The organism is Streptomyces sp. NPDC002851 (genome assembly GCF_053591935.1).
Window position 1 is genome coordinate 1 of sequence record NZ_JBSFUT010000043.1, and the last position, 57,671, is coordinate 57,671.

44 protein-coding genes are annotated in these 57,671 nt (G+C 70.8%); 15 read left to right on the forward strand and 29 right to left on the reverse strand.

Annotated features, from left to right (window positions below; all coding sequences use genetic code 11):
• The 6 genes from ACWD10_RS32650 to glyA all read right to left on the reverse strand — a co-directional run.
• Positions 1 to 297: ACT domain-containing protein (locus tag ACWD10_RS32650; RefSeq protein WP_451097283.1), on the reverse strand; the 297-nt coding region annotated here is incomplete at its 3' end.
• On the reverse strand, positions 297 to 926 hold the full coding sequence (locus ACWD10_RS32655) for a sarcosine oxidase subunit gamma (protein WP_451097284.1): 630 nt from the start codon (positions 924 to 926) through the stop codon (positions 297 to 299). The genes ACWD10_RS32655 and ACWD10_RS32650, both read right to left, overlap by 1 nt.
• Positions 919 to 3,819, reverse strand: a complete 2,901-nt coding sequence (locus tag ACWD10_RS32660) for a sarcosine oxidase subunit alpha family protein (protein WP_451097285.1) — start codon at positions 3,817 to 3,819, stop codon at positions 919 to 921. Before ACWD10_RS32660 ends, ACWD10_RS32655 begins: the two co-directional genes overlap by 8 nt.
• Positions 3,816 to 4,115 carry a sarcosine oxidase subunit delta gene (locus ACWD10_RS32665; RefSeq protein WP_451097286.1) on the reverse strand — a complete coding sequence of 100 codons (300 nt, stop codon included), beginning with the start codon at positions 4,113 to 4,115 and terminating at the stop codon, positions 3,816 to 3,818. The genes ACWD10_RS32660 and ACWD10_RS32665 overlap by 4 nt, the downstream gene beginning before the upstream one ends.
• 194 nt (positions 4,116 to 4,309) lie before the next feature.
• Complete coding sequence (locus tag ACWD10_RS32670) at positions 4,310 to 5,530, reverse strand: sarcosine oxidase subunit beta family protein (RefSeq protein ID WP_451097287.1); 1,221 nt, start codon at positions 5,528 to 5,530, stop codon at positions 4,310 to 4,312.
• Positions 5,527 to 6,840, reverse strand: a complete 1,314-nt coding sequence (glyA, locus tag ACWD10_RS32675; protein WP_451097335.1) for a serine hydroxymethyltransferase — start codon at positions 6,838 to 6,840, stop codon at positions 5,527 to 5,529. Before glyA ends, ACWD10_RS32670 begins: the two co-directional genes overlap by 4 nt.
• A gap of 142 nt (positions 6,841 to 6,982) precedes the next feature.
• Between glyA and ACWD10_RS32680 the strand changes: the two genes are divergently transcribed.
• On the forward strand, positions 6,983 to 7,648 hold the full coding sequence (locus tag ACWD10_RS32680; protein WP_451097288.1) for a GntR family transcriptional regulator: 666 nt from the start codon (positions 6,983 to 6,985) through the stop codon (positions 7,646 to 7,648).
• Positions 7,649 to 7,712: 64 nt separating this feature from the next.
• Here the strand turns inward: ACWD10_RS32680 and ACWD10_RS32685 are convergent, their stop codons facing one another.
• Both ACWD10_RS32685 and ACWD10_RS32690 read right to left on the reverse strand, forming a co-directional pair.
• The gene (locus tag ACWD10_RS32685) at positions 7,713 to 8,186 is read right to left on the reverse strand and encodes a GNAT family N-acetyltransferase (protein WP_451097289.1); all 474 of its coding nucleotides are present in this window, start codon (positions 8,184 to 8,186) and stop codon (positions 7,713 to 7,715) included.
• A 100-nt stretch (positions 8,187 to 8,286) separates the two neighbouring features.
• A complete protein-coding gene (locus tag ACWD10_RS32690) occupies positions 8,287 to 9,819 on the reverse strand; it encodes an alpha/beta fold hydrolase (protein ID WP_451097290.1) in 1,533 nt (510 codons plus the stop codon).
• 172 nt (positions 9,820 to 9,991) lie between these two features.
• Between ACWD10_RS32690 and ACWD10_RS32695 the strand changes: the two genes are divergently transcribed.
• From ACWD10_RS32695 to ACWD10_RS32740, 10 genes are read left to right on the forward strand one after another with little or no spacing between them, the layout of a single operon-like run.
• Complete coding sequence (locus tag ACWD10_RS32695; protein WP_451097291.1) at positions 9,992 to 11,251, forward strand: ATP-grasp domain-containing protein; 1,260 nt, start codon at positions 9,992 to 9,994, stop codon at positions 11,249 to 11,251.
• Positions 11,248 to 12,120, forward strand: a complete 873-nt coding sequence (locus tag ACWD10_RS32700; protein WP_451097292.1) for a Rossmann-like domain-containing protein — start codon at positions 11,248 to 11,250, stop codon at positions 12,118 to 12,120. Before ACWD10_RS32695 ends, ACWD10_RS32700 begins: the two co-directional genes overlap by 4 nt.
• Before the next feature lie 35 nt (positions 12,121 to 12,155).
• Entirely contained in the window at positions 12,156 to 13,244 is a 1,089-nt protein-coding gene (locus tag ACWD10_RS32705; protein ID WP_451097336.1) for a PLP-dependent cysteine synthase family protein, read from the forward strand.
• Positions 13,241 to 14,311 carry a mandelate racemase/muconate lactonizing enzyme family protein gene (locus ACWD10_RS32710; RefSeq protein WP_451097293.1) on the forward strand — a complete coding sequence of 357 codons (1,071 nt, stop codon included), beginning with the start codon at positions 13,241 to 13,243 and terminating at the stop codon, positions 14,309 to 14,311. Before ACWD10_RS32705 ends, ACWD10_RS32710 begins: the two co-directional genes overlap by 4 nt.
• Complete coding sequence (locus ACWD10_RS32715; protein WP_451097337.1) at positions 14,308 to 15,567, forward strand: MFS transporter; 1,260 nt, start codon at positions 14,308 to 14,310, stop codon at positions 15,565 to 15,567. Before ACWD10_RS32710 ends, ACWD10_RS32715 begins: the two co-directional genes overlap by 4 nt.
• On the forward strand, positions 15,564 to 16,394 hold the full coding sequence (locus tag ACWD10_RS32720; protein WP_451097294.1) for a class I SAM-dependent DNA methyltransferase: 831 nt from the start codon (positions 15,564 to 15,566) through the stop codon (positions 16,392 to 16,394). The genes ACWD10_RS32715 and ACWD10_RS32720 overlap by 4 nt, the downstream gene beginning before the upstream one ends.
• 48 nt (positions 16,395 to 16,442) lie before the next feature.
• Entirely contained in the window at positions 16,443 to 18,035 is a 1,593-nt protein-coding gene (locus ACWD10_RS32725) for an ABC transporter substrate-binding protein (protein WP_451097295.1), read from the forward strand.
• Positions 18,032 to 18,985, forward strand: a complete 954-nt coding sequence (locus ACWD10_RS32730; protein ID WP_451097296.1) for an ABC transporter permease — start codon at positions 18,032 to 18,034, stop codon at positions 18,983 to 18,985. The genes ACWD10_RS32725 and ACWD10_RS32730 overlap by 4 nt, the downstream gene beginning before the upstream one ends.
• A complete protein-coding gene (locus ACWD10_RS32735) occupies positions 18,982 to 19,815 on the forward strand; it encodes an ABC transporter permease (RefSeq protein ID WP_451097297.1) in 834 nt (277 codons plus the stop codon). Before ACWD10_RS32730 ends, ACWD10_RS32735 begins: the two co-directional genes overlap by 4 nt.
• Positions 19,812 to 21,350: an ABC transporter ATP-binding protein gene (locus tag ACWD10_RS32740; protein WP_451097298.1), complete on the forward strand. Its 1,539-nt coding sequence runs from the start codon at positions 19,812 to 19,814 to the stop codon at positions 21,348 to 21,350. The genes ACWD10_RS32735 and ACWD10_RS32740 overlap by 4 nt, the downstream gene beginning before the upstream one ends.
• On the opposite strand, the gene ACWD10_RS32745 is transcribed toward ACWD10_RS32740, so the two are convergent.
• From ACWD10_RS32745 to ACWD10_RS32800, 12 genes are all read right to left on the reverse strand, one after another.
• Complete coding sequence (locus tag ACWD10_RS32745; protein WP_451097299.1) at positions 21,343 to 23,322, reverse strand: hypothetical protein; 1,980 nt, start codon at positions 23,320 to 23,322, stop codon at positions 21,343 to 21,345. The two genes, ACWD10_RS32740 and ACWD10_RS32745, sit on opposite strands and share 8 nt — an antisense overlap.
• A 168-nt stretch (positions 23,323 to 23,490) precedes the next feature.
• Complete coding sequence (locus ACWD10_RS32750) at positions 23,491 to 24,870, reverse strand: glycoside hydrolase family 5 protein (protein ID WP_451097300.1); 1,380 nt, start codon at positions 24,868 to 24,870, stop codon at positions 23,491 to 23,493.
• Between the two features lie 2 nt (positions 24,871 to 24,872).
• The gene (locus tag ACWD10_RS32755; RefSeq protein ID WP_451097301.1) at positions 24,873 to 25,769 is read right to left on the reverse strand and encodes a carbohydrate ABC transporter permease; all 897 of its coding nucleotides are present in this window, start codon (positions 25,767 to 25,769) and stop codon (positions 24,873 to 24,875) included.
• Positions 25,759 to 26,742, reverse strand: coding sequence for a carbohydrate ABC transporter permease (locus tag ACWD10_RS32760; protein ID WP_451097302.1), 984 nt, complete (start codon positions 26,740 to 26,742; stop codon positions 25,759 to 25,761). Before ACWD10_RS32760 ends, ACWD10_RS32755 begins: the two co-directional genes overlap by 11 nt.
• Positions 26,739 to 28,037, reverse strand: coding sequence for an ABC transporter substrate-binding protein (locus tag ACWD10_RS32765; RefSeq protein WP_451097303.1), 1,299 nt, complete (start codon positions 28,035 to 28,037; stop codon positions 26,739 to 26,741). Before ACWD10_RS32765 ends, ACWD10_RS32760 begins: the two co-directional genes overlap by 4 nt.
• A 25-nt stretch (positions 28,038 to 28,062) precedes the next feature.
• Entirely contained in the window at positions 28,063 to 29,658 is a 1,596-nt protein-coding gene (locus tag ACWD10_RS32770; protein WP_451097304.1) for an FAD-dependent oxidoreductase, read from the reverse strand.
• A 133-nt stretch (positions 29,659 to 29,791) separates the two neighbouring features.
• Positions 29,792 to 30,865 (reverse strand): LacI family DNA-binding transcriptional regulator, encoded by a 1,074-nt coding sequence (locus ACWD10_RS32775; RefSeq protein WP_451097305.1) that lies wholly within the window; start codon positions 30,863 to 30,865, stop codon positions 29,792 to 29,794.
• Positions 30,866 to 31,000: 135 nt separating this feature from the next.
• A complete protein-coding gene (locus tag ACWD10_RS32780; RefSeq protein WP_451097306.1) occupies positions 31,001 to 32,041 on the reverse strand; it encodes an extracellular catalytic domain type 1 short-chain-length polyhydroxyalkanoate depolymerase in 1,041 nt (346 codons plus the stop codon).
• A gap of 161 nt (positions 32,042 to 32,202) precedes the next feature.
• On the reverse strand, positions 32,203 to 34,419 hold the full coding sequence (gene glgB / locus ACWD10_RS32785) for a 1,4-alpha-glucan branching enzyme (protein WP_451097307.1): 2,217 nt from the start codon (positions 34,417 to 34,419) through the stop codon (positions 32,203 to 32,205).
• The gene (locus tag ACWD10_RS32790; protein ID WP_451097308.1) at positions 34,416 to 35,786 is read right to left on the reverse strand and encodes a maltokinase N-terminal cap-like domain-containing protein; all 1,371 of its coding nucleotides are present in this window, start codon (positions 35,784 to 35,786) and stop codon (positions 34,416 to 34,418) included. The genes glgB and ACWD10_RS32790 overlap by 4 nt, the downstream gene beginning before the upstream one ends.
• A 16-nt stretch (positions 35,787 to 35,802) precedes the next feature.
• Entirely contained in the window at positions 35,803 to 37,536 is a 1,734-nt protein-coding gene (gene treS, locus ACWD10_RS32795) for a maltose alpha-D-glucosyltransferase (RefSeq protein ID WP_451097309.1), read from the reverse strand.
• Entirely contained in the window at positions 37,533 to 39,836 is a 2,304-nt protein-coding gene (locus ACWD10_RS32800; protein ID WP_451097310.1) for a maltotransferase domain-containing protein, read from the reverse strand. Before ACWD10_RS32800 ends, treS begins: the two co-directional genes overlap by 4 nt.
• 268 nt (positions 39,837 to 40,104) lie before the next feature.
• On the opposite strand from ACWD10_RS32800, the gene ACWD10_RS32805 reads away from it, so the two are divergent.
• Entirely contained in the window at positions 40,105 to 40,590 is a 486-nt protein-coding gene (locus ACWD10_RS32805; RefSeq protein ID WP_451097311.1) for a pep a2, read from the forward strand.
• A gap of 44 nt (positions 40,591 to 40,634) precedes the next feature.
• Positions 40,635 to 42,746: a glycogen debranching protein GlgX gene (glgX, locus tag ACWD10_RS32810; protein WP_451097312.1), complete on the forward strand. Its 2,112-nt coding sequence runs from the start codon at positions 40,635 to 40,637 to the stop codon at positions 42,744 to 42,746.
• 1 nt (position 42,747) lies between these two features.
• Here glgX and ACWD10_RS32815 read toward each other — a convergent pair whose 3' ends face one another.
• The 6 genes from ACWD10_RS32815 to ACWD10_RS32840 all read right to left on the reverse strand — a co-directional run bounded on the left by ACWD10_RS32815 (position 42,748) and on the right by ACWD10_RS32840 (position 51,713).
• Positions 42,748 to 44,697, reverse strand: coding sequence for a collagenase (locus ACWD10_RS32815; RefSeq protein ID WP_451097313.1), 1,950 nt, complete (start codon positions 44,695 to 44,697; stop codon positions 42,748 to 42,750).
• Positions 44,698 to 44,796: 99 nt separating this feature from the next.
• Positions 44,797 to 45,690, reverse strand: coding sequence for a LysR family transcriptional regulator (locus ACWD10_RS32820; RefSeq protein ID WP_451097314.1), 894 nt, complete (start codon positions 45,688 to 45,690; stop codon positions 44,797 to 44,799).
• A 42-nt stretch (positions 45,691 to 45,732) separates the two neighbouring features.
• Positions 45,733 to 46,536, reverse strand: a complete 804-nt coding sequence (locus tag ACWD10_RS32825; RefSeq protein ID WP_451097315.1) for a formylglycine-generating enzyme family protein — start codon at positions 46,534 to 46,536, stop codon at positions 45,733 to 45,735.
• Positions 46,537 to 46,637: 101 nt separating this feature from the next.
• The gene (locus tag ACWD10_RS32830) at positions 46,638 to 49,001 is read right to left on the reverse strand and encodes an arylsulfatase (RefSeq protein ID WP_451097316.1); all 2,364 of its coding nucleotides are present in this window, start codon (positions 48,999 to 49,001) and stop codon (positions 46,638 to 46,640) included.
• 244 nt (positions 49,002 to 49,245) lie between these two features.
• Positions 49,246 to 50,202 (reverse strand): alkaline phosphatase family protein, encoded by a 957-nt coding sequence (locus ACWD10_RS32835; RefSeq protein ID WP_451097317.1) that lies wholly within the window; start codon positions 50,200 to 50,202, stop codon positions 49,246 to 49,248.
• Positions 50,203 to 50,399: 197 nt separating this feature from the next.
• Complete coding sequence (locus tag ACWD10_RS32840; protein ID WP_451097318.1) at positions 50,400 to 51,713, reverse strand: MFS transporter; 1,314 nt, start codon at positions 51,711 to 51,713, stop codon at positions 50,400 to 50,402.
• A 236-nt stretch (positions 51,714 to 51,949) separates the two neighbouring features.
• Between ACWD10_RS32840 and ACWD10_RS32845 the strand changes: the two genes are divergently transcribed.
• Both ACWD10_RS32845 and ACWD10_RS32850 read left to right on the forward strand, forming a co-directional pair.
• Positions 51,950 to 52,270: a hypothetical protein gene (locus ACWD10_RS32845; protein ID WP_451097319.1), complete on the forward strand. Its 321-nt coding sequence runs from the start codon at positions 51,950 to 51,952 to the stop codon at positions 52,268 to 52,270.
• Positions 52,255 to 52,377, forward strand: a complete 123-nt coding sequence (locus ACWD10_RS32850; protein WP_451097320.1) for a hypothetical protein — start codon at positions 52,255 to 52,257, stop codon at positions 52,375 to 52,377. The genes ACWD10_RS32845 and ACWD10_RS32850 overlap by 16 nt, the downstream gene beginning before the upstream one ends.
• 40 nt (positions 52,378 to 52,417) lie before the next feature.
• Here the strand turns inward: ACWD10_RS32850 and ACWD10_RS32855 are convergent, their stop codons facing one another.
• The 3 genes from ACWD10_RS32855 to ACWD10_RS32865 all read right to left on the reverse strand — a co-directional run bounded on the left by ACWD10_RS32855 (position 52,418) and on the right by ACWD10_RS32865 (position 57,634).
• The gene (locus ACWD10_RS32855) at positions 52,418 to 53,869 is read right to left on the reverse strand and encodes a DUF2252 domain-containing protein (protein ID WP_451097321.1); all 1,452 of its coding nucleotides are present in this window, start codon (positions 53,867 to 53,869) and stop codon (positions 52,418 to 52,420) included.
• Between the two features lie 96 nt (positions 53,870 to 53,965).
• Positions 53,966 to 54,676, reverse strand: a complete 711-nt coding sequence (locus tag ACWD10_RS32860) for a GntR family transcriptional regulator (protein ID WP_451097322.1) — start codon at positions 54,674 to 54,676, stop codon at positions 53,966 to 53,968.
• Between the two features lie 24 nt (positions 54,677 to 54,700).
• Entirely contained in the window at positions 54,701 to 57,634 is a 2,934-nt protein-coding gene (locus tag ACWD10_RS32865; RefSeq protein WP_451097323.1) for an FAD-binding and (Fe-S)-binding domain-containing protein, read from the reverse strand.
• Positions 57,635 to 57,671 lie beyond the last annotated feature (37 nt).

Here is a 57,671-nt window from a genome sequence, read left to right on the forward strand (position 1 = left end):
GTGCGGTGTCGAGTGTGGTGAGGGCTTGGGTTTGGGTGAGTGCGCCGAAGCCTTGGCGGCGCATGCGGGTGAGGTCTGCTGGGGTGAGTTGGGCTCGAAGTCCCGGCGCAGCCGCTCCGTGGTCTCCTCGCCGTCGGGGGCGGCGAAGCGCACCCGCATGAAGAAGTGGCCGCTGCGCCGGTCGCCGAACTGCTGGTTGTCGACGATGTCGCTGCCGTGGTCGAGCAGGAACCGCGAGACGGCGTGGACGATGCCGGGCGCCTCGGGACAGTCGAGGGTGAGTACGTGCTCGGCCATCACGGCACCTCCGGCGCGCGGTACTCGCTCATCGCGTCGATGAGCCAGCGCGCCAGATAGTCCGCGAACGAGGACCGCGGGAACAGCCGGTACGTCGGCCCGTCATCGACCTGCCAGAGCACCACCGCAACCGGTCCCACCGTGGTCGACACCGCCCGCCCGGGACCGAACGCCCGCGGATGCAGGTCGAGCGGGCAGCCCTTCTCCAGGACCTCCCGGGCGGCCGGGCCGGTCAGCTCCAGGGTGGTGCGGTTCGCCGAGACGTCCACGACCGAGCCCGGGTCCCCGCCGAGCGCCGCCGTCAACTCGGCGGCCACGGCGGTCTCTTCAGCCGGGGACAGCACCAGCCATTCGTCGGGCCCGAGCCAGAGCACCGTATGAGCGCCGGATGTCGTGGTGTCGCCGCACTCCCGCGGAAGCGGGGCACCCAGGGTCTTCTCGATCCGGTCGGCCGCTTCGGAGGCTGGGTCGACCCGCACGTCGACCATGGTGACGAACGGCCACTCGGTCAGCGCGACGCCGCGGGCGCCGGTGACGGCGGCGGCACGCATCCGCTCCTCCAGATGGGCCAGGGGGCTTCGGCGCAGCGCCACCGGGCCCGCGCCTGTGTCGATCGTCGGCTCAGCCATCGCGCTTGGTCCCTTCGGGGTCGTAGAGGACGGGTTCGGTGACCCGGACGGGTACGAGGTCGTCGCCGACGGGGGCGAGGAGCGTGTCCCCGACCCGGTCCCGGCCCGCCGTCACCAGGGCGAGGGCGAACGGGCGGCCAAGGGCCGGGCTGTGGTAGCTGGAGGTGACATGGCCGAGCATCGGTACGGGACCGTCCTCGGGCGTGAGGGGCACGTCCGGCGCGACGAGTTGGGTGCCCTCGGGGAGCCGGGTCGTGCGATCGTCCGGCAGCAGGCCGACCAGGTGCTTGCGGTCGGCGCGGGTCGTGTCGGCACGGGCGTACGACCGCTTTCCGACGAAGTCCTTCTGCTTCGACACCACCCAGGACATGCCCGCGTCCTGCGGCGTGACGGTGCCGTCGGTGTCCTGGCCGACGATGATGAAGCCCTTCTCGGCCCGCAGCACGTGCATGGTCTCGGTGCCGTACGGCGTGATGTCGTACGGCCGCCCGATCGCGTCGACCTCTTCCCAGACCGAAAGGCCGTACCACGCGGAGACGTTGATCTCGAAGGCGAGTTCGCCGGAGAACGAGATCCGGCAGATACGGGCCGGAATACCGGAGGCCAGGGTGGTCTCGCGGAAGGCCATGAACGGGAAAGCCTCGTTCGACAGGTCGAGATCGGGCGCGAGTTGGGCGACGACCTCCCGGGAACGGGGGCCGACGACGGCGATCGTCGACCACTGCTCGGTCACCGAGGTGCAGTGGACGTCGAGCTCGGGCCACTCGGTCTGCAGCCACTCCTCCAGCCAGTCCAGGACCCCGGCGGCGCCGCCGGTCGTGGTGGTCATGAAGTAGCGGTCCTCGGCGAGGCGCAGCGTCACACCGTCGTCGAAGATCATGCCGTCCGGCTTGCACATGACGCCGTAGCGGGCCATGCCGGGCTTCAGCTTCTTGAACGCGTTGGTGTAGATGCGGTTGAGGAATTCGCCCGCGTCCGCGCCCCAGATCTCGATCTTGCCGAGGGTGGAGGCGTCCATGAACGCCACGCCCTCTCGGGCCGCGCGGCACTCGCGGGCCACGGCCGCGTCCATGTCCTCACCGGGCCGCGGGTAGTACCAGGGCCGCTTCCACTGCCCGACGTCCTCGAACTCCGCGCCCTGGGCGACATGCCAGCTGTGGATGGAGGTCGTACGCTCCGGATCGAACAGCTCGCCGCGCTCCCGCCCGGCCAGCGTGGCGAAGGCCACCGGCGTGTACGGCGCCCGGTAGGCGGTGGTGCCGATCTCTCCGGGGGACGCGTCCGAGCCGAGAGCCTCGGCGATGACCCCGATCGCGTTGACGCCGGACGTCTTGCCCTGGTCGTTGGCCGTGCCGAGCGAGGTGTAGCGCTTGACGTGCTCGACCCCGCGCATCCCGGCACCGGTGGACCGCCAGACATCGGCGACCGTGACATCCCGTTGCAGGTCCACGAAGTGCGAGTCCCAGCCGCCGGGTTCACCGTCGGTCGCGGGCACCAGCCACAGCGCGCGCACCGGACCCGAGCCACGGGCCTCGCCGGGTGCGGGCACCGGAACCAGGAACCCGGCCTCCGACGCGGCAAGCGCACCGGCCCGCGCCCCCTCGGCCAGACAGCCCTCCAGGTCGTACGTCCCACGGGCCGCACCCACGACCTGCTGGTCCCGCACGGCGCCCTCGGGCACGAAGGCGACCAGGTCCCCGTCCCAGCGCAGCTTCCCCTGCCGCTGGCTGTGCAGATGCACCACCGGGCTCCACCCGCCCGACACGGCGAGCAGATCGCAGTCGAACGACTGGGGCACACCGGTGAGGTGACCGCTCTCGTCGAGGCCCTGAACGGTGACGCCGGTGAGTCGGCCCTCGCCCGCGGTGTCGACCACCGCACTGCCCGTCAGAACCCGCACCCCGGTCGCCACGGCGACCTCGGCGGCCCGGTGGGACAGCTCGGCACGCGCGTCCACGACGGCGGCGATGTCGATCCCGGCGGCGTGCAGATCCGCGACCGTGTCGTACGCACTGTCGTTGGTCGTGCTCACCACGGCCCGCGAACCCGGCGCCACGGCATACCGGTTGAGGTACGAGCGCACCGCCGCGGCGAGCATCACCCCGGGCCGGTCGTTGCCCGCGAAGACAAGGGGACGCTCGTGCGCACCGGTCGCCAGCACCACCTGGCGGGCCCGGATGTGCCACAGCCGCTGGCGCGAGACGCCGCTCGACGCTTCCGGGGCTTCGGCCCCGAGGTGGTCGGTGCGCCGCTGGAGCGCGAGCACATAGTTGTCGTCGTACGAGCCGAAGGCGGTCGTGCGCTGCAGGACGGTGACCTCGGGGGAGGCGTCCAAAGCCGCCCGCACCTCGGCGACCCAGTCGAGGGCGGGCTGTGCGCCGACCGTCTCGGTGCGCCCGGAGAGCAGCGAACCGCCGGGCTCGGGCTTGTCGTCGAGGAGGAGCACGCGGGCGCCGGAGTCGGCGGCAGCGGCGGCGGCCGCGAGACCGGCCGGTCCGGCGCCGATGACCAGGACGTCCGTGTGGACGTACTTCTTGTCGTAGACGGCGGGGTCGGGGGTCGGGTCGAGGCGGCCCATCGAGGACAGCGTGATGGCGGACAGGCCGTCGTGCAGCTCGACCGTCGTGGCCGGGAGCATGCCCTCCGAGCAGGGGCCGTCGATCTGGAGCAGGGCGTTGGGCTCCTCGACGCCCGCGGCGACGATGCCGCGCGGGCGGCCGCGGTAGATCGAGGGGGCGGTCTCGGCGATCCCGTTGGCGAGGAGCGCCGAGGCGACGGTGTCTCCGGGGTGTCCGGTCAGCTCCCGGCCGTCGACGGTGAAGCGCAGGGTGGTGCTGCGGTCGACGCGGCTCGCGTGCGGTAGCCGGTGGGTCTGGTCGGGCTTGTCGGTCATCGGGTCTCTCCGGCCGGTTCGGTGGGTGCGGGGCGGGGCTCGTCGAGCCGGTAGACGGCGAGCACCTCGTAACTGGCGGTGTCGCGCAGGACGTTGAACCAGCGGCGGCAGCCGGTGGCGTGCATCCACCGCTCCGCGAAGGGGCCCTTGGGGTTGTCGCGGTAGAAGACGTACTCGGCCCACTGCCGGTCGTCGAGGTCCGCGGGGTTCTCGGGGTAGGGGACGTGGGCCTGTCCCCCGTAGTGGTACTCGGTCTCGTCACGCGGACCGCACCATGGGCAGGTGATCAGCAGCACGGTGTCCTTCTTTCAGCGGGGCCTGGGGGGCTAGCGGCGCCGGGGAAGTGCGGGTGTGTTCCCGCGTCGTTCGGTGCGTGCTCTCGGTGTGCCGGGTGAAGGTCCTCGTAGCGGAGCTACTAGGGCCTTCGGCCGGTGCGGCGAGAGTGCGTGCTGGGCGGCGTGGGGGCGTGCCTGCACTTCCTCGGGGTCGCTTAGTGGGCCACGGCCGCGGCGCCGTGTTCGTCGATCAGTGCGCCCGTCGTGAAGCGTTCGAGGGCGAAGGGGGCGTTCAGGGGGTGCGGCTCGCCGGTCGCGATGGTGTGCGCGAAGGTCAGTCCGGCGGCCGGGGTGGCCTTGAAACCGCCGGTGCCCCAGCCGCAGTTGACGTAGAGGTTCTCGACCGGCGTGGTGCTGATGATGGGCGAGGCGTCCGCGGTGGTGTCGACGATGCCGCCCCAGGTCCGCAGCACATGCGCGCGGGCGAAGATGGGGAACAGCTCGACGGCGGCGGCCATCTGATGCTCGATCACATGGAAGGAGCCGCGCTGCCCGTACCCGTTGTACGCGTCGACGCCCGCGCCCATCACCAGCTCGCCCTTGTGCGCCTGGGAGACGTAGACGTGCACGTGGTTCGACATCACCACGGTGGGGTGCACCGGCTCGTGCAGCTCGGAGACCAGGGCCTGGAGCGGATGCGACTGCACCGGCAGCCGTACGCCCGCCCGCTCGGCAAGCACGCTGCTGTGCCCGGCGGCCGCGAGACCGACCCGACCGGCGTGGATGCGGCCGCGGTTGGTCTCGACGCCCACGACCCGGTTGCCGTCCTTGAGGAAACCGGTGACCTCGCAGCCCTGGATCAGATCCACGCCCATCTCGTCGGCCCGGCGGGCGAGCGCCCAGGCGACATGGTCGTGCTTGGCGATACCGGCGCGCGGCTGGTACGTGGCGCCGAGGACCGGATACCGCGTGTTTGTCGAGACGTTGAGGATGGGGCAGACCTTGGCGACCTCGTCCGGCTCGAGCCATTCGGCGTCGACGCCGTTGAGGCGGTTGGCGTTGACCCGGCGGACGCTTTCGCGGACGTCCTGGAGGGTGTGTGCGAGGTTGAGGACGCCGCGCTGGCTGAACAGGAAGTCGTAGTCCAGCTCTTCCGGCAGCCGCTCCCACAGCTTGAGCGCCTGCTCGTACATCGCGGCGCTCTCGTCCCACAGGTAGTTGGAGCGGATGATCGTGGTGTTGCGCGCCATGTTGCCGCCGGCCAGCCAGCCCTTCTCCAGGACCGCGACATTTGTGATGCCGTGCTCCTTGGCGAGGTAGTAGGCGGTGGCCAGGCCGTGGCCGCCCGCGCCGACGATGATGACGTCGTACGAGGAGCGCGGCTCGGGATTGCGCCAGAGGAAGTCCGGATGCTCCGGCAGCGGCTTGGTGGTCATGCCGCGTCTCCGTTCAGGTGGGGCAGGTCGGTCAGATCGGACAGGTGGGGGTAGAGGGGGAAGGCGCCGGCGAGCTTCTCGACCCGGTCGCGCAGCAGGCCCGCGCTCACGTCGTCGAGCTGCTCGGCCTTCAGGGCCTGGGCGATGATGTCGGCGACCTCGCGGAACTCCGGGTCGCCGAAGCCCCGGGTGGCCAGGGCCGGGGTGCCGATCCGCAGGCCTGAGGAGACCATCGGCGGGCGCGGGTCGAACGGCACCGCGTTGCGGTTGACGGTGATGCCGATGCGGTGCAGGCGGTCCTCGGCCTGCTGCCCGTCGAGCGCGGAGTTCCGCAGGTCGACGAGGACCAGATGGACCTCGGTACCGCCGGTGAGCACCGTGATCCCGGCCTCCGCCACATCGTCGGCGAGCAGCCGCCCGGCGAGGATGCGGGCCCCGGCCAGGGTGCGCTGCTGCCGCTCCTGGAACTCCTCGCCCGCGGCCACCTTGAAGGCGACGGCCTTCGCGGCGATCACATGCTCCAGGGGGCCGCCCTGCTGGCCGGGGAAGACCGCGGAGTTGATCTTCTTGGCGAGCTCGGCGCGGCTGAGGATCACCCCGCCGCGCGGCCCGCCGAGGGTCTTGTGCGTCGTGGTGGTCACGACATCGGCGTACGGCACCGGGCTCGGGTGCAGGCCCGCGGCCACAAGCCCGGCGAAGTGGGCCATGTCCACCATCAGATACGCGCCCACCGCGTCGGCGATCCGCCGGAACGCGGCGAAGTCCAGGCGCTGCGGGTACGCCGACCAACCGGCGACGATCATCTTGGGCCGATGGGCGAGCGCGAGCTGCTCGACCTCGTCCATGTCGATGCGCATGTCCGACTCGCGCACGTGGTACGGCACGACGTTGTAGAGCTTGCCGGAGTAATTGATGCGCATGCCGTGGGTCAGGTGACCGCCGTGCGCCAGATCGAGCCCGAGGATCGTGTCACCGGGCTTGAGCAGCGCGAACATCGCGGCCGCGTTGGCCTGCGCGCCGGAGTGCGGCTGTACGTTCGCGGCCTCGGCGCCGAACAGTTCCTTGATCCGGTCGATGGCGAGCTGCTCGATGACATCGACGTGTTCACAGCCGCCGTAGTAGCGGCGGCCGGGGTAGCCCTCGGCGTACTTGTTGGTGAGGACCGACCCCTGGGCCTCCATGACCGCGGCCGGAGCGAAGTTCTCCGAGGCGATCATTTCGAGCGTGGACTGCTGGCGGTGCAGCTCGGCGTCAACAGCGGCGGCGACATCCGGGTCAAGCGTGCTGAGCGGGAGATTGAGGAGGGACAAGGGAGGGGTGACCGTGGTGATCGACGGGTCCGTTGCCATCTGCGCACCATCCTGAGAGCCAACTAATGACCAACTGATATATCAGCTGCTGCGCTAAAGTATGGGAGCTTCGCCGGACAGGTCAAGGGGTCAAGGGGACTTCATGCAGCACGTGGCGACCGAGCCCAAGGGCGAGGAGCTGTCACTCGCCGAGCGCGCCTATCGCGCGATCCGCGACCGGCTCGTCATGCTCGAAATCCGCCCGGGCGCACCCATCAACGAGGATCAGCTGGCCCAGTCGCTCGGCGTCGGCCGGACCCCCGTCCGGGAGGCCCTCAAGCGGCTCCAGTACGAGCGTCTGATCACGACCTACCCGCGGCGCGGCACCTTCGCCACCGAGGTCAACATCACGGACCTGGCCCATATCTCCGAGGTCCGCCAGGAGCTGGAACCGCTGGCCGCGGCCCAGGCCGCACGGCGCGCCACCGCCGCGGACCGCGCGGCCCTGACCGCCCTGCTACGGGAGCTGGAGCGTATGGACTCCGGTCAGCACGAGGCCGCCGAGCTGATGCGCCTGGACCTCGAGGTCCACCGCGCCATCTACGCCGCCACGCACAACCCGTACCTCGAGGACACCCTCGTGCGCCATGACAACCTGGCGACCCGCATCTGGTGCCTGTTCATCGACCGCCTCTCCGACATGGCCGGGCACGTCGTGGAGCACGGGCCGCTGCTCGAGGCGATCGTCGCCGGTGACGCGGACAAGGCGGCGCAGATGGCGCGGAGCCATGTCGAGGGTTTCGAGCGGGCCATTCGCGGGGCCATCTAGGCCACGTCAAAGGCCCTGTCTCGGGGGAGACAGGGCCTTGGTGCCGAAGGGTCCGACGTGTCGCCTACGGCATGGGGATCTCGAAGTGCACCGTGCCCACCCCGGGCCCGTGCTCTCCCGTGGTGCGGGCGTCGAAGACCTCCTTGGCCAGGCTGCGCCAGAAGCCTTCGGCACCCGGTGCGTTGACGTTGGTGTGCAGGTAGATGCTGTCGTAGCCGGGCGTCTCCGCGGCGAAGTCGCACGCCTGTCCCACCAGCGTCCGCGCGAGTCCGCCCCTCCGGTGCTCCGGTCGCACGTACACCCGGACGATCTGTGCGGTGCTGCCCGAGGGATAGCGCTCGGCGAGCCAACGGGGATGCGGGGGATGGGCGGGACCGGCCGACCGTACGCCCGTCGTGGCCACCACTTCGTCGTCGTGCAGGGCGACCAGGAGCAGGTGGCGGGGGTCGTGGAGGTAGGTGTCCTCGAGCGCGATGACGTCGTGGTGCCAGGCGGGCACGTAGCCGTATCCGAAGTCCTGGTAGAAGGTGTCGAGCATCAGTCGGCGCGCGCCCGGGAGGTCGGCCGGGGTGGCGGGGGGGGATCGTGTACGGGCGGTCCATCGGGTCTCCTGGTGGATGGCTAACTGGAGTGCGGCGTCAGGGAGTGGGCAGCCCCGGCCCGGCGCAGTGCACATCCGCCTCCGGCACCGTCCCGTCGATCAGGTACGCGGCCGTCGTCCGGTCCACGCATGCGTTGCCACGGCTGGCGAACACGCCGTGCGAGTAGTCGTCGTGCAGGGTGATCAGGCGGGAGCCCGGCAGCCGGTGCGCCAGGTGGCGCGCGCCCTCGATCGGCGTGACGGGGTCGTGTTCCGAGGCGACCAGGAGTACGGGCGGCGCCGCGGGGCTGCCGAGCCGGGTGCGCTGGTGCGGCCGGTGGTGCCAGTAGGCGCAGGCGGAGGCTTCCATGCCGGTCAGGACCGGCTGCGGGTCCTCACGGCGGATGCGCCGCAGGTCGGCAAGGACGCGGGACGGCGTGGGGCCGGGGCCGTCCGCGCACTTCACGGTGCGGTTGGCGGATTCGTAGGTACGTGAGTCGGGGTTGCCGAAGGGTTCCGCGGGGCGCAGCCCGGCGGCGTCGCCGTCCCGCAGGTACGCGCGGATGCCGTCCGCGAGCGGCGCCCAGCGCTCGGTGCGGCCGAGCGCCCGGTACACGGCGCGGTCGAACTCGGCGGCGCCGAAGCCGTCCTGGGGCCGGGCGGCGAGCCCGCGCCGGGTCCGCTCGTAGGCCGTCCGTACGGCGGCCGCGTCGCCCCCGAGCCCGAAGCGGCCCTCGTGCCGGGCGGCCCAGGCGAAGAACACCGCGCGCTGGCGCAGGAGTTCACGGCTCTGCCGTACGTCGAAGTCGTACCAGTCCCACGGGCCGACCACGCTGTCGAGCACCATACGGCCGACGCGGTGCGGGAATCGGGCGGCATACGCGGCGCCGAGGTAGCTGCCGTAGGAGACGCCGAGGAAGCCGGTGCGCGGCTCGCCGAGCGCTGCGCGGATGGCGTCCATGTCGCGGGCGGTCGCGGTGGTCGACAGGTGCGGCAGGGCGTCCCCGACGCCGGTGGCGCAGTCGTCCGCCAGCCGGTCGAGGGCGTCGAGATACGCCTGTTCCGCCGCCGCGCCGACCGGCACGGGGTCGGCGCCCGGGCTGTCGAAGAGCCCACCCATCGGGCCGCAGTCGGCGGGGGCGCTGTGCCCGGTGCCGCGCGGGTCGAAGCCGATGACGTCGTACGCGCGGCGCACGCTCTCGGGCAGCTTCGCCCGCTTGGTGACGGCGTACGGGAGCCCGGAGCCGCCAGGACCACCGGGGTTGACGAGCAGAATGCCGCGCCGCTCCTCGGGCGTGCCGGAGGCGGGTACCCGCGAGACCGCGATGCGGAGGTGTGTGCCGCCCGGCCGGTCCCAGTCGAGCGGCACCTCGAGCGTGCCGCATTCGACGCGGTCGGGTGCGGGCGGCGCGGGCACCGACTCCGGGCAGGCGCCGAAGCGGAGCGGGGCCGCGGCGTGCGAGTCGGCCTGCGCGGGAGCGGCCGCGGTCGGCGTGGCGAGGGCGGCGACTGTGGCGGTGAGCGCGCACAGCGCACGGCGGGAGCGGTACAGAGCAAGGCGGGAGCGGCTGGGGCGTATGGCAGGAGGCACGGGACTCGCGTTTCCAAGAGGTGGCGTTCTGGCGCGGCGGGCGCGCCGAGCCGCACCAGATGACAATGAAAACGATTATCGATAAGGTCCCTCTCGGTCAAGCCGACCGGTCTGCCACGAGCAGCCGTCGGCGGACCGGGACCGCTCAACCACGTTGTGAAAAGGGGACGTTGTGGCACATCTGCTGATGGTCGAGAGCTGGGTCGGATCGATGAGCAGGCTGCTGCCACGGGCCATCCGCGAGGCAGGTCACGCGTTCACGTTCCTCACGCGTGACCTGCACCACTACCTGCGCTCCGCTCCGGAGGGCGCCGCGCACCCGCTGCTCGGGGCCCGCCATGTGCTCACCACCGAGACCAACGACACCGAGGCGCTGCTGCCCTTCGTCGAGCGGGCCCACGAGGCGCTCCGCTTCGACGGCGTGATCACCTCCTGCGACTACTACCTGCCCACGGCCGCACGGATAGCCGACCGCCTCGGGCTGCCCGGACCCACGGCCGAAGCCGTCGAGACCGCCTGCCGCAAGGACGCGACGCGGCGCGTGCTCGCCGAGGCCGCGGTGCCCGGGCCGCGCTTCGCGGAGTGCACGAGCCTGGCCGAGGCCGCCGACGCGGCCCGCGCGATCGGCTATCCGCTGGTGCTCAAGCCCGTGGACCTGTGCGCCGGAATGTTCGTACGCCGCGTCGATGACGAGTCCGCGCTCGCCGCCGCCTACCGGGCGCTCGCCGACTTCCCGGTCAACGCCCGCGGACAGCGCCGCGACCCCGTCGTACTCCTCGAGGAACTTCTCGAAGGCCCGGAGGTCAGCGTCGAGACCGTGTCGTACGCCGGTGCCGCGCACGTGGTCGGCGTCACCGACAAGAGCGTGGGCGGGGCGCCCGCCTTCATCGAGACCGGCCACATGTTCCCCGCCGCGCTCCCGGCGGCGGACACCGAGGCCGCCGTGGACACCGCGGTGCAGGCCGTCAAGGCGCTTGGCCTCGACGAGGTCGTGACCCACACCGAGATCAAGCTGACCGCCGACGGGCCACGCGTCGTCGAGGTCAACCCCCGGCCCGCGGGCAACCGCATCACCGAGCTCGTCCGCCACGTCACCGGTATCGACCTCGCCGCCGCCGCGGTGGACGTGGCGCTGGGACAGGCACCCGATCTGAGCCGCAGGGCCACCGGCCTGAGCAGTGCCGCCATCGGTTTCCTCGTGCCGGACGGCGGCGGAACACTGACAGCGATCGACGGGGCCGAGCAAGTGCGAGCAGCGGAGGGCCTGTTGGAGCTTCAGCTCGCCGAGCCCGGCAAGACGGTCAAGGCCGCGGGCAGCAACAACGAGTACCTCGGCCATGTCATGGCCGGCGACGCGGACGGACCCGGCGCCCGCGCCCGCGTCGAGGCGCTGCTCGCCACGCTCCGTCCCCAGGTGGTGGCCTCCCGATGACCTCGCCCACGGACATACGGACCAGCGCCATACGGACCACCGCCGCGTCGTACGACGACCTCGTCCAGGGCGTCCTGCGCGGGGAGTTCGGGCCCGATCCGCGCGCCGAGCGGATCTCGGTGGCGTTCACCACGCGGCAGGCGGTACGGCACGAAGGGCGCAGCGGTGGGTACCGCAACGAAGTGCTCAGCCTGCGTCTTGGTGAGGCCGTGGGGTCCTGTGCGGTCGAGCCGGGGGAGCTGCCGGACGGGGCCGTCGAGGAGTGCGTCGGTGCGGACATCGCCCAACTCCTCGGCCACGAGCGGCTTTCGGTGCGGGTGGCGGCTCTCGACGCGTATCTGCTGCGGGTCCGGCCGCACCGACCCGAGAACGGCGCGCAGCCCGTCCCGCTGCCCGCCGGTTCGTCGCTGGAGAAGTCGCGGGCGCGGGCCCGGGCCGTCGTGGCACTGATCGACGCGGAGCCCGGGGCCACCGTCCTCGTCGTGGGCGTGGTCAACTCGCTGCTCGAGGCGCTGCGGGCGCGTGGCCTGCGCTACATCCCGTGCGACCTCAAGGGCGGCACGACGGAGTTCGGCGAGCCCGTACGCACGGACGCCCTGGCCGAGTCGGCGGGCTGTGACGCGGTGCTCGCGTCCGGGATGACCCTCGGCAACGGCAGTTTCGAGCCGCTGCGGGAGCACGCGCAGCGCCATGACAAGCAGCTCGTGATGTTCGCGCAGACCGGCAGTGCGGTGCTGCCCCCGCTCATCGGCGCCGGAGTGAGCGCGGTGTGCGCCGAGCCGTACCCCTTCTTCTGGCTGGACGGCGGCCCGGGGACCATTCACCACTACGGCCACCGCAACGCCCACCGCAACGGAGCCGCCCGGTGACCACGGCAACCACGGCCGCCGCGGCCACTGAGGCCCTGCTCCGCCCGCCCGGACAAGGCAACCGGGAGCTCCTTCGCCTGCTCGGCGGCACCCCGCTCGCCCATGTCACCGTCGATCTGCCCTGCCCGCAGCCCGGCTTCTGGGCGAAGCTCGAAGGGCTCGGCGCCGGTGGCATGAAGGCGCGGGCCGCCGTGTCCATGCTGCTCGGTGCCCGGGAGCGCGGCGAGCTGCGCCCCGGCGCCCCGGTGGTGGAATCGACCTCCGGGACGCTCGGCATCGGTCTGGCCTTCGCCGGCCAGGCCCTCGGCCACCCGATCGTGCTGGTCGGCGACACCGAACTCGAGCCCTCCATGCGGCAGTTGCTGCGCGCCCACGGCGCCCGCCTCGAACTCGTCGACCGCCCGGCCGCCGAGGGCGGCTGGCAGGCCGCGCGCCTGGCCCGGCTGCGCGCACTGCTAGCGGAACTCCCGGACGCGTACTGGCCCGACCAGTACAACAACCCCGACAACACCGCCGGATACGCCTCGCTCGCCGCCGAACTGGCCGTCCAGCTCGACCACTTGGACGTCCTCGTGTGCAGCGTCGGCACCGGCGGACACAGCGCGGGCATCATCGGGCCGCTGCGGCGGCACTGGCCGGGCCTGCGGCTCATCGGCGTGGACGCCACCGGTTCGACGATCTTCGGGCAGCCCGCGCGGCCCCGCCTGATGCGCGGCCTGGGCAGCAGCATCCATCCGCGCAACGTCGCCTACGACGCGTTCGACGAGGTCCACTGGGTGGGCCCCGCCGAGTCCGCCGACGCATGCCGTCGCCTCGCCGCCGGGGCCTTCGTCAGCGGCGGCTGGAGCACCGGGGCCGCCGCGCTCGTCGCCGCCTGGGCCGCCCGCGTGCACCCGGGAGCCGTGGTCGCCACGGTCTTCCCCGACGGGCCGCACCGCTACCTGAGCAGCGTGTACGACGACGACTTCGCCGCCGCCCACGGCATCGGCCACGCCACCGCCGCCGCCCGCCCCGTCGAGATCCCGCACCCCCGGGCCGTGGAGGCCACCGGATGGACCCGGTGCCGCACCGTCACCGACCCCCTCAGCACCCCAGTCAGCACCCCAGTGGAAGAGCACCCGTGAAGGCAAGGCTGCGCACCGTACATCTCCAACTCACCGAACCCCTGCGCATATCCCGCGCCACGATGGCCGCCCGCGACGCCGTATGGCTGACCGTCGAACACGACGGGCAGTCGGGTCATGGCGAGGCCGTCAGCAGCGTGTACTACGGCCTCGACGCCGCGGCCCTGGAGCGTCTCCTGCACGCCGAGTCGGCGTGGCTGAGCGACTTCCCCGACCCGGAGAGCGCTCTGGAGGCCCTGCGGGAAGCCGGGCGTCCGGGCGTTCCACCGAGCGTGACCGCGGCTGTGGAGTCGGCGTTGCTCGATCTGGCGGGCAAGCGCGCGGGGCTCCCCGTCCACCAACTCCTCGGCGCCACCTCGGCCAAGCCCGCCGCCGCGACCGCCCGCACCATCGGCATCACCCCACCCGAGCAGGCCGGAGCCCAGGCCGCCGAGCTGGCCCGGGGCGGATTCTCCGTGCTCAAGGTCAAGGCCGGTGCCCCGGACCCGGCCGACGACCTGACACGCGTACGGGCCGTACGCGCCGCCGCACCCCACGCCCGCCTGCTGCTCGACCCCAACGGGGCGTGGAGCTTCGACACGGCACTCCAACTCCTTCCGCAATACGCCGAGTTGGGCGTCGAGGCCGTGGAGCAGCCGCTGCCGCCAGGCACACCGGACGCCCTCGCGGAGCTCGCCGAGAAGTCGCCGCTCCCGATCATCGCGGACGAGGACGCCGTCGACTTCGAGGACGCCCGACGCCTCGCCGGACGCGTCCACGGCGTGAACGTCAAGCTCGCCAAGTGCGGGGGCGTCACCGCCGCCCTGCGGATCGCCGAACTGATCGCGGGCACGGACACGGAGCTGATGCTCGGCTGTCTCACCGCGAGCACCCTCGGCATCGCCCCCGCCGTGCACCTCGTCGACCGGGCGCGCTGGGTCGACCTCGACGGGCATCTGCTGCTCGCCGACGACCCGTGGACGGGCATCGGCGGCACCGACGGGACCGTAACGGCCGGTCCGGAACCCGGACTCGGGGTGCGCCCGCGCCGCCTGCGCGACAATCCGGAGGAGGCGGACGCGTGCTGAACACCTGGCGCGAGATGCGCGGCTTCCCGCTCGCCATCCGGCTCCTCCTGGTCAACCAGCTCGGCGTCAACACCGGCTTCTACCTCCTCGTCCCCTATCTCGCCCTGCACCTCAGCGACGATCTCGGGCTCTCGGCGGCGGTCGTCGGCATCGTGCTCGGCGTACGCAACCTCAGCCAGCAGGGTCTCTTCCTCATCGGCGGCTCGGCCTCGGACCGGCTCGGCGCGCGCCGCGTCATCATCGCCGGATGCGCCCTGCGCACCATCGGCTTCGGCGCGTTCGCGCTCGGCGACGGGCTGCCCGTGCTCCTGGCCGCGTCCGTGCTCAGCGGGCTCGCCGGGGCGCTGTTCAACCCGGCCGTACGCGCCTATCTCGCCCTGGAGGCGGGGGAGCGCAAGGCGGAGGCGTTCGCCCTGTTCAACGTCTTCGCCACCACCGGAGCCCTGGTCGGACCGCTGCTCGGCAGCGCCCTGCTCCTGGTCGACTTCCAGACCTCCGCACTCACCGCCGCCGGGATCTTCGCCGTCCTCACCCTTGCCCAGGCCGTCGTACTCCCGGCCCGCGAGGTCGAGCCCAGCGGCAACAGCGTCATCGCCGACTGGCGCGAAGTGGTGGCCAACCGGGGCTTTCTGGCCTTCGCGCTCGCCATGGTCGGCCTGTTCACCATGGAGAACCAGCTGTATCTGCTGCTCCCGGACGGCGCACGGCGCGCCACCGGCTGGGACGGCGCCGCCGGGATCGTCTTCCTCGTCGGCACCCTCACCAACCTCGGGCTTCAGCTACGCGTCACGCGTGCGCTGAAACGGCGCGGGAGCAGGGCGCGTTGGATCAGCGTCGGGCTCGCCCTGATGGGACTGTCCTTCGTACCGCCGATCATCGCGGCGGGGTACGAAACGGCACCGGACGGTTTCACCGACGCGGCCCTGCGTGCCGTGCCCGTCCTGATCGGGGCCCTGCTGCTGTACCTCGGCGTGATGATGGCCTCGCCGTTCGTGATGGAGCTGATCCCGGGCTTCGGGCGCTCCGAGCTCACCGGCACCTACTTCGGCCTGTTCTACGTGGTCTCGGGCATCGCCGCCGCCGTCGGCAACACGGTCGTCGGCTGGGCCATGGACGCGGGCGCGCACGCGGGCCTGCCCTGGCTGCCCTGGGTGTGCTGCCTGGCCTTCGGCCTCGCCTCGGCGGGCTCAGTGGCCTGGCTGCACCGGCGCCATGTCCTTCCCGCCCCGCCCGAACCCGTACCGGCGAACGCATGAGTGAGCGACGCATGACGATGACCTCCGAGACCTCCGAGACCACAGAGAACCTGCTCACCGACAATCCCGAGCTGTACGAGGCCCGCTTCCCCGACCCCGAACGGCTCGCCGGGCGCTGGGCCGAGGACTGCCTGCGGCGGTACGGGCCCGGGGTGCGGGTCCTAGACATCGGCTGCGGCACCGGCCGGGACGCCGCGCATCTGCACGCAGCGGGCCGCACCGTCACCGGCGCCGACCTCTCCGAGGCGATGCTGACGTACGCCCGTGTCCACCACCCGGGTCCCGACTACGTCCCCGCGGATCTCCGCGCATTCACACTGCCGGAGCGGGAGTTCGACGCCGTGGTGTGCCTGGACAGCGCGCTCCTCTACTGCCACACGAACGCCGAACTCGACGGATTCCTCTCCTCCGTCCGGCGTTGCCTCGCCCCCGGCGGGCTGCTCGTCGCGGAGATGCGTAACGGCGCCTTCTTCCTGGGCCGTACCGAACTCCTCGACGCCCCGCGCGTCAACGGATTCACCTGGCAGGGCACCGCCTACCGCTCCACCACCACCCTGTACGTCGACCGCACCGCGCAACTCCTGCGCCGTACGAGGGTGTGGACCGCCGACGACGGGTCCGCACCGGTCGAGCAGCGTTCCGCCTGGCGGCTGCTGTTCCCGCAGGAGCTGCGCCATGTGCTCGCCGCCCACGGTTTCGAGGTGCTCGCGCTGTACGACGGCCCGGGCCCGCGCACCGAACCGCCCTGGCGCGAGGGCGACGCACCGGGTGCGGCCACGGACGCCGACCGGCTGCACCTCGTCGCCCGCCGCACGCAGGCCAACTGAGCCCCGCCCCCCACGACTTCCACCGTTCGCACAGCAAAGGACACCGCCATGACCGACGTACCCAGTAACGACGCCCGCTTCCCCGGTCTGCGCCGCCGCGGCTTCCTGGCCGCTACCTCGGGCGCCGTCGGCCTCGGCGCGCTCGCCCTCGCCGGATGCGGCTCCTCCGGCTCCGCCGACACCTCCGCCAAGGGCGGCGGCAAGCCGCACAAGGGCGGTCGGCTGCGGGCCGCCTTCGCGGGCGGCGGGGCGAGCGAGACCCTCGACCCGCATCTGAGCAACCTCTTCGGGGACGTCGCCCGCGCCAAGGCCCTCTTCGACAAGCTCGCCGACTACGGCGCCGACCTGTCCGCCCAGCCGCGCCTCGCCTCCGGCTGGGAGCCGAACGCGGGCCTCGACCGCTGGAAGGTCTCCCTGCGCAAGGCCACCTTCCACGACGGCAGGCCCGTCACCGCCAAGGACGTGCTCTACAGCTACCGCCGCATCGCCGACCCGAAGAAGGCGTTCCGCGCCAAGGCGGACCTGGAGCCCATCGACCTCAAGGCGAGCCGCGCCCTGGACGAGCGGACCGTCGAGTTCGTCCTCAAGCGGCCCACCGCCGAATTCCCCAACGTGCTCGCCGCGTTCGGCGCGTACATCGTCCCCGAGGGCGAGCAGGACTTCGACAAGAAGCCGGTCGGCAGCGGCCCGTTCCGCTTCGTCTCCTTCGCGCCCGGCAAGTCCGCCGTCTTCAAGCGCAACGCGGACTACTGGGACGGCGCCCCGCACCTCGACGAGCTGGAGATCGTCGTCGCCAACGAGGAGTCCGCACGCGTCAACGCGCTCCTCGGCGGCCAGGTCGAGTACGCCCACGAGCTGAACCCCACCACCGGCCGCGCCCACGAGGGCAAAGGACAGATCGAGATCGTCCGCCTTCGCAACAGCGGCATGCAGGCGTTCGCCATGAAGACCGACCGCAAGCCCTTCGACGACAAGCGGGTCCGCGAGGCGTTCTTCCTCATCGCCGACCGCAAGGAGCTGGTGGAAGGCGCCCTGTCGGGGGCCGGTGAGATCGGCAACGACCTGTTCGGCAAGGGATACGAGTACTACGCCGACGGCCTCCCGCAGCGCGAACAGGACCTCGACCGCGCCAAGGCCCTGCTCAAGAAGGCCGGAGCCGAGGACCTCACGGTCACCCTCGACACCTCACCGGTCGCCGCCGGATTCACCGAGGCCGCCTCGATCTTCCGCGACCAGGCCGCCAAGGCGGGCGTCACCATCAAGGTCAAGACCGGCAGCAAGGACAGCTACTGGAACGACATCCTCGACCACGGCACCCTCTGCTCCTACCGCTCCGGCGCCATGCCCATCGCGACGCACATCTCCCAGCGGCTGCTCACCGACTCCACCACCAACGCCACCCACTGGCAGCACAAGGACTTCGACGCCCTCTACCAGCAGGCGCAGTCCACCAAGGACAAGAAGCAGCGCGCCGCCGTCTACCAGCGCATGCAGCGCCGCCTGTACGCCGAGGGCGGCTTCCTGGTCTGGGGCTTCGCCGACTGGATCATCGGCACCGCCCGTAACGTCCGCGGAGTGGAGACCGACGCACCCGCGAACTCCCTGGACTGGGCCCGCTTCGACAAGGTGTGGCTCGCGTGAGCGGACTCAAGTCCTGGATCGCCCGGCGGCTGCTGCTCGGTGCGGCACAGACGGCGGCCGTCGTGCTGCTCGTCTTCGCCCTCACCGAGGCGCTGCCGGGCGACGCCGCCGTCGCCCTCGCCGGTGACCAGCCCGACCCCGCACGGATCGCCGCCATCCGCGAGTCGATGCACCTCGACCGGCCCGCCGTGGAACGCCTGGTGGACTGGGCGGTGGGGCTGCTCCACGGCGACCTCGGCACCTCGCTGGCCTCCGGCCGCCCGGTCAGTACGTACATCGCCGACGGCTTTGGACCGACGCTGCTGCTCGCCACGCTCACCGTCCTGCTGCTCGTGCCCCTCAGCGTCGGCCTCGGCGTGCTCGCCGCCCGCCACGAGGGCAGGCTCGCGGACCGGCTCGTCAGCTCCGCGACCCTGGGGCTCTACGCCGTACCGGAGTTCGCCTGCGGAGTGCTCCTGATCACGGTGTTCGCGATCCGCCTGGAGTGGCTGCCGCCGACCGCCGTCGGCTACGGCACCGACCTGCTCGCCCACCCCGCCGCGCTCGTCCTGCCCGTCCTCGTCCTGCTCTCCCGCCCGGTGTGCACCCTCGCCCGCCTGGTGCGCGCCGGAATGATCGACGCCCTGGCCGCGCCGTACACCGCCCAGGCCCGCCGCTACGGCATCCCGGGCGCCCGTATCCGCTACGCCCACGCCCTGCCCAACGCCATCACCCCCGCCACCCAGCAACTGGCCCGCACCATCGACTGGTTGCTGAGCGGAGTCATCGTCGTGGAGGCGCTCTTCGTGATCCCCGGACTCGGCACCGTACTGATCAACGCCGTCGCCGAACGGGACATCCCGGTGGTGCAGGGCCTCGCCGTCGTCTTCGGTGTCCTCACGGTCGTCCTCAACACCGGGGCCGATCTGGTCGCCCGGCGGTTCGCACCGCGAGGGGAGGTCGCCGCATGAGGAGCACGCACGCACACGCGCGCTTCGCGCTCGGCGCCCTCATCATCGGCGTACCGCTCGTCCTCGCCCTGCTCGGACCGCTGCTCGCGGGCGAACCGGGGCCGCGGGCCGCCTCCTTCACGGCGGGCGGCGGGCACTGGCTCGGCACCGACTTCGTCGGCCGGGACGTGTGGCGGGAGGTGCTGCTCGGCGGCCGCTCGGTGGTCCTCGTCGCCCTCGCCGCGACGGCCCTCGCGTACCTGGTGGCGTTGCCGCTCGGCCTCATCAGCGCGCTCACCCACCGCACATGGCTGGAGGAGCTCCTGATGCGGCCCCTCGACGTGTTGCTCGCGGTGCCGTCGCTGCTGATGGTGCTGCTCGTCGCCGCCGTGTTCACGCCCGGGGCGGTGGGACTCGCGCTCCTGGTGGCGCTGGTCAACATCCCGGACGCGGCCCGGATCGTCCGCGCCACCGCGGCGGAGGCCGCGTCCCGCCCGGCCGTGGAGGCGCTGCGGATGCAGGGCGAGACGTGGTGGCGCACCGCCGTCGGCTATGTCGGCCGCTCGTCGGTGCGCACCCTCGCCGCCGACGCGGGCGTCCGCTTCACCGGCGTGCTCTACCTCGTGGCCACCGCGGCGTTCCTCGGCGTCGGCGTCGAACCGGACGCCTCCGACTGGGCGGTGATGGTCGACCGCAACCGCACCGGCCTGTTCGTGCAGCCCTGGGCCGTGGTGGTGCCCGCGCTGCTCATCGTCGCCCTGACCATGGGCGGCAATCTGCTCGTCGACTCCGCACTGGAGCGCAGGAAGAAGTACCGGATGAAGTACCGGATGAAGAGGCGCCACACATGAACGCGGTGACGGAGACCGTCGCGGAGATCAAGGACCTGCGCGTCGACATCGACGGCCGGGCGATCGTCGACGGGGTGAGCCTGCGGGTACGGCCGGGCACGGTCACCGCCCTGGTCGGCGCGTCGGGCAGCGGCAAGACGACCACCGGGCTCGCGCTGCTCGGCGAGTATCCGGACAGCGCTCAGGTGACCGGCGAGGTCCGCGCCCCGGACGGCCTGGTCGGCTACGTACCCCAGCACCCGGCAGCCGTCCTCAACCCGGCCCGCCGGGTCGACGCGCTGCTCAAGGACATCGCCCGCGCCCAGGTGCGCGACCTGCCGAGACGGGAGCGCCGTGCCGCCGCCACCGCACGTGTCCTCGATGCGCTCGCCCGCGCCCAACTCCCCGACGCCGAGGCCCTGTTGCGTCGCTACCCGCACCAGCTGTCGGGCGGCCAGCAGCAGCGCGTCGTCCTCGCGCAGGCACTGCTGCTCGGGGCCAGGGTCGTGGTCGCGGACGAGCCCACCACCGGCCTCGACCCGCTGACCAAACGCCACGTCGTCGACCACCTGACGACCGTCGCCCGGCAGGGCATCGCCGTGGTTCTGCTCAGCCATGACCTGGACGTCGTACGCACCCTCGCCGACGAGATCCTCGTCATGCGCGAGGGAAAGGTGGTGGAATCGGGGCCCGCGGAGCGCATCTGGCTCGCCCCGCGCCACCCCTGGACACGTGAACTCCTCGCCGAACACACGGAGTTCGCCCACGAGGGGCGCGGCAGACGACCGGGCGGCGCCGTCCTGCACGTACCCCGACCCGGCCTCAAGGCCCGGCACAGTGGCGCCGTCGTGCTGCGCATGCCGGAACTCACCCTGCGCGCGGGGGAGTGTCTGGCCGTCGTCGGCCGTTCCGGCAGCGGCAAGACCACGCTCGGCCGCTGCCTGGCCGGACTCCACCGCGACCACGACGGCGACCTCGTCCTGGACGGCTCCCCGCTGCCGCGCAGTGTGCGCGCCCGTACGCGGGAGCAACTGGCCGCGGTGCAGTACGTCTTCCAGGACGCGAAGGCCGCCTTCGACGAACACCGCCCGGTCCTCGGCCAGGTGGCCCGCACGGCGGTACGGCTCCGCGGCCTGGCCGAGCCGGACGCGCGGACCGAGGCGCTGGCCACGCTGACCGGCCTCGGCCTCACCGAGGAACTCGTACGCCGAGGGCCCGGTGCCCTCTCCGGCGGTGAACTGCAACGCGCCGCCCTCGCCCGGGCCCTGCTCGCCCGCCCGCGGGTGTTGGTGTGCGACGAGATCACCTCGGGCCTGGACGCCGTCACCCGCCGCGGGCTCCTCGACCTGCTCGCGGGACTGCTGCGGGACCGCGACGACCTGGCCCTGGTCCTGATCACCCACGACCTCGACACCGCGGCCCTGGCCACCCGGATCGCCGTACTGGACGAGGGCGAACTGGTGGAACGAGGCTCCGCACAGCAGGTGTTGGCGGCTCCCGGCCACCCGTTCACCGCACAGCTGGCGGCAACCGGCAGCGCGGCCCGGGTCAGCTGAACCCGACCGTCAGAGCGAAGGCACCGGAGTGCGGCACCCGCAGCATGTGCGTGCGGCGGGCGCCGCCCCGCAGATAGGTGGTGGGACGGCCGGTGAGGGTGGCGGTGCGCGGGTCGTCCCATCGGAACCGGACCGTCGTGCCGCCCCGCCGCAGCGTGAGGCCGTCCGCGCGTGCCGTGGTGGTGGCGCCGTAGGCCGCCGCGGTGCCGTCGGTGAAGGTGACCTCATCGGTCGGGTGCAGCACGAGCGGGATCTGCTCGGCCGCCGCCGCACCGGCCGCCCGTACGACCCGGCGTAGGGACCGCGCGGTGACGGTGACCTCGGTGGTGACCGCGGAGTCGGGGGTGCGGTAGCGGACCGCGAACGGTGCGTCGGGATAGGGAGAGGGAGAGGGGGAGGCGGAGGCCGCGTCGAAGGTCCAGCGGCGGGCGCCCGGCGTGCCCGCGTAGTACTCGGCCGGAAGGTCGCCGCCCGCGTCGAGCCGCCCGTCGGTCAGCGCCGTGGACCAGCAGTCGGCGCTCCTGTTGAGCGAGTACACGACCATCCCCGCGTCCGGGTGCCACAGGAAGGTCAGCCCCGCGCGGACCAGACTGGTGGGCCGACGGCCGAAGAAGCCGCCCAGGTAGAGACCCGGGCGGCGGACGAAGAGGTACTCCAGGCCGCCGTCACGGAAGAGCTCGGCGAAGCTGTCCTGGCGCAGATACGGCAGCTCGGCGAGCGCGGCGGCCCGCTGCGCGCGGCTGGGAAAGGCCTCGCCGTACGCCGCGTGGGCGATGATCCGGGGCGAGGTGCCCGGCCGCACCAGCGGCGGCACCGGGCCCGGGTCCGCCGCCCAGTCCGCGCGTACGGCGGCACGGTCCTCACGCGGGGTGAAGAACGGGGCGAGCGCGGGCACTTCGGGCACGAAGAGGGAGCCCAGGTGCGTCCGGTCGGGCTCGTGCAGCACGGAGTCGTAGGCCCGGACGGTGGTACGCCCGGACGCGGCGGCATTCGTGAAGAAGCCGGAGCCGTCCGGCTCGTGCACGAAGGTGTAGCCCAGCCAGGTCGCGAACCTACGCGTCATGGAGAGCATCGTCGGATCGCCGGTGACGTGGTGGATCTCCGCCATGTCGGAGAGCATCACCTCGAAGTTGTAGCCGACGTCCATGCCGCGCGGCTCATGGAAGAAGCCGTGCGCGCTCTGCCCGTGCTCGGCGACGAACCCGATGCGCTCCGCCCACCGCTCGCGCAGCGCCGGATCCGGGTCGAGCCGCAGGGCGAGCGCGGAGCCCGCGAGCCCGGCGATGTACTGGTTGGCGTACACCAGCGGATCGACCCAGACCGTGGCGTTGTCCGGGTCGAGGAACCACGTCATCGCCCGGTGCAGCGCGGCCCGGAGCTCCGTCCGCCGCTCGGGCAGCACCTCGGCGGTCCGCAGATTCTGCAGCGTACGACTCAGATAGATGAGGCCGAAGCCGGTGGCCGCACGGGAGTGCTCGGTGGGGCGGTACTCCGGCCACGAGCCGTCGTCGTGCTGAAGCCGCAGGTAGTACTGGAGCGCCGCGTCGAGCCGGGCGAGCAGCGCGGCATCACCGGCGTACGGATTCCAGGGCCGGGCATGGGCGTAGAACCAGCTCAGCGTGAAGACGTGCTCCTGGATGCGGGCGTTGTACGGCTCGGCGGGCGTGCGCCACCAGCCGCCGGTGAACCAGCCGTACGTGGCCGGGTCGCTGTCCTCGATGTCGTTGGCCATCGGGGCGAGGATCACCAGGTAGGCCGCGTACCGCTGCTCCTCAGGTGCGAACTGCGCCCGGTCGGGGGCGCCTTGAGGCAACGGTTCCAGGAGCGGCAGCCCGGCCGCCTTGGAGGCCTCGGCCTTGGTGGGTACGGCGGTCAGCAGGGCGGCGCCACCGGCGGCGGCGAGGAGAGCCCGGCGGGAGAGGCCGGGAAGGCTCGCGGCCGGTCTTACGCGGGTGTCGATCGGGTCGCGCATGGCTGGTCACCTTTCAGGAGGCAGCCAAACAGCCCGTCCGGCGTTTGAGGACGAGGCCGTTCAGGCCGATGGAGGGGGTCTGGGGCGGAGCCCCCCGCGCGGCGTCAGCCGCATATCGAACACTGTCGGGAAGGGGCGGGATAGAGGAGAAAAACCACCCGGCGGGGCCTACCCGCGGCAGAACTCCGCGAGCAGCGACACCAGCGGCGCCCGACGCACACAGGCGTCAAGCCGGAACGACCCGGCAAGCGCCTCAACCCCGGCGTCGTCGACGTCCGCGAAGAGCGCCGCGAACTCCTCGATCATGGGCTCCCCGAGCAGCAGCTCCCGGACCAGCCTGCGCACATACCAGCGCTTGCCGAACGGCGGCGGCTCGAAGGCCGGGTACTCGGCGGCGAGCAGTGCGTCAAGCGGCTCCAGGACATGTCGGAGGCCGTCTTCACCGGTGGACCAGGGTTCGGTGCCCAGGCGCTCCTTCTTCTCGCGGATCGGCCGGAGCAGCCGGGCCCAGGGCGAGCCGGGATCGAGGCTCGCGAGCCCGGACAGATGGGTGTCCTTGTACGTCCAGATCGACCAGCCCGCGCCGTGCTCGCGGTAGATCTCCAGCTGGTCGCGGAGCACCGCGTACCGGTGCTTGTCCACCTCGGGGTCGCCCGAGTACACCGGCCCGAACTCGCCCACCCAGAGGGGCGTTCCGGTCTTCCGGCTGTGCGCGGTCCGCTCCAGGAACCGCTCCTCGAGGAAGCCGCGGTCGACATACTGGCCGCGCACCTCGCCGGGATACGTGGCGGCGTCGCGGATCCCGGCCAGGGCGTAGTCGTGCACGGAGTACACGGTGTTCTCGAAGTCGCCGCCGATGACGTCGAAGTCGTTGGCGTACCGATTGCCGTCGAGGAAGATCACATGCGCGGGGTCGACGGCCCGCACGGCGTCGACGAGGCGCCGGTAGAACGGGCCGATCACCTCGCCGGTGGCGTCGCCGGGCTCGTTGAGCAGGTTGTATCCGGCGATCTCGGGCCGTCCCTCGAAGTGGTCGGCGAGCGCCTCCCAGATCACCACGAGCCGGTCCTGGAAGTGCCGGTGGGTCCACAGCCAGGCATGGTGGGCCGGATTGTCGCTGTGCTCGGACTGGTTCTGGAAACCGGGGGCGGCGTGCAGGTCGATGACCGTATAGAGCCCGTGCCGTGCGCAGGCGTCGACGGCGGCGGTGAGGCGGCGCAGCCCGTCCTGCCGGATCGCGAACGGATCGGCGTCGTCGGACAGGTGACGGTAATTGACCGCGATGCGTACGCAGTTGAGGCCGGTGTCAGCGATGAACGACGCGTCCGCCTCGGTGAAGAACGCGTCCAGGATCCGCTCGAACAGCCGGTCCGCCCGCGCGGCGCCCATGGTGCGGCGCAGCGCGGCTCGGGCCTGGTGCTCGGTGCCGGGGAACCCGTTGAGGAAGTTCTCCATCATCATCCAGCCGCCGAGGCCGACCCCGCGCAGCGCCACCGGCCGCCCGGTCGCGGTGGTGAGCCGGTCCCCGGACACGTTCAGGAATTCCATGGCTAGCCTTTCAGGCCGCTGTTGACGATCGATTTGATGAACCAGCGTTGCGCCACCAGGAAGACCGCGAGGACGGGCAGAACGGTGAGCGTGCTCGCCGCGAGCTGGACGTTCCAGACCGGGGCGCCGTGGATGTCGACGATCTGGGTGAGCGCGAGCGGAAGCGTGAACATCTCCGCGGTACGCAGGAACACCAGCGGTTCGAGGAACGAGTTCCAGCTGTGCAGGAAGGACAGGAGCGCCACCGCCGACAGCGAAGGACCGGCGAGCGGCAGCGCGATCCGGAAGAACAGGCCGAAGCGCCCGAGGCCGTCGAGCCGTCCGCTCTCCTCCAGTTCGCCCGGAAGGCCGAGGAAGAACTGCCGCATGATGAACGTGCCGAAGACCGCGTTGGCGCCGAACACCGCCGGAAGGATCAGCGGCAGGTGACTGTCCGTCCAGCCGATCTCGGAGAACAGGCGGAACAGCGGGATGATGATGACCTCGCTGGGCATGAGCAGCGCGGTGAGCAGCAGTACGAACATGAGGCCCCGGCCCACGAACCGGATCCGGGCGAACGCGTACCCGGCCATCGCCGACACGATGACACTGCCCGCGGAGACGAGCCCCGCGATGTAGAGGCTGTTGAAGTACTGCCGGGCGAAGGGCTGGTAGTCGGAGATACGGGCGTAGTTCTCCCAGCGCCACTCGCTCGGCAGCAGCGACGGCGGGTACGAGAAGATCTCCGAGATCGGCTTGAGCGAGCTGCTCACCATCCACAGCAGCGGCGCGACGAACGGCACGGACAGGGCGAGCATCAGCCCGTACAGGAGACCCTTCTTGACCGCCGCCTCCCGGGAGCGGCGCCGGGCGGCGGCCGTCATCGCGGGACTGCTCGCCCTCATCGCCTCACTGCTCATGGAACACCCACTTCTTGCGCAACCACCACTGCACGGCGGTGAGGATCAGCACGGCGAGGAACAGCACCACCGCGAGCGCGCTCGCGTAGCCGAGCTCGAAGAACTTGAACGCCTGTTGGTAGATGTAATAGGCGAGCACCGTGGTGGAGTTGCCGGGGCCGCCGCGGGTCAGGACGAGGATCTGGCCGAAGACCTGGAGCGAGCCGATCACCGTGACGATCGCGGCGAGCAGCATGGTCGGACTGATCATCGGCAGTGTGATCCGGCGGAACACCGTCCAGGCGCGTGCCCCGTCGACCCGCGCCGCCTCCCGCAGCTCGGTGGGTACGGCCTGGAGGGCGGCGAGGAAGAGCACCATGTTGATGCCGACGCCCTTGAGCACCTGCACCAGGATCACGGAGAACATCGCGGTGTCCGGCTCGCGCAGCCAGTTGGGCCCGTCGACGCCCACCGTACGCAGCAGCAGGTTGACGCCACCGTCCTTGCTGAGCAGGAAGAACCACAGGATGGTCCACGCGATGATGGACACGACGGTGGGTGAGAAGAACATCGCGCGGAAGATCACGGTGCCCCGCATGCCCTGGTCGAGCAGGACGGCGAGGAGCAGCGCCAGACAGATGTTGAACGGCACCAGGCCGGCCGAGAACAGCGCGGTGTTCCTGGCCACTTCGACGGCCAGCGGGTCCTCGAGCAGGGCCCGGTAGTTGTCGCCGCCGATGAAACTGATCTCGCCGGTGAGGTTGTTGTACTTCGTGAAGCTGTAGTACACGACCGCGATGAGCGGGCCGAGCACGAAGGCGACGAAGCCGAGCATCTGCGGGGCGATGAGCGCGTACCCGGCGTACCTGTCCCGGCGGCGCCACTTCGGCGTCGGGTTCCGCGCGGGGGCCGCCCGGCGGGCCGACCGCACCTTGAGGGGTACGGTCGGCCGCGCGGACGCTGCCGGGGCCGGGGCCCTGCGGGTCAGGCTCACGAGCCCGACCCGAGCAGCGGCTTGATGGAGTCGCAGACGTCGGCGAGGACCTTGCCGGTGTCGGCCTTGGGCTTCCAGACCGCGTCGAGGGCGGCCCGGGTCTGCTCGTTGATCTTGGCGTACTGCGTGTGACCGGGCCGCACCTTGCCGGACTTCAGCGAGTCGAGGATGACCGTCTGCAACTGTTCCTTGCTGAGCAGCGGATTGGTCTTGGAGAGGGTCTCCGCGTCAAGCAGAGAGGTGCGCGGTGGCGGGAAGAACTGGCCGAGCTTCGCGGCGTTCTCCTTGTTGGTGGCGAAGAGATAGAACTCCTTGGCCAGATCCAGGTTCTTGCCGCCTGCGAAGACGCCCAGACCGGCCTGCCCGATCACCTGGTCACCGCCGCCCGGCCCGGTCGGCAGCGGTGCCGCGTCCCACTTCCACTTCACGTCGGCGAGCGGCCCGACCTTGCTCACCTGGGTGATGAACATGGCGGCCTCCCCGGAGAAGAAGTCGGCCTGCTCACCGGGTGCCGGGGTGGAGTGATCGTCGAAGGCCATCCGCCGGAACAGATCGACCGCCTCGGTCATCTTCGGGTCGGTGAACCCGCAGGAGTCCTTGTCGGGCCAGGGATGCGCCCCGTAGGCGTTCATCACCGGGTAGAGCCGGTCCCAGTTCTTGTAGTCGAACTCGTGCACCAGCAGGCCGTACCGTGCGGTCTTGGCATCGGTGACCTTCTTGGCCGCCTTGGAGAGCGCCTCCCAGTCCCACTCGCCCGCCGCGGCCAGCTTCGCCGGGTCGTCCGCCTTCGCCTTCGCCAGCGCGTCGGCGTTGTAGAAGACGGCGAACGGCGAGCTGGAGAACGGATAGGCGTAGAGCGAGTCACCCCGTTTCCACTGGCTGAGCAGCGCCGGTTCCAAGTCGTCGGCGGCATAGCCCTTTTCGGCCGCCATCGCGGGCGCCATGTCCACCAGGGTGTCGTTCTCGATGAAATCGGCCGCGTTCGTCTCCAGGATCCAGCCCAGGTCGGGCGGGTTCCCCGAGGCGAGCTGGGTGCTCAGCGCGGTGGTGTAGTCGGCCGGGTCGAGCGACTCGAACGTGATGCTCCTGACCTCGGGGTGCTCGGCCTTGAAGTCCTTCGCGATGCCGTTGAGCAGCGCGAGGTGGTCCTTGCTCGCCGTCCAGACGGCGATCCGCAGCTTGCCGTCACCGCCCGAAGCGCCGCCGCTCCCGCTGGAGCACCCGGCGGCCAGGGTGACGGCGAGGGCCGCCGCGAAGCCGACCGCCCGCATCCGCCGACGTTGCGTGCTCTCCATCCCACACACTCCTTCAACTACTCGTTCAGTAAGCGGATATGTCGGGCCAGCGCAGCTCGACGCCGTCGCCGGTGAGGCGGTCCTGGAAGTCGGCCAACAGACCGGGGGAGTTGCGCACGGCACGAGGGGAAACCCCGTGGCGCAGACAGTGATCGGCAAGGGCACCGGCCACCTCACCGACGTTCCACTCGACGGGATGCAGGCGGTACGCCCCATTGGTGATGTGCGTCGTGCCGATGGTCTTTCCGGCGGGCAGCAGGTTCTCCATCCGCCGCGGGATCAGCGCCCCCAGGGGAATCTCGAACGGACAGCACGCCACATCGAGGTAGTTGTCGCCGCCCGTGGAGGGATGCAGATCGATGCGGTACATCCCGACCCCGACCGTGTCGCCGTACGCCACCGCGCCCTTGTCACCCCGCACGGCGAGCGACAGATCCTGCTCCACCACCGTGTACTCGGCACGAATCCGCCGCGACTCGCGCATGTACGGCGCCTGCGCGAGCCCATCCGCCGACCCCGTCACATCACCGCGCAGCCGCAGCCCCGGAAAGCCGGTACCGCCGTCCGCCCGCGGAGCCTCCGTCTGCAACCAGTACAAGAAGGAGTACGACAACTCGCGTGCCGCCACGAGGTGTTGCTCCGCGTCGGGCACCTCGAAGACGGGACTCGGCAGATAGTCGATCATCGGCCAGTTGACCAGTGTGATGTCACTGTCGTACGCACCCGGGAGAAAGGTGCGCCGGGCCGCGATCCGCCGGAACGTCCACAGATCGCTGTCCCCGGCACTGACCCGCTGATCGGCGACGACGGCCAGCGGATCGTCGTCGGGATTGGGCGAGAAGGCGCGCTCGGTGACCTCTTTCGTACGCGGGTTGGGCGCCCTCAGCGAGAGCATCGGACCGCCCCAGAACTCCGGCTGATACGTGCGCCAGAAGTCATAGCGCTCCGGCCTGTCGATGGTGTGGTCCCCGTCGACGTGATCCACGGCGAAACACACCGAGGCGGCCTGCATATTGAGCGGCTGCGCCTCGTCCGGGGCGCTCGGCTCGCCGGTCTCGGACCCCGCCTCGAAGCCGGTCACGTACTCGGTGCCGGTGAGCGGCAGCAACTCACCCGTCTCCGTGGCGTCCAGAACGTACTCCGCGGCGATGGTGATCTCACCGCCGTCCACCCGATGGGCCACCGTCACCGCGGTGACCCGGTCGCCCTCGGTCCCGGCGGACACCGGACGGTACGGCTTAAGCACCCGCAGCCGCCCGCTGCCCCGATACGGGGCGAGCATCTCCTCGATCACCGCCACGGCCACCCGCGGCTCGTGACAGAGCCGACTCACGTGCCCCGCACCGGGGTTGAGCTCGCGCCAAGCCCGGGAGCGCGCGGTCAGCGGATAGTGCCTGCGGTAGTAATCCCTGATCCCCTCCCGCAGCGCCCGATAGCTCGCGGTGACCCCGAACCGCTCCACCCAGCTGTGCTCGTCCGGCGGTACGGCCTGACTCGTCAACTGGCCGCCCAGCCAGTCGTACTCCTCGGTCAGCACCACCCGCCGACCCGCGCGCAGCGCGGCCAGTGCCGCGGCGACTCCGCCGAGCCCACCGCCGACGACGAGGACCTCCGCTTCCATCTGTGCTCCCTCCGCTGGGCATGCAAGACATGCAAGACATGCAAGACACGCGAGACATGCGTGGGGCGCCGGTGTGGCGCGCTGATGGATCCACTGGATCCACTGGGCATGCGGCGGTGGGGGCGCCGATGGTTCAAGCGACGGCAGGTGGACCGAGGGTGGCGCCGGTGACCAGCTCACAGGGCAGCAGCCGCTGCGTCGTCCCGGCGTTCCCTTCGAGCATGTCGGCCAGGAGCTCGACCGCCTGACGGCCCATCTCCTCCCGCGGGATGCGGAACCCGGAGAAGTCCACATCGGTCGGTACGGGCGTGGTCGGATCCCCGAGCGTGACCACCGACAGATCGGCGGGCACGCGCAGACCCTGCCGCTCGGCCTCCGCCACCAGGTCCACGGCGGTGGCGAAGTGCTCGACGAGAACCACCGAAGCCCGCGCGGCCCGGAGCGCCACCAGAAGCTCACCGGCATCCCGCCCGCCCGACAACTCCTCGAGCACCACCCGCGCCCCGCTCCCCTTCACCTCCTCGGCGGCGTCGAGCAGCCCCCGCCGCCGATCCGCGGACGATTCCGCTTCCGCGGGCAGCCCGAGATAGGCAAGACGACGGTGACCGCGCTCCACCGCGAGCCGGACGATCTGCCCGACCGCGGTCGCATAGTCGACCCCCACATACGGCACCGGGCCACCGGCATCGTCGCGCCGCCCGATCGCCACGAACGGGTACTCCTCGGCGACCATCCGCGTCAGATCCTCCCGGTCGAGCGACCGCCCGAGCAGCAGACAACCGTCCGCGAGCCGCAGCCGGTTGTCCTCCCCGAGGGCGCGCCTGCGCCCGCCGTTCACGGAGGCCGCGCCGGAGGCACTGGTCAGCAACAGCAAGTCGCAGCCCGCGAGTTCGGCCGCCTCCTCTATGCCGACCAGGAACGGGTGGTAGAAGTCGTTGGTGGCGCTGGGGAACACCGCCTCGTACGTGAACACCCCGAGAATCCGGTTGTTCCGGGCGACGAGCCGCCTGGCCACGGGGTCGGGCACATACCCGGACTCCCGTATCACCCTCAGCACCCGCTCACGGGTCTCCTCCGGAATGCGAACGCCGGCCTTGTCCGCGGTGGTTCGCCCATTGAGCACGAGGGACACGGTCGGCTGACTGACACCGGCCATCCTGGCGATGTCCCGCTGCGTGATCCGTCGCCCCGGACGGCTACTGGCCACAACGCCTCGCCTCCGCTCCTCCGCTAATACGCATTAGCGCGGTCATGGGTCCAGTGTTGGCCGCCGCTCACGGGGGCGTCAATGACTCGTACAGCGCTAATACGAATTATCAGGGGAGCGGTAGCCTCCGTCGCTTCAGCGACGGGTAGTTGACCTGCCGAGCCCGAAGAACCCGGCGACCCAATGGCTCGAGCAGATCGAGTCCAGGAAGTGCGGGGCACCGGTGCTGCCGCACTGCTCGGGACCGGATCCCGGGTCGACGGGGGTGCCGTGATCGATGCGGGGCACGCGGTTCAGCTCGACGGCGACGGTGCCCGCCTCGGTGGCGTACTCCTCGTGGCGGGTGGAGTTGGGGCCGATCGTCGAGGTGCGGGTGGGTGTCTGGGACAGGCCGTGCAGCGCGGTCCACTGGTCCCGTAGTTCGTCGGCGTTGCGCGGTACGACGGTGGTGTCCTGGTCGCCGTGCCAGATGGCCATACGGGGCCAGGGTCCGGTCCAGGACGGGTGGGCGTCGCGTACGCGCTGGGCCCACTGGGCGGGGGAGAGGTCGACGCCCGGGTCCATGCAGACGAACGGGTTGTGGTCCTTGGTGCAGTCGTACGGGAGCCCGGCGACCACGGCCCCGGCCGAGAAGGCGTCGGGGTAGGTGGCGAGCATGACCGAGGTCATGGCGCCCCCGGCGGACAGGCCGGTGACGTAGGCCCGCTCAGGATCGGCACCGTAGGCGGAGACCGCGTGGGCGACCATCTGCCGGATCGAGGCGGCCTCGCCCTGGCCCCGCTGGTTGTCCGTCCGCTGGAACCAGTTGAAGCACTTCCTGGGGTTGTTCGCGGACGTGGTCTCCGCGAGGACGAGCAGGAACCCGTCACGGTCGGCGATCTCCACCAGCCCCGAGTTGTCGGCGTAGACCTGGGCGCTCTGGGTGCAGCCGTGCAGCGCGACGACCACGGGCGCCTTCGCGGGCAGCCCCGAGGGCCGGTGGACGTACATGTTCAGGTGTCCCGGATCGGGCCCGAAGTCCGGCACTTCGGTCAGGTCCGTGGCGGCGGTCGCGGCCCGCGCGGGGGCGGCTTGCGCGGGCGCGCCCGGAGGGGGCAACAGGCCGACTCCGACGGCGAGCAAGACGACGAGTAGGACGACGGCGAGCGGGCGGAACGGGCGGTGGGGGGATGGCATAGCGGCTCCCTCGGTGACATGCGGCTGTGCCGGGCCGCCCGCCGCGCACGGAGCTCGGGAGCGGTCCGGGTGTCCGGCACCGTAGGGGCCGACGGGCTACCTGGTGTATGGCGGCGCACACCACACTTGGGCGGCCGGGGGTGGCGGACCCGGTATGTCCGTCACCCGGGCCTCAGCCACAGTGTGGCCAGCGGGGGCAGTGTCACGCGCAGGCGGGCCGGGAAGCCTCCCGCGCCCTGGGGCTCCGGACGCAGCGGGCCGACGTTCCGTACCTCGCCACCCCCGTAGCAGGCCGCGTCGGTATTGAGCGTCTCGCGCCACGGACCGCCCGTCTCAGGCACCCCGAGCGCATAGTCGTGACGGACCACCGGCGAGAAGTTGCACACGGCGAGCAACGGCGTCCCGTCCGTGGCGAACCGCAGAAACGCCACCACGTTGTCCTGCGCCGCGTCCGCCGAGATCCAGGTGAATCCGCCCGGCACCGTGTCCTGCTCCCACAGGGCGGGCACGTCCCGGTACTGGTGGTTGAGGTCCCGCACCAGCCGCCGTACGCCCTCGTGGTCCGGTCGTGCGGGCCAGGCGGCGTCCAGAAGCCCCCAGTCCAGGCCGTGTTCCGCCGACCATTCACCTCCCTGTGCGAACTCCTGGCCCATGAAGAGGAGTTGCTTGCCGGGGTGGGCCCACATATAGGCCAGATAGGCGCGGTGGTTGGCGCGTTGCTGCCACCAGTCGCCGGGCATCTTCGAGACCAACGCGCCCTTGCCGTGGACGACTTCGTCGTGCGACACGGGCAGCAGGTAGTTCTCGCTGTACGCGTAGACCATGGCGAAGGTCAGCTCGTTGTGGTGGTACTGGCGGTGCACCGGCTCGTGCTTGATGTACTCCAGGGAGTCGTGCATCCAGCCCATGTTCCACTTCAGGCCGAAGCCCAGGCCGCCGAAGCCGTTGGGGCCGGTGTGATGGGTGGCCCGTGTGACGCCGTCCCACGCCGTCGACTCCTCGGCGATGGTGACCACTCCAGGACAGCGCCGGTAGACCGTCGCGTTCATCTCCTGAAGGAACGCCACCGCGTCCCGGTTCTCCCGGCCGCCGTGCTCGTTGGGCGCCCACTGGCCGTCGTCGCGCGAGTAGTCGAGGTAGAGCATCGAGGCCACGGCGTCCACCCGAAGGCCGTCGACATGGAACTCCTCGCACCAGTACGTCGCGTTCGCCACAAGGAAGTTGCGTACCTCGGTGCGGCCGTAGTCGAAGGTGAGCGTGCCCCAGTCGGGGTGCTCGGCGCGGCGCGAGTCCTGCGGCTCGTACAGGGGTGTGCCGTCGAACTCCGCCAACGCCCAGTCGTCCTTGGGGAAGTGCGCCGGAACCCAGTCCAGGATCACCCCGATGCCCGCCTGGTGCAGCGCGTCCACCAGGCATCGGAAGTCGTCCGGCGTGCCGAGCCGGGCCGTGGGGGCGTAGAAGCCCGTCACCTGGTAGCCCCACGAGCCACCGAACGGATGCTCCGCCACCGGCATCAGCTCCACATGCGTGAAGCCCAAGTCCTTGACGTACGACGGAAGTTGCTCGGCCAGTTCGCGGTACGTCAATCCTGGCCGCCAGGACGGCAGGTGCACCTCGTACACCGATACGGGCGCCTGATGCACGGGGCGATCGCCCCGGTGCGCCAGCCACGCGGCGTCTCCCCAGACGTGGGCCGACTCCGTGACCACGGACGCGGTCGCCGGAGGCGCCTCCGTGCGGCGGGCCATCGGATCCGCGCGCACCGTATGCGTACCGTCGGGGCGCGCGAGGTCGAACTTGTAGCGGTCCCCCTCGCCGGTGCCGGGGATGAACAGCTCCCACACCCCGGACGAGCCGAGCGAACGCATCGGGTACGCGGTGCCGTCCCAGTGGCAGAAGTCCCCGCACACCCGCACCCCTCGGGCATTGGGCGCCCACACCGTGAAACGCGTACCGGACACGCCTTGGTGAGTCATCGGGTGTGCGCCCAGGGCCTTCCACAGCTCCTCGTGGCGGCCCTCCCTGATCAGGTGCAGATCGAGTTCGCCCAGGGCGGGCAGGAAACGGTACGGATCCTGGACCCCGCGCTCCCGGCCGTCGTACGTCACCCGCAGCTCGTACGCGGGGATCGACGGGAGCGGCAGCACGCCCGAGAAGAACCCGTCCCCCACATCGTTGAGCCGCACGGCCCGCCCGTCGACGACGAGCGTCACCGCCTGCGCGTACGGGCGCAGGACCAGGAAGGACACGCCGCCGGGCATCGGATGCGCGCCGAGCAGTGCGTGCGGGTCGTGGTGCGTGCCCGAAAGCAGGCGCTTGCGGCTCTCCCCATCGAGCTCCACTGCTGCCGTAAGACTCATCGACCTCATCGACCTCATCGACCCTCCGCGAGACGTGCGATTGCCGCCATGGGCACGGGCAGCCAGTCCGGACGGTGCCTGGCCTCGTACAACGCTTCATACACCGCACGGTCCGTCTCGTACGCCCGCAAGAGCTCGGACTGCGCCCGCGGGTCCCACGCCGACTCGGCGGCATAGCCCGCGCAGTAGGCCTCCCGGCAGCGCTGCGCCCACTCGGGCCGCCAAGGGCGCCGGGCGTGGGCCGCGTAGTCGAAGGAGCGGAGCATGCCCGCCACATCGCGTACCGGGGCCTGGGCGTGCTTGCGCTCGGCGAGCGGGCGGGCCGGTTCGCCCTCGAAGTCGATGACGAACCACCGGTGCCCGGCCCGCAGGACCTGGCCGAGATGCAGATCGCCGTGGACCCGCTGGGGCGGGCGGCCCAGGCCGCGTACCGCGACGGCGTCGTACGCGGCCTTCAGGCGGGACACGTACGGACCGAGCGCCGGTACCTGGCAGGCGGTGGATTCCAGGCGCTCGGTCATCGCCGCGGCGAGGCGGGCGCCCCCGCGCCGGTCCGGGCGGCCGGGCCCGAAGACCTGCGCAAGCGCCAGATGCACCTCGGCCGTGGCGCGCCCCAGTTCGTACGACTCGTCGGTGAAGTCCTTGCCCGCCGTGAGGGATTGGAGCGCCAGCGTCCAGCCGTCCGTCGCCTCGCGCAGGAACGGCTGGAGCACCCCGAGCGTCGTCATGCGCGGCTCGCTGGTCCAGAACCAGGCCACGGGGGCGGGCACGCGTGCGCACCCCTCGCGGGCAAGGGCCCACGGAACCTCCAGGTCCGGATTGATGCCGTACTGGATGCGGCGGAACACCTTCAGGATGAAGGAATCCCCGTACACCAGCGAGGTGTTGGACTGCTCCCCGTCCGGCAGCCGGGGCGCGAGCCCGGCGGGCACCACGGTCTTCCCGTCGTTCTCGAACCGGAGCGGCCCCACCGCGCCCGGGGCCCGGAGACGTTCGAGGAGCAGCCCCGCCGACCGGGGGTCCAGGAGGGCGTCGTACACGGTGAGCCCCGCGAGCGGGCCCGAGCCGGGCCGCCCGATCGCGGCGTGATGGAGCCGGGGCGGCAGGGTCTCGCACACGCCGAGCAGCAGTTGGTAGCAGTGCTCGGACGACCCGGAGTCCCTGGTACGGATCAGCAGGTGCAGACAGCCCGGGTGCAGCTCGGTCATCGACACCACGGACAGATCCGTGATCGACCGGCCCTTGCCCGCGTACCACCGCTGCTTCGGCAGCCACTCCCGCAGCGGCCCCGCCAGCGAGGTCATCAGCTGCGGAGGACCGGCCGGCGCGCTCTGGAGCAGGGGAGGGCGGAGGCTGTCGTGCGACTGCTGTGCGGTCTTCAGCATGCTGCGCCACTTCCCTTCACAGGCGTACGTCGGGCTCTGCCGGGCGGCGTGGGGGGAGGTTGGTGCGCAGCCGGAACCAGTAGAAGCCGTGTCCGGCGAGCGTCAGCAGGTAGGGCAGTTCACCGATGGCCGGGAACCGCACGCCGCCGATGAGCTCCACGGGATGCCGCCCGGTGTACGCGCTCAGGTCGAGCTCGGTCGGCTGCGGGAAGCGGGAGAAGTTGTGCACGCACAGCGCCAGGTCGTCTTCGTATTCGCGGAGAAAGGCGAGCACCGCCGGGTTGGAGGACGGCAGTTCGGTGTACGTACCGAGGCCGAAGGCCGGGTTCTGCTTGCGGACCTCGATCATTCGGCGGGTCCAGTGGAGCAGCGAGGACGGGGACGACATCGACGCCTCGACGTTGGTGACCTGGTAGCCGTAGACCGGGTCCATGATCGTCGACAGGTAGAGCCGTCCCGGGTCGCAGGAGGAGAAGCCCGCGTTCCGGTCGGGGGTCCACTGCATGGGGGTGCGGACGGCGTCACGGTCGCCGAGCCAGATGTTGTCGCCCATGCCGATCTCGTCGCCGTAGTAGAGGATCGGTGAGCCGGGCAGGGACAGCAATAGGGCGGTGAACAGCTCGATTTGGTTGCGGTCGTTGTCGAGGAGCGGGGCCAGGCGGCGGCGGATCCCGATGTTGGCGCGCATTTGTGGGTCCTTGGCGTACTCCGCGTACATGTAGTCGCGCTCTTCGTCGGTGACCATTTCGAGGGTCAGCTCATCGTGGTTGCGCAGGAAGATGCCCCACTGGCAGCCGGACGGGATGGCCGGGGTTTTGGCGAGGATTTCGGAGACGGGGTGGCGGGATTCGCGGCGTACGGCCATGAAGATCCGCGGCATGACGGGGAAATGAAACGCCATGTGGCACTCGTCGCCGCCGCCCTCGAACTCTCCGAAGTAGTCGACCACGTCCTCGGGCCATTGGTTGGCTTCCGCCAGGAGCACGGTGTCGGGATAGTGCGCGTCGATTTCCTTACGGACGCGTTTGAGCATGGCGTGGGTGGCCGGGAGGTTCTCGCAGTTGGTGCCTTCTTCCGCGTACAGATACGGCACCGCGTCGAGCCGGAAGCCGTCGACGCCGAGGTCCAGCCAGAACCGCAGCGCGGCCAGGATCTCCTCCTGTACCGCCGGATTCTCGTAGTTGAGGTCGGGTTGATGCGAGAAGAAGCGGTGCCAGAAGTACTGTTTGCGGACTGGGTCGAAGGTCCAGTTGGAGGTCTCCGTGTCGATGAAGATGATGCGGGCGTCCTGGTACTGCTTGTCGTCGTCGGCCCAGACGTAGTAGTCGCCGTAGGGCCCGTCGGGGTTGGTGCGGGACTCCTGGAACCACGGGTGCTGGTCGCTGGTGTGGTTCATGACGAAGTCGATGATGATGCGCATGCCGCGCTGGTGGGCGGCGTCCACGAATTCCACGAAGTCGGCGAGATCGCCGAATTCCGGGAGTACGGATGTGTAGTCCGAGACGTCATAACCGCCGTCCCTGAGTGGGGACTTGAAGAACGGCGGCAGCCACAGGCAGTCCACGCCGAGCCACTGGAGATAGTCGAGTTTTGCGGTGAGGCCTTTCAGGTCGCCGATGCCGTCGCCGTTGCTGTCCTGGAAGGAGCGGACGAGGACTTCGTAGAAGACGGCGCGTTTGAACCAGTCGGGGTGGCGGTCCTTGGCCGGGGTGTCCTCGAAGGTGTCCTGGACGGGCTCGTTGACGATCATTGTGTGGGTGACCCTCCGGTCGACGGGGTGGACGGTCGCAGGACGTTGCTGTGCTGACCCGGGGAACAACCCCCGGACCTCCGGCCGACGGTCAGCACGTGAGCGCCGCCCGGCTGAAGGCGCACATAGTTGGTCCTGCCCCAGTGGTAGGTGTCGCCGGAGAGCTCGTCGCGCACCGGCACGGTCTCGTGCTGGTCGAGTCCGAGCGCCGACAGGTGCAGCGTGACCGTGGCCTCCTGGATCTGGTGCGGATCCAGGTTGGCGACCACCAGAACCGCGTCGTCGCCATCGCGCTTGCTGTAGGCGATGACCGCGTCGTTGTCGGCCTGGTGGAAATGGAGATTCCTGAGCAGTTGCAAGGCGCGGTGGCCTCGCCTGATCCGGTTGAGCGAGGTGATGAGCGGTGCGAGGGAGCGGCCCTCGCTCTCGGCCGCCGCCCAGTCGCGCGGGCGCAGTTCGTACTTCTCCGAGTGCAGGTACTCCTCGCTGCCCGCACCGGCGGGCGTGTTCTCGCACAACTCGTAGCCCGCGTACATGCCCCAGCTCGGCGAGAGCGTGGCGGCAAGGATCGCCCGCACCTCGAAGGCCGGACGGCCACCGTCCTGGAGGTAGCCGGACAGGATGTCCGGCGTGTTCACGAACAGGTTGGGGCGCAGATACGCCGAGGTCTCGGCGGAGAGCTCGGTCAGGTAGTCCGTGAGCTCCTGCTTGGTGTTCTTCCAGGTGAAGTACGTGTACGACTGCTGGAAACCGACCTGGGCCAGGGTCCGCATGATCTGCGGCCGGGTGAAGGCCTCGGCCAGGAAGATCACCTCCGGGTCGGTGTTGTTGATCTCCGCGAGCACCCGGTCCCAGAACGCGATGGGCTTGGTGTGCGGATTGTCGACGCGGAAGATCCGTACGCCGTGTCCCGTCCAGAACCGCAGCAGCCGCACGGTCTCCTCGATCAGGCCCGGCATGTCCCGGTCGAAGGCGATCGGATAGATGTCCTGGTACTTCTTCGGCGGATTCTCGGCGTACGCGATCGTGCCGTCCGGGCGGTGCCGGAACCACTCGGGGTGCTTCTCCACCCACGGGTGATCGGGAGAGCACTGGAGCGCGAAGTCCAGGGCGACTTCCAGCCCGAGCTCGGCGGCCCGGCGCACGAACGCGTCGAAGTCGTCAAGGGTGCCCAGATCCGGGTGGACCGCGTCGTGCCCGCCCTCCGGCGAGCCGATCGCCCAGGGCACGCCGACATCGTGGACGTCCGCGGTCAGAGCGTTGTCGCGGCCCTTGCGGAAGGTCCTGCCGATGGGGTGGACCGGCGGCAGATACACCACGTCGAAGCCCATCTTCGCGATTGCCGGGAGCCGCTCCGCCGCGGTGCGGAACGTCCCCGGGACCGGTGGCTCACCCTCGCGGACGATCGCACCCTCCGAGCGCGGGAAGAACTCGTACCAGGCCCCGTACAGCGCCCGCCGAGGCTCCACCACCAGCGGCAGCGCACGCGACCGGGAGACCCGCTCGCGCAGCGGGTACCGCGCGAGCACCGCGCCCACCTCCGCGGTCAGCGCGGCCGCCAGGCGGGCGGCCGGAGCACGCGACTCGTCCCGCAACGCGTTCGCCGCGGCAAGCAGCACCTCGCGTTGCGCACCCGGCGGGACCGCGCTCGCCGCACGGTCGTAGAGGGCCGCGCCCTCTTCGAGGACGAGCCCGGTGTCGATGCCCGCCGGGATCTTGATCTCGGCGGCGCGCCGCCAGTCCGTCACCGGGTCCGCCCAGGCCTCCACGGCGTACGTCCACCGCCCGACCGTGTCCGGCGTGACCTCGGCTCCCCAGCGGTCGCTGCCCGGGGCCAGTTCCCTCATCGGCGTCCAGGGTCCGACACGGCCGCCGGGGCCGAGCAGCACCACGTTGGCGCCTACCGGTATGTCGCCCTCACCGAACACGGTGGCCGTGACCTGGAAGGTTTCGCCGGGAACCGCCTTCACCGGGAGTCGGCCGCGGTCGACCACCGGATGGACGTCCAGGACGGGGACGGGAACGGAAGGCGTCCCGGGAGCTGATGCCATCGACCTCTCCTCCGCGGCCGGCTCCGGCCGGCTCGCTGTCCGCGGGTGCAAGTAACGCTCGGCCACGTCGGCCGCGACCCGTGCCGTGCACTCGCCCATCAACACGCACAGGGTGTACGCGGTGTTCTCGAAATTCGTCCGCACGCTGCGGTCGTCCGGGTAGACGCGCAACAGCCGCTCCCACGCGCGGTATTGATCCAGGTGCCGTGCGACCTCGGCTCTGTCCGGCAGCAGCATCACGCTTGTCACCTTCCAGTCTCCCGAGCTCCATGACTCATGGTGCACGAAGGGATACGCAGCGTCCTGTTGGACGTTCAAGCACGGAGCGTCGGAGCGCTCGTGTTGCGCGAATGGAGCAGTGCTCTCACGCTTGTCCTTACTCAACGGCGATCGGTACTCACGCTCCGTATTGAGAGCGCTTCGTACCGAATGCTCCGCATGGGGAGCGATGCGTCGTGGAAGCCCGGTCGATCAGGCTGCGGAGGAGCGGGAGCTTCGCGGAGAGGAGTCAACAGCGATGAACGCAGTGATCCCCTGCTACTACCACCTCGACGTAGAGGTCACGCCGGAGAAGATCGGCCAGGTCAGCCGCATCCTGGCCGCGCATCTCCGGCACTGGGGTCTGGGGGTTCTCGTAGAACCCGTCTGTCGCGGGACCGACGTCCTGCTGCGCGCGATCGACGAACACGGAGCCGACAAACAGAGCGTTGTGGAGATGTGGTGCAACGGGCAGCACCTCATCACGGCCGTGTCGGACCACTCGCCCGACATTCCCCGGCACCACTACGGGCCGCGGGGCTGTCTGGCGCAGATCGCCGCGCTGAGCGACGGCTGGGGCAGCTGCCCGGCGACCAACGGCAAGATCATCTGGTTCTCGCGCCGCGTCCGCACTCCCGAACCCGCCCACCTGGCCCCCGCCACCCCCGCGCCCAGCCTGCGCGAGGCCCAGGAGGTGCCGTACGAATCCCCCGTCGCCATCAAATTCAGCCCGTCCGGCGTTTGAGGACGAGGCCCCCTTCAGGGACACGCCCTACGGAGGCAAACCGCGTGCGTACGTGGACCGGCGACCCCTTCCCCCTGGGCGCCACCTGCGACGGTGAGGGAACCAACTTCGCCCTGTTCAGCGAGGTCGCCGAACGGGTCGACCTCGTGCTCGTCGATGACGACGACACGTACGACTGCGTCACCCTCACCGAGGTCGACGGCTTCGTATGGCACTGCTATCTGCCCGGGGTCGGCCCGGGACAGCGCTACGGCTACCGGGTGCACGGGCCGTGGGATCCCGCGGCCGGCCACCGGTGCAATCCCGCCAAGCTGCTCCTCGACCCGTACGCGAGGGCCTTCGAAGGGCAGATGGACAACCACCGGTCGCTCTTCGAGCACGCGGCCCGCGGGCCCGAACCGGCCGACAGCGCCGGGCACACCCTGCTCTCGGTGGTGACCGACCCGGCCTTCCCCTGGGACGACGACCGCCCGCCGCGGCGGCCGTACTCCGAGACGGTGGTGTACGAGGCGCATGTGCGCGGCCTGACCCGTACGCACCCCGGGGTGCCCGCCGAGCTGCGGGGCACCTACGCGGGCCTCGCGACCGAGCCGGTGCTCGACCACCTGACCTCGCTCGGTGTGACCGCGGTCGAGCTGATGCCGGTGCACCAGTACATCCAGGACGGCTTTCTGCGTGACCGCGGCCTGTCCAACTACTGGGGGTACACCTCCATCGGCTTCTTCGCCCCGCACAACGGGTACGCGGCGCACGGCTCCCGCGGCGAGCAGGTCACCGAGTTCAAGTCGATGGTCAAGGCGCTGCACGCGGCCGGGCTCGAAGTGATCCTCGACGTGGTCTACAACCACACCGCGGAGGGCAACGAGAACGGCCCCACGCTCGCCTTCCGCGGCATCGACAACGCCTCGTACTACCGGCTCGCCGAAGACGATCCGGCCCGGTACTTCGACACCACCGGCACCGGCAACAGCCTCCTGATGCGGCACCCCAATGTGCTTCAGCTGGTCATGGACTCGCTGCGGTACTGGGTCACCGAGATGCACGTCGACGGATTCCGGTTCGATCTGGCGGCGACGCTGGCCCGGCAGTTCCACGACGTGGACCGGCTTTCCGCCTTCTTCGACCTGGTGCAGCAGGACCCCGTGGTCAGCCGCGTCAAACTCATCGCCGAGCCGTGGGACCTCGGCGACGACGGATACCAGGTCGGCAACTTCCCGCCCCTCTGGTCGGAGTGGAACGGCCGCTACCGGGACTCGGTACGGGACTTCTGGCGCGGCGCGGACCATACGCTCGCCGAGTTCGCCTCCCGTCTGACCGGGTCTTCGGACCTCTACCAGCACGAGCGGCGCCGCCCGCGCGCCAGCGTCAACTTCGTGACCGCACACGACGGCTTCACGCTGCGCGACCTGGTCTCGTACAACGACAAGCACAACGAGGCCAACGGCGAGGACAACCAGGACGGCGAGAACTTCAACCGCTCATGGAACTGCGGCGTGGAAGGCCCCACCACAGACGAGGCGATCCTGGCGCTCCGCGCACGCCAGCAGCGTAACTTCCTCGCCACCCTCATGCTCTCGCAGGGCATCCCGATGCTCGCCCACGGCGACGAACTCGGCCGCACCCAGCTCGGCAACAACAACGCCTACTGCCAGGACAGCGCGCTCTCCTGGATCGACTGGGACCTCACCGACGCACAACGCGAGCTGATCGACTTCACCCGGCGCGCCATCCACCTCCGCGCCGCCCACCCGGTCCTGCGCCGCCGCCGCTTCTTCCAGGGCGAGACCCCGACGCACGAGAGCCAGCCGCTGCCCGACCTGGTGTGGCTGCGCCCCGACGCCCGCGAGATGACGGCCAAGGACTGGCAGCGCCCCGACGCCCACGCCATCGGCGTCTTCCTCAACGGCGACGCGATCGCGGAACCCGACACGCACGGACGGCCCGTGGTGGACGACTCCTTCCTGCTCCTGCTGAACAGCGGCCGCGAGCCGGTCATCTTCGTACTGCCGGACGCCACGTACGGGGAGCGCTGGACGACCCGGATCGATACGTCGGATCCGCGGGCGGTGCCGGACGAGGTGGAGTACAAGGCGGGTAGTGGAGTCCCGGTCGGGGCCCACAGTTTGCTGCTGCTCTCCCGGCCTGCGTTGGTGTGAGTCAGCGGGCTCGTGAAGTGCCGCCGCAGTCGCCGGTCGCGCACTGGCTCAGCCACTCCGCGAAGTCGGCGTCGTACCGCGTACCGATGGTCTCCGTGAGCAGCGTGCGGGCGGCGCCCCACGCGCCCGTGCGGTAGTGGCCGAGCAGGGCCGTCACGTCGTCCGGGTGCGATTGGATGAGGTAGCGGACGGCCAGGTACCCCCACGGGTAGATGCGGGTGGTGTCCGCGTTGTCGTAGGTGGTGTCGAAGAGGGTGCTGAGCTTGTACGTGTTCTTGCCCGCCTCGTCGATGGCATCGTCGTAGGAGATATCGCGGTACGAGTACGAGATGTACTCGGCCACGCCCTCCACCCACATCACGGTCGGCGTCTTCATGCCCTCCTCGAAGTCGCCGTACATGTCGAAGCGCCCGTCGAGGTAGTGGGTGTACTCGTGGTTGAGGTTCCATATCTGGAACTCGCCACCCTGCGGCTGCTCGTACGCGATGAAGCGCGGCAGGTTCCCCTCCTGGGCGGGGTCGCCCTCCAGGTACATGCCGCCGTTGTTGGTGTCGATGCCGAAGAGGAGACCGGCGTACGTCTGGTAGTCGGTACGGGAGTTGAAGGCGACCACTTCCAGGGTGGTGTTCTTGTCGTCCTTGACCGGCCCGTCGTCCTGGACGACGCCGTGGAAGAAATCGTCCTGGTTGAGGAGGCTTTCGCAGGTCGCCGAGAGTTCGGTGTCCGCGATCTCCTGGGCGGCCATCTGAAGGCTCGGGGCGCAGGTGTGCTCGACCTTCAGTACCGCGTCCCGCACCCGCTCCCGCAGGTCGCAGGTGTCGTACTCCGGACAGTTCTCCTGGTCGTACTCATCCGTCATCTCGGCCAGACCGACCCAGAGCGGTGCCGTGCGACCGGTGATCTCGCTGCGCCCGAGGAGCTCCTTGACCAAGGGGCGTACGACGTCGCGGAGCGGGGTGTGCCGCAGGAAGCGGCCGAGCTCGCGCCCGGCATTGGAGGTCAGATACGCCTTGTCGGTCCCGAGCAGGCCGTCGTGCGTGACGGCGAAGTCGCGCAGCTGGGTCAGGACGCTCGGGTCGGCCGCGACGGCGGAGACGAACTCCGGAAACTGGTGCCCGCGGAACAGCACGGTGTACGTGTTGTTGACCGCCGAGACCATCCACCAGAAGGCGTCGTACGACGAGTCGTAGTCCGCCAACAGCCGCTTGACCACGTCGAGATAGCGGGCGCCCTCGCCGGAGCTGTCGATCAGGGTGACCGACTCGGCCAGCGTCTGACCGTTGGCCTCGCTGACGTCGAAGGCGTGGGCGGAGCCGAAGAAGGAGTCCAGGCCGCCCTGGATGGCGCTCTTCAGGGCGGGGCCGTAGTCGCCGACGGAGTCCGGGTCGTTGTACTGGGCGTAGTAGCCCGCCCTGAGATAGAGCACCACCTGCGTGATCGCATCGCTGTTGTCGCCCGGGTAGGTGGCGGCGGTGTCCCGCAGCGCATGCGCCACCGTGACCATCTGCTCCTCGCGGAAGAGCGCGTGAGCGTCCGTGCCGGTCACGCCGAACAGCGTATTGATGCAGCCGACTTGCGAGATCTTGATCTGCTGGACCAGAGCGTCCCCGGTCTTCGAGGCGAAGTCGGCCACATCGCACGCCGCCTGGCCGCCGTCGCCCGGTGCCGTGCGGGGTGCTGCCTTGTGCGGGCGCGACGGCGGTCGCTTCGAGGGGTTGTCGTACGGCGGCGCGGATGCGTGCGCGGGCGTGGTGTCGTGCAGCGCGGCTGCCTCGGTGGGGGTGGCGGGCTGCGGGGCGGGGCCCGAGCGCGCCTCGGACGCTTCGGCTGCCCGTGTCCCGGTCGCGGTTGCCCGACCGCTGGTGGTGGTGAGCAGGGTGAGCCCGAGGCACAGCGCCAGGGCAACGGTCAGGAGAGGGACGAGAGTTCTCGTGGGGGGTGTGCGTAACAAGATGACCTCCGGGTGCTGTCATGTCCACGGAGAGTGTGTGACATGTACCATTGCACACGTCACATGGCTACGAGAAGGCCCGCGTCGGACCGAACTCCGTTATTCAGCCACGGGAAACGCGAGATCGACGAAGGCCTGGGCGGCCGGAGACAGCGGCCCGGAGCGCCACACCAGCCTGCCGTGCCGCAGCAGCCGCGGGCGGGTGGACAGCATGCGGGCTCCGTGGAGAGCGGCGTCCTCGGCCATCGAGGTCGTCAGGAGGGTCGCTCCGGCCCCGGCGAGGACCAGCGGGACGAGCATCGCCCGGTGCGTGGTCTCCACGACGATCCGGGGTGTGGCCTCGGCCTGGGCGCAGACCTCGTCGAGCGTGTCCCGGGTGGCCGTCCCGCGCGGCGTGACGACGAGGTCGAGTGCGGCCAGTTCCGCCGGCTCGATGGTGTCGCTGGTCCGCGGATGGGGATGGTCCGGGGGCAGTACGACGTGCATCTCCTGCTCGGGGAGTGCGGTGCCGCAGAGTTCCGGCCCGGCGCCCAGGGCCTTCACGGAGGCGTCCACCAGGCCGAGTTCGCACTGGCCGGTGCGGACCATCTGCACCACCTCGGAGCCGCGTTCCGGGTCGATGACCCGCACGGTGACCTCGGGGTGCGCGGCGTGGAAGCGGCCGAGGAGACCGGCCAGCGGGTCGACCGCCAAGGTGGTCTGGGAGACGATGTCCAGGCGCCCGCCGCTGAGCCCGAGGACCTCACGTACCGACGACGTGGCCGTGGACAGGTCGCGCAGCACCTGGCGGGCCGGTCCGACCAGCGCCTCACCCGCCGCGGTGAGCGTGACGCCTTGCGGCAGGCGGTGGAAGAGGCTGCCGCCCAGCTCGCGTTCGAGTGCCCGGATCGCGTGCGAAAGGGACGGCTGTGCGACGTGGAGCGCGTTCGCGGCCGCGGTGAATCCGCCGTGTTCGGTGACCGCGATGAAGTACTCCAACTGGCGTCGTTCCACTGTCTTCCCATCGTCTCGTCGCTATCAGGCGAGTCGTCGCTATCACGGCGGGTCCACGGCGCAGCGGAAGCCGACATTGCCGATGGCCGAGTCCGGAGTGAGTCCCTGGCGTGCGGCGACCCGGTAGCGGCGGCAGTACGACTCGTGGCACAGGTAGGAGCCGCCCTTGGCGACGCGCTCCTGCCGGTCAGGGGAGCACGAGAACCGGTCCGCGCACCACTCCCAGACATTGCCGGTCGTGTTGTAAAGGCCGTACCCGTTCGGCTCGAACGCGGTCACCGGACAGGTGCCGTACCAGCCGTCGGCCTGCGTGTTGTGCGCGGGGAAGTCGCCCTGCCATACGTTCATCCGGTGCTGTCCGCCCGGTTCGCGCTCATCGCCCCAGGGGAACGCCTTGCCGTGCAGGCCCCCGCGGGCGGCCCGTTCCCACTCCGCCTCGGTGGGCAGACGCTTGCCCGCCCAAGCGCAGTACGCGGCGGCGTCGTGCCAGTCGACGTGCACCACGGGGTGATCTTCCCGGCCGTCCACCGCGGACCGCGGCCCGTCCGGGTGCCGCCAGTCGGCGCCCTCGACCTGGCGCCACCACGGGGCGCTCACCACGCCTCGGGTGGGCGGGAAGTCGTCCGGGAGCAGCCCGGCGAACACGAACGACCAGCCGTCCCGCTCGGCGGTCGTGCGGTATCCGGTCTCCGCGGCGAACCGGGCGAAATCCGCGTTCGACACCGCGCAGGCGTCGATCCAGAAGGCGTCGACGTACACGGTCCGGACCGGGCCCTCGCCATCGGCCGGATAGGCGAGGGCATCCTCGCTGCCCATGAGGAACGCACCGGCTGGCACGGCCACCATGCCCTCGGTCGCCTTCTCGCGCGAGGTGGCGGGAGGAGCCGCCGGGCGGGCTGCCGTGGCCCGCCCGCTACCGCCACCGCCGCCGGACGGTGCGCAGCAGCTCACTGTGCCCCCATGACGCGCCTGTGCAGCCCGCCGTCGAACTCGGCCGGGTCGGTGGCCTCGGCGTCCAGGTCGATGCGCACCGTGTGGATCGTCCCGGTGAACTCGTTGTCGATGACCGGGTAGTCGTCGGTCACCGGTGTGCTCAGGTCCACCCCGACATTCAGCGTCTCGTCGAAGGAGAAGTAGTACGGGATGGTCTGCTCGACCCGCCCGCTCGCCTGCTTCGCACCGTCCACCATGAGCACGGCGGTCCCGCCCTTGCCGAGGCCTCCGCCGTCGTACTCGAACTCGAGCCGCACCTCGTGCCGCCCCGGCGCCAGATCCGCCCCGCTGCGCACGGTGTACCGGTCCATCCCGAAGTAGTTGTAGACGTACGTCGGCCTGCCGCCCGCCACGTACAGGGACCAGCCGCCGAACCGTCCACCCTGCGCGATGAGCACGCCCTCGGCCGCCGTGTCAGGCGGTATGTCGATGTCCGCGGTGATGCTGTGCGAGCGGTTCTTGACGTTGGGCGTGGTCTCCTCGGTGAAGCGCCGCATTCCGCCGCGGTAGGTCACGGACGTACGGTCGCCGAGCAGGTCGATGCGTCCGGCGACGGCCGGGTTCTCCCGCTCGGTGACCCGGTCGTCCAGCGGGAAGACCTGGTATTTCGCCGCTTCGATCAGGAACAGGTCCTGCAACTCCCGGAGTTTGCCGGGGTGTTGGGCGGCCAGGTCGTGCGCCTGGCTCCAGTCGCTGTTCAGGTCGTACAGCTCCCAGATGTCGTCGGTGAACCTCCGGCCGTGCGTCGGCACCATCTCCCACGGGACGCCGTGCCGGGTGACCGCCATCCACCCCTCGTGGTAGATGCCGCGGTTGCCGCACATTTCGAAGTACTGCGTCCGGTGGCACTCGGGCGCCTGCGGATCGGTGAGCGTCGCCCACAGGCTCGTGCCTTCGATGGGCTGCTGCGCCACCCCGTCGACGCTGTACGGCGCCGGTATCCCCGCGCAGTCCAGGACCGTTGGCAGTACGTCGATCACGTGGCTGAACTGGTGCCGAAGCCCACCGCGCTCGGCGACCCCCTGTGGCCAGTGCAGGATCATGCCGTCCCTGGTGCCACCGAGGTGCGAGGCGACCTGCTTGGTCCACTGGTGCGGCGTATTCAGAGCGAGCGCCCAACCGGCAGGCGCGATCGGATAGCTGTGCGGGCCGCCGATCTCGTCGAGGTGCTCGATCATCTCGTCCGGGTCGTCCACCACGCCGTGCCCGAGCCGGTGCTCGACGACCGTCCCCTCGATCCCGCCTTCGCCCGAGGCGCCGTTGTCGCCGAGGATGTAGATGAACACCGTGTTGTCCAGCTCGCCGAGTTCTTCAAGCGCGGCGGTGAACCGCCCCACCTGCACATCGGCATGCTCGGTGAACCCGGCGAACGTCTCCATGAAACGGGCGGAGAGGGCACGCTGATTGTCGGTCAACTCGTCCCAGTGGGGCACGCCTTCGGCCCAGCGCGCGAGTTCCGTGTCCTCGGGTACGACGCCGAGTTCCTTCTGCCGTTGCAGCGTGAGTTCCCGCTGCCGGTCCCAGCCGTGGTCGAAGCGGCCCCGGTACTTCTCCTGCCACTCGGGGCCGACATGCAGCGGGGCGTGCGCGGCGCCGAGCGCGAGGTAGGTGAAGAACGGCCGGTCCGGGGTGAGCGTGCGCTGCGTACGCACCCAGTCGATGGCGTGGTCGACGAGATCCTCGGTGAGGTGGTAGCCGTCCTCGGGGCGGCGATCCGGCTCGACCGGGGTGGTGCCCTCGTACAGCAGCGGATACCAGTGGTTCATCTCGGCCCCCATAAAGCCGTAGAAGGTGTCGAAACCCTCCCCGGTCGGCCAGCGGTCGAACGGCCCGACCGCACTGATCTCCCGCGGCGGGGTCTGATGCCATTTCCCGAATGCCGCGGTGCTGTAGCCATTGCCCTGGAGAATCTGGGCCATGGTCGCCGCGCTCCGGGGCCGGAATCCGTTGTACCCCGGAGCGGCGGTGGCCATTTCGGTGGTGCCGCCCATGCCGACCGAGTGGTGATTACGCCCGGTCAGCAGGGCCTGCCGCGTGGGCGAGCAGAGCGCCGTCACATGGAAGCGGGTGTACCGCAGCCCGTTGTCGGCGAGCTGGTCCGCGGTCGGCATCTCACACGGCCCGCCGAACGCGCTGGAGGTACCGAACCCGAGGTCGTCGACGAGCACGAGCACCACGTTCGGAGCGTTCTCCGGGGGAGGCACCGGGCCGACCGGAGTGAAGGGCGCCTCCTGATCGTGCACGTCGAGCACGGTGGTCAGCGGCCGACGCAGGTCCGGCCGGGGAAGTACGTGCCGTCCGGCATCGAATTCGGCCATTGCTCCTCCTTCTCACACGGCGAGCCTCAAAATTGACATCCGGCCCCGGCCCGGTCAATGCGGTCACGGAAATCTGCCGGAACGAATTATGAATGCGGCCGGTAGAAAACTTCTATGGCACTTCGTCGCTGAATTGACGAAAGAAGGGCGACGAAAGAAGAGCGATGGAAGAGGAGCGATGGAAGAAGAGCAAGGGGAAGGCAAGAATTCCCCGTCGGCGGAAGCCTCGGGCTTGTGGTGCGGGTCAGACGAGCGACCGGCCGTCGAGGCCCCACGACCCGGCGACGGTGATGCCGAGATGGGTGAGCGCGGTCGGGGCGATGTCGACCATCGACGCGTCGGTACGGGTCGAACCGGGCGTGAGACCAGCACCGTTGGCGATGAGGAACGTCGCCTTCTCCGGTTCGGTGAACCCGCCGTGGCCGCCCGCGTCGGTGTGCCCGTGGTCGGCGGTGACCATCACCAGCCAGTCCTCGTCCCCGTACGAGGAACGCCCCTCGACCGCGTCGAGAATCGTCCCGACCTGAGTGTCCACGGCATGGAGCGCATCCAGATACTCCTGGCTGGCGGCTCCCCACTCGTGCCCCGCGTGGTCGACGTTGTCGAGCTGAATGAACGTCGCGTCCGGTCCGGCCTCGCTGAGGTACGCGGCCGCACGTTTGGTGGTACCCGCGTCGTACTCGGCACCGGGAGTGTCCCGACGGTCGACCTTCTCGGAGAAGACGGGCCCGCCACCGGTGGCCGTGGTCAACTGCGGCCAGGAGGAAATCGCGTACGTCTTCAGGGCGGGCCCGACCTTCTCGGCACGCGTGAGGAAGTCGGGGTACTGCGCGAACTTCTGCCCCTGAAAGCTGTTGTCGACCACACCGTGCTTGCCCGGCAGGACGCCGGTCGCGATGGTCGCCCAGCCGGGGCCGGACGAGGTCGGGACGGGCGGGGCGTACGCGATGGTGCTGGGAGCGGTGAGCCCACCGGCCATCAGGGCGTGCAGCCGCGGGGCGTCGGCGTCCTCGATGCGGTCGAGCAGGGCACCGTCGAGGCCTATGAGCAGGACCTTGGGCGTCTTACGGCCGCGCCCGGACTGCCCATGGTCGGCGGCGTGGGCAGCGCCGGTTCCGGTGAGCGTGCCCGCAGCCGCGAGGGCGGCGGCCGAAGCGGTGGCGGTGAGCAGGGAGCGGCGAGAGAGGCCAGGGGACGGCATGGTTCCTCCGAATCAGCAGGCCGTACGGGACAAGGGGCCCCAACGCCGCTGGCACGCAGGGGCGTTGGGGCCTCCGGAGCCTTTGGGGCTCCGAGGATTGGGTCTAGACTCGTTACTTTTTCGTGATGCCGTGGCGATTACCAGACACGTGCGGTGAACAACCGGGAACGAATAACCGGCAGTCGGCGATGGGGCCGTCACTGCAAGGTGCGGGCCCGCGTCTCCGGAAGCCGGGCGATCACCACCGACGAGATCAGCAGCAGCACCACCATGTACCCGCTGAAGTACGCGCTACCGAGCTCCGCGCCGATCCAGGTCTGCAGATACGGCGCGGTCCCGCCGAAGGCCGCGATGCAGAGGGAGTACGGGACGGCGACGCCGACGGTGCGGATACGGGTCGGGAACAGCTCGGCATACACCGCGGGCAGAATCGCGCCGGCGCCCGCGAGGAAGATCATCACGATGGCCATGGCCACGCCCAGCCGCCAAGCACGGTCGTCGACGAAGGAGTTGAGCGGCAGAACCACCGCCGCCATGCCGAAGACGCTGATGAGCAGCACCGGCTTGCGGCCGATGCGGTCCGAAAGCGCGCCCCACAGCGGCAGTACGGCGACGAATACGGCGTTGGCGGCCAGTCCGGCCCACAGGGCGCCCACCGGATCGAGGCCGCGGTTGCTGATGGCGTACTGCGGGGCGGAGACGGCCCAGGCGTAATAGGTGACGGTGACGCCGAGCGTCATGCCGATCACCTGGAGGGCCTGCTTGCGGTGGCCCACGATGGCCTGCCACATGCTGGTCCGGTCGGCGTGCTTGCCCTGCTCATCCTGTTCATCCTGTTCGGCCGCTTGCCGGAAGGCCGCGGTCTCCGGCATCCGCCGCCGCATGACCAGGGCGTAGAGGCCGAGGACACCGCCGAGGAGGAAGGGCACGCGCCAACCCCACGCTCCCATCTGCTCCGTGGTGAGCAGCGACGCCAGGACGGCTCCGATCGCGGTGCCCGCCACGATCCCCAGCGTTCCGGATACGTAGATGAGGCTGGACCACAGTCCGCGCCGCTCGGCCGGGGCGGTCTCGGCTATGTACGTCTGGGCGGAGGGGAGTTCACCGCCGTGGGCGAGGCCCTGGGCGAGCCGCGCGATCAGCAGGATCAGCGAGGCCGTGGCGCCCACCATCCCGTACGTCGGTGAGATGCCGATGAGGAAACTGCCCGCGGACGCGCCGCCCACCGACAGGCTCATGGCGAAGCGCCGCCCCTTGCGGTCCGCGACCCAGCCGAAGAGGAACCCGCCCAACGGCCGCGCCACGAAACCGATGGCGAAGACCGCGAGGGTGGACAGGATCGCCGACAGGCGGTCGGTCGTACTGAAGAACTGGGCGGCCAGGAACGGCGCGAACATCGCGTAGATGTTCCAGTCGAACCACTCGAGCGCGTTGCCCAATCCGGTGCCGACGATGGTCCTGAGCCGCCGCTCCCGGGCGACCGTGTCCTGTTCGGCGAGGGTGTCAGCCATGGCTCTCTCCACTCTGCGCGGTCGGCGTCATCGGCGTCATCGGCCTCATTGACGTCATCGACGTCATACGGGGAGACCTCCGGTGTCGTCCTGGTCATGCCACACAACGGTGGCCAACAGTGGGGGAGCGCGATTGCTTCCTGGGCGCACATGGCTCGATTCGTGCGGGAAATCCGCGGAACATACAACTCCGCCGGACGTTCGTCCCCTCCGCGACGCAGAGCAGCTTGCCGCTGATGCTGTTCGGCAGCACGCTGCTCGGCACCGCCAACTCGTCGATATTTCTGGTCCGTTACGCGGCAGCCCGAGCGGTGGCGGAGGGCAGCCGGGGACGCGCGCTCGGCGTGGTGCTGCTCGCCACCGCGTTCGGCGCGGTGCTCAGCCCGCCGCTGCTCGGCCCCGGCAGCTCGGCCGCGCAGGCGGTCGGACTCCCCGCGCTCTCCGGGCTCGGTCGCGCCGGTCCACCTCACCCAGCACGGCGCCGGGCACGGCACCATCGGCTTCCTGGTGGCGCTGCACGTCGTGCCGGACGAGCCAAGCCATGGAGCAAGCCCTGACCGCTTCGGCCGCCGGGCCGGGTTCCGGCAGCGCCGCCGACCGACGCGCCCTCCTCCGCTCGGAGAGCGCCGAGCAGTGGCTCAAGGCAGTGTTCCGCCTGGCGTGAAGCGTGAACTCGATCGGACCGCTGAGGGGTCCCGCGCCCCTCACACCCCGAGCTCCGCCGCGATACGTCCCTCCCGCACCGCCGCCACCAGACACGCGTGATCCGCCTCCGTACGGTCCGCGTACCCGACGGCGAACGTGGCGAAGGCCTCGTCCAGTTCCTCGTTCTTGCCGCAGTAACCGGCGATCAGGCGCGGGTCCGCGCTGTGCGCGTGGGCCCGGGCGAGCAGGGCGCCGGTCATCCGGGCGTAGTCGTCGATCTGGTCGGCGGCGAGCGCCGCCGGGTCCACGCTGCCCTTGCGGTTTCTGAACTGCCGTACCTGGAACGGCCGTCCCGATACGGTCGTCCAGCCGAGGAGCATGTCGCTGACGACCTGCATCCGCTTCTGGCCGAGCACCACCCGGCGGCCCTCGTGCGTCCCCTGCGGCACCTTGAATCCGGCCACGGGCAGCTGCTCCACCAGGACCGCGGCGCGGGCCTCCTTGACCTGGAGGATCAGTGGCTCGCCGCGGTGGTCCTGAAGGAGTACGACGTACGAGCGGGTGCCCACGCTTCCCGTGCCGACCACCCGGAAGGCGACGTCCTGGACCGCGTACCGGGCGAGCAGCGGCAGCCGGTCCTCAGCGAGGGTGTCCCGATAGCCGCCGAGTGCCTCGGCCACCGCCGCCGCCTCGGCGTCGGGCACGCGCCGCAGGACCGGGGGCGCGTCCACGAAGCGGCGGCTGCCGTCCGCGCGGACCTCGGTCGACTTGGCGGCGAACCGGCCGCTGGTGTTGTTCCGCGCCTTCTCGGCGACCCGCTCCAGGGTGCCGAGCAGGTCGTGCGCGTCCGTGTGCGAGACCAACTCCTCGTCCGCGATGGCGTTCCAGGCGTCGATCACCGGCAGCTTCGCGAGCAGCCGCATGGTGCGGCGGTACGCGCCCACCGCGTCGTAGGCCGCTTCGCGGCAGTCGTCCTCGTCGCACCCCGCCTCGCGCCCGGCGAGCACCAGGGAGGTCGCGAGCCGCTTGAGGTCCCACTCCCAGGGGCCGTGCACCGTCTCGTCGAAGTCATTGAGGTCGATGACCAGGCCGCCGCGGGCATCGGCGTAAAGGCCGAAGTTCGCCGCGTGCGCGTCGCCGCAGATCTGCGCCCCGATCCCGGTGACGGGCGTACGGGCCAGGTCGTACGCCATCAGCCCGGCGGAGCCGCGCAGGAACGCGAACGGGGTCGCGGCCATCCTGCCGACCCGGATCGGGGTGAGCTCGGGGAGCCGCCCCCGGTTGGACTCCGCCACGGCGGTGACCGCGTCGGGGCGCCCTTCGGCCGGTGCGGCCACGGCATGCGCGGCACGGGAGGTCTGCTCGCGCAGTGCCTTGCCCGTCTTCTTCGGGGACTCCTGCGGAGGCCACGGGGCGAAGCCCGGCACCTGCGGCAGCCGTGATTCCGCTACGGCGTCCGTGTCGGCGTTGCCCGCCGGGAACCCTGCGTCTGTCGCGTCCGGCTCGGCCACGTGGACCGCCTCCCCTGTCTTCCGTACCGCTGCTTGCCCGGGCCGACACCCCGTACGCCCGCGGGTCGGCCGGACATGACCGTACCGGGCGGGCGCTCAGCGGCTGTCGGCGCGGTCGTCCTCGTAGCCGATCCACTCCTGCCAGTCGAGGTACGCGGCCGAGTCCCGTTCCGCGACGAGCAGTTCCGCGGAGCTCAGCAGGTGGTGGCGCATGGCGCGGGCCGCGCCCTCGGGCGCGCGGGCGGCGATGGCGCGGGCGATGCGTTCGTGTTCGGCGATGACCTGGGGGGCCTCGCGGTGCCGCGGGACGGTGCGGCGGCCCTGGAGGGTGATGGCGTTCCGCAGCGCGGAGACCTGGTCGGCGAGCCTACGGTTGCCGCTGCCGCGCAGGACGATCTCGTGGAAGCGGTGGTCGGCGGCGAAGAACGCCTCCACGTCGTGCGCGGTCTCACGCATCTCCCGCAGCGCTGCCGCCAGCTGCTCCCGCTCGTCGTCCGTCATGCGGGCGGCGGCCCGGCGCGCGGCGGGCGGCTCCAGGAGCAGCCGCAGGGTGAAGATCTCGGCGAGGTCGGTCTCGCTGGTGGTGGCGATGCGTACGCCACGGTTCTTCTCGATGCTGACGAGCCCGGCGTCCGCGAGCCGCAGCAACGCCTCGCGGACGGGGGTACGGGAGACGCCGAAGCGCTGCCCGAGCTCCTGCGCCGAGTACAGCTCGCCCCCGGCCAGTTCGCCGCGGCGGATGGCGTCCCGGATCGCGACCGCGAGCTGATCGGTCTTGCTGGACTCGCCGTCCGGTCGCTGTGCCACGTTCCCATCCGCCCGTCTCTGCCGTCAGGAGGAGGCCGGGCCGGGCCCGCCGGTCCGCCGTCCTGTGTTCGGGGACACGGTATCGGCAGGGCTCGGGACTCCCGCGTGGCCGGTCAGGAGCTGTGCCAGGTGGATGCCGCGCACCCCGGCCAGGTCGTCCGCCTGGGTACGGCAGGAGAAGCCGTCCGCGACGAAGACGGTGCCCTCGTCCGCCCCGCGCAGGGCGGGGAGCAGCGCGTTCTCGGCGACGGCGACGGAGACGTCGTAATGGCCCTGCTCCATCCCGAAGTTGCCCGCGAGACCGCAGCATCCGGCGAGCTCCCTGACCTCGGCCCCGGCCGCGGCGAGCAGGCGACGGTCGGCGTCGAAGCCGAGGACGGCGTGCTGGTGGCAGTGCGGCTGAACGACCGCGGTCAGGCCGGTCAGCTCGGGCGGGGTCCAGGCCGAGCCCTCGGGAAGGTGGTCGCTCAGCGTCTCGGCGAGGGTGCGCGTGGCCCGGGCCACCGTTGGCGCGCGGGGGTCGTCGCCGAGGAGTTCCAGGAGGTCGGAGCGGAGGACGGCGGTGCAGGAGGGTTCCAGGCCGATGATGCGGACGCCGTCCTGCGCGTACGGACCAAGTACGTCGAGCAGACCGGCCAACCGCTCGCGCGCGCCGTCGAGTTGGGCGGTGCTGATCCACGTCAGACCGCAGCAGGCACGCCGCTCGGGCACCACGACCTCGAAGCCCGCGTCCTGGAGCAGACGTGCGGCCGCCTGGGGCACGTCCGGACTGAGCACGTCGGAGAAGGAGTCCGCCCACAGCACCACCCGCGGCCCCGCCCCCTGCGCTCGGGCGCGGCGGCGCCACTGCCGGGTGAAGCTGCGACCGGGCAGGCGCGGGAGGCTGCGGCGCGCGTCGATGCCCGCGAGACGCAGCAGCACCCGCGCGAGCGGGCGCACCCGAGTGAGGGCGTTCGCGACGCCGGACCCCAGGCGCCCGGTGCGGGCGAGGAGAGACAGCCAGTCGGGCAGTCGGCCCAGGCTGTAGTGGGTGCGCGGCCGGATCCGTCCCTTGTACGCCTCGTGCAGGGCCTGCGACTTGTACGCGGCCATGTCGACCCCGGCGGGGCAGTCGCTGCCGCACGCCTTGCACGACAGGCACAGGTCGAGCGATTCCCGGACCTCCGGTGCACGCCAACCGCCTTGCACGAGCGTGCCGTTGACCATCTCCTGGAGCACGCGCGCGCGGCCGCGCGTGGAGTCCTTCTCGTCGCGGGTCGCCTGGTAGGAGGGGCACATGAAGCCGCCGGAAGCGGAGTTGTCGGCGCGGCACTTGCCGACCCCGGTGCAGCGGTGCACGGCCTTGGTGAAGTCGCCGTCGTCGTGGACGAGTGCGAGCCCTGCCGAGAGGGGCAGGGTGGGGGCGGCGGGGCGCCGCAGATCCGCGTCGACGGGCCGAGGGTCGACGAGCACCCCCGGGTTGAGCAGGTGATCGGGGTCGAACAGCGCCTTGAACTCCCCGAAGAGATCCAGGGCTTCGGGGGAGTACATGAGCGGCAGCAGGCCGCTGCGGGCGCGGCCGTCACCGTGCTCGCCGGACAGCGAGCCGCCGTACGAGGCGACCAGGCGAGCGGCGTCGTGCAGAAAGTCGCGCAGCACATCGCCGTCGCGCTCCAGGGGTACGTCGATACGGACGTGTACGCAGCCGTCCCCGAAGTGACCGTACGGCAGCCCCCGCACCCCGTACCCGTCCATGAGCTTCTCGAAGTCCCGTAGATACGAGCCCAGATGCTCAGGTGGAACGGCGGCGTCCTCCCACCCGGGCCAGGCCTGCTTGCCCTCGGCAGTGCGACCGGCGAGCCCCGCCCCGTCCTCGCGGATCCGCCACATGGCGGTGGCGGCCGCCCCGGCCGGGAAGACGGTGTGGTCCAGGGCCTGGGCATCCTTGGCGACGGCCGCGCCGGTGCGCAGCGCCTCGGCGGCGTCGGCCCCACCGACCTCGATCATCAGCCAGCCTCCGCCTTCGGGCAGCGGCGGCACCCGGTCGGCGCCGTGGTGGCGGCGGACCACATCGACCAGGCGGGCGTCGAGGCCCTCCACGGCGAGCGGCTTGTGCTTGAGGAGAGCCGGTACGGCGTCCGCGGCCGCCGGCATGTCCGGATAGCCGAGCACCACGAGGACCCGCGCGGGCGCGACCGGCACCAGGTTCACCTCGGCGCCGAGCAGGACGGCGGCCGTGCCCTCGCTGCCGACCAGGGCGCGGGCGAGATGCTGCCCCTTCTCGGGCAGGAGGTGTTCGAGGGAGTACCCGGACGCCTGCCGTGCGAAGCGCCCGAACTCGGTGCGCAGCACGGCGAGATGGGACCGGACCAGAACGTCCAGACCTGGTACGGGATCCAGGCCACGGCCCGCGGTGTAGCGCCGCCCGGCGCCGTCCACGACGGTGAGCGAGGCGACATTGTCCGCGGTCCTGCCATACGCGACCGCGTGCGGGCCACACGCGTTGTTCCCGATCATGCCGCCGAGCGTGGCCCGGCTGTGCGTGGACGGATCGGGCCCGAACCGCAACCCGTACGGTCCCGCGGCACGCTGCAACTCGGACAGCACCACACCCGGCTGCACGCGGGCGATCCGGGCCTCCGGGTCGACCCCCTCGACCCGGTTCATGTGCCGGGAGAAGTCGAGCACGATGCCGGTCCCGATGGCATTGCCCGCGATGGACGTACCACCGCCGCGGGAGGTCAGCGGCACACCGGTCCGCCGGGCGATCTCGACCGCGGCGAGCACGTCGTCCGCGTCCCGGGGTTGGACGACGACACCCGGTACGACGCGGTAGTTGGAGGCGTCCGTGGAGTACTCGGCCCGCCGGCGCACGGAGTCGTCCACGTCGCCGCTGAGCACGGAGCGCAGCTGGATTACGGCTGAGGCCATGGCCTCGGGCAGCCCATCGGCACTGGGGTCGCATGCAACATGGTCCATGAAACTCCCTGTCCTTCCGCCTGTCGTGCGGCGCACG

What these genes read in the sequence shown, in the direction of transcription:
- ACWD10_RS32655 (WP_451097284.1), bottom strand. Translation starts at nt 926, where the DNA reads ATGGCTGAGCCGACGATCGACACAGGCGCGGGCCCGGTGGCGCTGCGC.
- ACWD10_RS32660 (WP_451097285.1), bottom strand. Translation starts at nt 3,819, where the DNA reads ATGACCGACAAGCCCGACCAGACCCACCGGCTACCGCACGCGAGCCGC.
- ACWD10_RS32670 (WP_451097287.1), bottom strand. Translation starts at nt 5,530, where the DNA reads ATGACCACCAAGCCGCTGCCGGAGCATCCGGACTTCCTCTGGCGCAAT.
- ACWD10_RS32680 (WP_451097288.1), top strand. Translation starts at nt 6,983, where the DNA reads ATGCAGCACGTGGCGACCGAGCCCAAGGGCGAGGAGCTGTCACTCGCC.
- ACWD10_RS32685 (WP_451097289.1), bottom strand. Translation starts at nt 8,186, where the DNA reads ATGCTCGACACCTTCTACCAGGACTTCGGATACGGCTACGTGCCCGCC.
- ACWD10_RS32700 (WP_451097292.1), top strand. Translation starts at nt 11,248, where the DNA reads ATGACCTCGCCCACGGACATACGGACCAGCGCCATACGGACCACCGCC.
- ACWD10_RS32720 (WP_451097294.1), top strand. Translation starts at nt 15,564, where the DNA reads ATGAGTGAGCGACGCATGACGATGACCTCCGAGACCTCCGAGACCACA.
- ACWD10_RS32725 (WP_451097295.1), top strand. Translation starts at nt 16,443, where the DNA reads ATGACCGACGTACCCAGTAACGACGCCCGCTTCCCCGGTCTGCGCCGC.
- ACWD10_RS32735 (WP_451097297.1), top strand. Translation starts at nt 18,982, where the DNA reads ATGAGGAGCACGCACGCACACGCGCGCTTCGCGCTCGGCGCCCTCATC.
- ACWD10_RS32740 (WP_451097298.1), top strand. Translation starts at nt 19,812, where the DNA reads ATGAACGCGGTGACGGAGACCGTCGCGGAGATCAAGGACCTGCGCGTC.
- ACWD10_RS32745 (WP_451097299.1), bottom strand. Translation starts at nt 23,322, where the DNA reads ATGCGCGACCCGATCGACACCCGCGTAAGACCGGCCGCGAGCCTTCCC.
- ACWD10_RS32750 (WP_451097300.1), bottom strand. Translation starts at nt 24,870, where the DNA reads ATGGAATTCCTGAACGTGTCCGGGGACCGGCTCACCACCGCGACCGGG.
- ACWD10_RS32755 (WP_451097301.1), bottom strand. Translation starts at nt 25,769, where the DNA reads ATGAGCAGTGAGGCGATGAGGGCGAGCAGTCCCGCGATGACGGCCGCC.
- ACWD10_RS32765 (WP_451097303.1), bottom strand. Translation starts at nt 28,037, where the DNA reads ATGGAGAGCACGCAACGTCGGCGGATGCGGGCGGTCGGCTTCGCGGCG.
- ACWD10_RS32770 (WP_451097304.1), bottom strand. Translation starts at nt 29,658, where the DNA reads ATGGAAGCGGAGGTCCTCGTCGTCGGCGGTGGGCTCGGCGGAGTCGCC.
- ACWD10_RS32780 (WP_451097306.1), bottom strand. Translation starts at nt 32,041, where the DNA reads ATGCCATCCCCCCACCGCCCGTTCCGCCCGCTCGCCGTCGTCCTACTC.
- glgB (WP_451097307.1), bottom strand. Translation starts at nt 34,419, where the DNA reads ATGAGGTCGATGAGGTCGATGAGTCTTACGGCAGCAGTGGAGCTCGAT.
- ACWD10_RS32790 (WP_451097308.1), bottom strand. Translation starts at nt 35,786, where the DNA reads ATGCTGAAGACCGCACAGCAGTCGCACGACAGCCTCCGCCCTCCCCTG.
- treS (WP_451097309.1), bottom strand. Translation starts at nt 37,536, where the DNA reads ATGATCGTCAACGAGCCCGTCCAGGACACCTTCGAGGACACCCCGGCC.
- ACWD10_RS32805 (WP_451097311.1), top strand. Translation starts at nt 40,105, where the DNA reads ATGAACGCAGTGATCCCCTGCTACTACCACCTCGACGTAGAGGTCACG.
- ACWD10_RS32825 (WP_451097315.1), bottom strand. Translation starts at nt 46,536, where the DNA reads ATGGTGGCCGTGCCAGCCGGTGCGTTCCTCATGGGCAGCGAGGATGCC.
- ACWD10_RS32830 (WP_451097316.1), bottom strand. Translation starts at nt 49,001, where the DNA reads ATGGCCGAATTCGATGCCGGACGGCACGTACTTCCCCGGCCGGACCTG.
- ACWD10_RS32835 (WP_451097317.1), bottom strand. Translation starts at nt 50,202, where the DNA reads ATGCCGTCCCCTGGCCTCTCTCGCCGCTCCCTGCTCACCGCCACCGCT.
- ACWD10_RS32840 (WP_451097318.1), bottom strand. Translation starts at nt 51,713, where the DNA reads ATGGCTGACACCCTCGCCGAACAGGACACGGTCGCCCGGGAGCGGCGG.
- ACWD10_RS32845 (WP_451097319.1), top strand. Translation starts at nt 51,950, where the DNA reads ATGCTGTTCGGCAGCACGCTGCTCGGCACCGCCAACTCGTCGATATTT.
- ACWD10_RS32850 (WP_451097320.1), top strand. Translation starts at nt 52,255, where the DNA reads ATGGAGCAAGCCCTGACCGCTTCGGCCGCCGGGCCGGGTTCCGGCAGC.
- ACWD10_RS32865 (WP_451097323.1), bottom strand. Translation starts at nt 57,634, where the DNA reads ATGGACCATGTTGCATGCGACCCCAGTGCCGATGGGCTGCCCGAGGCC.